The 57,084-nt window shown below is 69.9% G+C and carries 50 protein-coding genes and 1 tRNA gene (2 of these 51 cut by a window edge); 45 read left to right on the forward strand and 6 right to left on the reverse strand.

Annotation, left to right across the window (positions count from 1 at the left end):
- The 7 genes from FSY98_RS14930 to ilvC all read left to right on the forward strand — a co-directional run.
- Nucleotides 1-72 carry the end of an MFS transporter gene (locus FSY98_RS14930; protein ID WP_144877420.1) on the forward strand. 1,197 nt of this gene lie to the left of the window's left edge, so the window shows 72 of its 1,269 coding nt (coding positions 1,198-1,269); its start codon lies beyond the left edge, outside the window; it ends in the stop codon at nt 70-72.
- Between the two features lie 50 nt (nt 73-122).
- Nucleotides 123-1,529 carry a trehalose-6-phosphate synthase gene (locus FSY98_RS14935; protein ID WP_144877421.1) on the forward strand — a complete coding sequence of 469 codons (1,407 nt, stop codon included), beginning with the start codon at nt 123-125 and terminating at the stop codon, nt 1,527-1,529.
- Between the two features lie 44 nt (nt 1,530-1,573).
- Nucleotides 1,574-2,371 (forward strand): trehalose-phosphatase, encoded by a 798-nt coding sequence (otsB, locus tag FSY98_RS14940; protein WP_144877422.1) that lies wholly within the window; start codon nt 1,574-1,576, stop codon nt 2,369-2,371.
- A 9-nt stretch (nt 2,372-2,380) separates the two neighbouring features.
- Nucleotides 2,381-4,099 (forward strand): dihydroxy-acid dehydratase, encoded by a 1,719-nt coding sequence (gene ilvD / locus FSY98_RS14945; RefSeq protein ID WP_144877423.1) that lies wholly within the window; start codon nt 2,381-2,383, stop codon nt 4,097-4,099.
- A gap of 59 nt (nt 4,100-4,158) precedes the next feature.
- Nucleotides 4,159-5,961, forward strand: a complete 1,803-nt coding sequence (locus FSY98_RS14950; RefSeq protein ID WP_144877424.1) for an acetolactate synthase large subunit — start codon at nt 4,159-4,161, stop codon at nt 5,959-5,961.
- 2 nt (nt 5,962-5,963) lie between these two features.
- Nucleotides 5,964-6,473: an acetolactate synthase small subunit gene (gene ilvN, locus FSY98_RS14955; protein WP_144877425.1), complete on the forward strand. Its 510-nt coding sequence runs from the start codon at nt 5,964-5,966 to the stop codon at nt 6,471-6,473.
- A gap of 101 nt (nt 6,474-6,574) precedes the next feature.
- Nucleotides 6,575-7,603, forward strand: coding sequence for a ketol-acid reductoisomerase (gene ilvC, locus FSY98_RS14960; protein WP_144877426.1), 1,029 nt, complete (start codon nt 6,575-6,577; stop codon nt 7,601-7,603).
- A 60-nt stretch (nt 7,604-7,663) separates the two neighbouring features.
- On the opposite strand, the gene FSY98_RS14965 is transcribed toward ilvC, so the two are convergent.
- Entirely contained in the window at nt 7,664-8,599 is a 936-nt protein-coding gene (locus tag FSY98_RS14965) for a hypothetical protein (RefSeq protein WP_144877427.1), read from the reverse strand.
- 78 nt (nt 8,600-8,677) lie between these two features.
- Between FSY98_RS14965 and FSY98_RS14970 the strand changes: the two genes are divergently transcribed.
- From FSY98_RS14970 to serA, 3 genes are all read left to right on the forward strand, one after another.
- Nucleotides 8,678-9,202 carry a hypothetical protein gene (locus FSY98_RS14970; RefSeq protein ID WP_144877428.1) on the forward strand — a complete coding sequence of 175 codons (525 nt, stop codon included), beginning with the start codon at nt 8,678-8,680 and terminating at the stop codon, nt 9,200-9,202.
- On the forward strand, nt 9,199-9,534 hold the full coding sequence (locus FSY98_RS14975; protein WP_144877429.1) for a hypothetical protein: 336 nt from the start codon (nt 9,199-9,201) through the stop codon (nt 9,532-9,534). The genes FSY98_RS14970 and FSY98_RS14975 overlap by 4 nt, the downstream gene beginning before the upstream one ends.
- Nucleotides 9,535-9,659: 125 nt before the next feature.
- The gene (serA, locus tag FSY98_RS14980) at nt 9,660-11,264 is read left to right on the forward strand and encodes a phosphoglycerate dehydrogenase (RefSeq protein WP_144877430.1); all 1,605 of its coding nucleotides are present in this window, start codon (nt 9,660-9,662) and stop codon (nt 11,262-11,264) included.
- A 69-nt stretch (nt 11,265-11,333) separates the two neighbouring features.
- Here serA and FSY98_RS14985 read toward each other — a convergent pair whose 3' ends face one another.
- Nucleotides 11,334-11,879: a TetR/AcrR family transcriptional regulator gene (locus FSY98_RS14985; RefSeq protein ID WP_144877431.1), complete on the reverse strand. Its 546-nt coding sequence runs from the start codon at nt 11,877-11,879 to the stop codon at nt 11,334-11,336.
- A gap of 118 nt (nt 11,880-11,997) precedes the next feature.
- Between FSY98_RS14985 and FSY98_RS14990 the strand changes: the two genes are divergently transcribed.
- From FSY98_RS14990 to FSY98_RS15060, 16 genes are all read left to right on the forward strand, one after another.
- Entirely contained in the window at nt 11,998-13,533 is a 1,536-nt protein-coding gene (locus tag FSY98_RS14990) for an MFS transporter (protein ID WP_144877432.1), read from the forward strand.
- A 76-nt stretch (nt 13,534-13,609) separates the two neighbouring features.
- Nucleotides 13,610-14,653, forward strand: a complete 1,044-nt coding sequence (locus FSY98_RS14995; protein WP_144877433.1) for a 3-isopropylmalate dehydrogenase — start codon at nt 13,610-13,612, stop codon at nt 14,651-14,653.
- A gap of 61 nt (nt 14,654-14,714) precedes the next feature.
- Complete coding sequence (locus tag FSY98_RS15000) at nt 14,715-15,815, forward strand: branched-chain amino acid aminotransferase (RefSeq protein WP_144877434.1); 1,101 nt, start codon at nt 14,715-14,717, stop codon at nt 15,813-15,815.
- Between the two features lie 224 nt (nt 15,816-16,039).
- Nucleotides 16,040-16,987: a type IV toxin-antitoxin system AbiEi family antitoxin domain-containing protein gene (locus FSY98_RS15005; protein ID WP_144877435.1), complete on the forward strand. Its 948-nt coding sequence runs from the start codon at nt 16,040-16,042 to the stop codon at nt 16,985-16,987.
- Between the two features lie 178 nt (nt 16,988-17,165).
- Nucleotides 17,166-17,942: a fumarylacetoacetate hydrolase family protein gene (locus FSY98_RS15010; protein WP_144877436.1), complete on the forward strand. Its 777-nt coding sequence runs from the start codon at nt 17,166-17,168 to the stop codon at nt 17,940-17,942.
- A complete protein-coding gene (locus FSY98_RS15015) occupies nt 17,939-19,231 on the forward strand; it encodes an MFS transporter (RefSeq protein ID WP_144877437.1) in 1,293 nt (430 codons plus the stop codon). The genes FSY98_RS15010 and FSY98_RS15015 overlap by 4 nt, the downstream gene beginning before the upstream one ends.
- Nucleotides 19,228-19,992 (forward strand): class I SAM-dependent methyltransferase, encoded by a 765-nt coding sequence (locus FSY98_RS15020; RefSeq protein WP_144877438.1) that lies wholly within the window; start codon nt 19,228-19,230, stop codon nt 19,990-19,992. Before FSY98_RS15015 ends, FSY98_RS15020 begins: the two co-directional genes overlap by 4 nt.
- Nucleotides 19,993-20,045: 53 nt before the next feature.
- Nucleotides 20,046-21,551, forward strand: coding sequence for a glutamate--tRNA ligase (gltX, locus tag FSY98_RS15025; RefSeq protein ID WP_144877439.1), 1,506 nt, complete (start codon nt 20,046-20,048; stop codon nt 21,549-21,551).
- A gap of 97 nt (nt 21,552-21,648) precedes the next feature.
- Nucleotides 21,649-21,720: transfer RNA gene (locus FSY98_RS15030), tRNA-Gln, on the forward strand.
- 289 nt (nt 21,721-22,009) lie between these two features.
- Nucleotides 22,010-23,140 carry an N-methyl-L-tryptophan oxidase gene (gene solA / locus FSY98_RS15035; protein ID WP_144877440.1) on the forward strand — a complete coding sequence of 377 codons (1,131 nt, stop codon included), beginning with the start codon at nt 22,010-22,012 and terminating at the stop codon, nt 23,138-23,140.
- Nucleotides 23,141-23,155: 15 nt separating this feature from the next.
- Entirely contained in the window at nt 23,156-24,106 is a 951-nt protein-coding gene (locus FSY98_RS15040; protein WP_144877441.1) for an ABC transporter permease, read from the forward strand.
- Nucleotides 24,103-25,143, forward strand: a complete 1,041-nt coding sequence (locus FSY98_RS15045) for an ABC transporter permease (RefSeq protein WP_144877442.1) — start codon at nt 24,103-24,105, stop codon at nt 25,141-25,143. The genes FSY98_RS15040 and FSY98_RS15045 overlap by 4 nt, the downstream gene beginning before the upstream one ends.
- A gap of 4 nt (nt 25,144-25,147) precedes the next feature.
- On the forward strand, nt 25,148-26,722 hold the full coding sequence (locus FSY98_RS15050; RefSeq protein ID WP_144877443.1) for an ABC transporter substrate-binding protein: 1,575 nt from the start codon (nt 25,148-25,150) through the stop codon (nt 26,720-26,722).
- A gap of 78 nt (nt 26,723-26,800) precedes the next feature.
- Nucleotides 26,801-27,670 (forward strand): ABC transporter ATP-binding protein, encoded by an 870-nt coding sequence (locus FSY98_RS16855; protein WP_222119176.1) that lies wholly within the window; start codon nt 26,801-26,803, stop codon nt 27,668-27,670.
- Nucleotides 27,667-28,440, forward strand: a complete 774-nt coding sequence (locus tag FSY98_RS16860; protein ID WP_222119177.1) for an ATP-binding cassette domain-containing protein — start codon at nt 27,667-27,669, stop codon at nt 28,438-28,440. Before FSY98_RS16855 ends, FSY98_RS16860 begins: the two co-directional genes overlap by 4 nt.
- Nucleotides 28,441-28,459: 19 nt before the next feature.
- Nucleotides 28,460-28,885 carry a cupin domain-containing protein gene (locus tag FSY98_RS15060; protein ID WP_144877444.1) on the forward strand — a complete coding sequence of 142 codons (426 nt, stop codon included), beginning with the start codon at nt 28,460-28,462 and terminating at the stop codon, nt 28,883-28,885.
- On the opposite strand, the gene FSY98_RS15065 is transcribed toward FSY98_RS15060, so the two are convergent.
- Both FSY98_RS15065 and FSY98_RS15070 read right to left on the reverse strand, forming a co-directional pair.
- Complete coding sequence (locus FSY98_RS15065) at nt 28,882-30,792, reverse strand: GAF domain-containing protein (RefSeq protein WP_144877764.1); 1,911 nt, start codon at nt 30,790-30,792, stop codon at nt 28,882-28,884. The two genes, FSY98_RS15060 and FSY98_RS15065, sit on opposite strands and share 4 nt — an antisense overlap.
- Nucleotides 30,793-30,863: 71 nt before the next feature.
- On the reverse strand, nt 30,864-31,727 hold the full coding sequence (locus FSY98_RS15070; RefSeq protein ID WP_186307705.1) for an alpha/beta fold hydrolase: 864 nt from the start codon (nt 31,725-31,727) through the stop codon (nt 30,864-30,866).
- Nucleotides 31,728-31,935: 208 nt separating this feature from the next.
- On the opposite strand from FSY98_RS15070, the gene FSY98_RS15075 reads away from it, so the two are divergent.
- From FSY98_RS15075 to FSY98_RS15115, 9 genes are all read left to right on the forward strand, one after another.
- A complete protein-coding gene (locus tag FSY98_RS15075; RefSeq protein WP_144877446.1) occupies nt 31,936-33,216 on the forward strand; it encodes a hydroxymethylglutaryl-CoA reductase, degradative in 1,281 nt (426 codons plus the stop codon).
- Nucleotides 33,213-34,196 (forward strand): hydroxymethylglutaryl-CoA lyase, encoded by a 984-nt coding sequence (locus FSY98_RS15080; protein WP_144877447.1) that lies wholly within the window; start codon nt 33,213-33,215, stop codon nt 34,194-34,196. The genes FSY98_RS15075 and FSY98_RS15080 overlap by 4 nt, the downstream gene beginning before the upstream one ends.
- Nucleotides 34,193-35,422: a CaiB/BaiF CoA-transferase family protein gene (locus FSY98_RS15085; protein WP_144877448.1), complete on the forward strand. Its 1,230-nt coding sequence runs from the start codon at nt 34,193-34,195 to the stop codon at nt 35,420-35,422. Before FSY98_RS15080 ends, FSY98_RS15085 begins: the two co-directional genes overlap by 4 nt.
- The gene (locus tag FSY98_RS15090; RefSeq protein WP_222119178.1) at nt 35,419-36,258 is read left to right on the forward strand and encodes a MaoC family dehydratase N-terminal domain-containing protein; all 840 of its coding nucleotides are present in this window, start codon (nt 35,419-35,421) and stop codon (nt 36,256-36,258) included. The genes FSY98_RS15085 and FSY98_RS15090 overlap by 4 nt, the downstream gene beginning before the upstream one ends.
- A 220-nt stretch (nt 36,259-36,478) precedes the next feature.
- The gene (locus FSY98_RS15095) at nt 36,479-37,132 is read left to right on the forward strand and encodes an FMN-binding negative transcriptional regulator (protein ID WP_144877449.1); all 654 of its coding nucleotides are present in this window, start codon (nt 36,479-36,481) and stop codon (nt 37,130-37,132) included.
- A complete protein-coding gene (locus FSY98_RS15100) occupies nt 37,129-38,157 on the forward strand; it encodes an ornithine cyclodeaminase (RefSeq protein ID WP_144877450.1) in 1,029 nt (342 codons plus the stop codon). The genes FSY98_RS15095 and FSY98_RS15100 overlap by 4 nt, the downstream gene beginning before the upstream one ends.
- Before the next feature lie 49 nt (nt 38,158-38,206).
- The gene (locus FSY98_RS15105; RefSeq protein WP_144877451.1) at nt 38,207-39,679 is read left to right on the forward strand and encodes an amidohydrolase; all 1,473 of its coding nucleotides are present in this window, start codon (nt 38,207-38,209) and stop codon (nt 39,677-39,679) included.
- On the forward strand, nt 39,676-41,268 hold the full coding sequence (locus tag FSY98_RS15110) for an amidohydrolase (RefSeq protein ID WP_144877452.1): 1,593 nt from the start codon (nt 39,676-39,678) through the stop codon (nt 41,266-41,268). The genes FSY98_RS15105 and FSY98_RS15110 overlap by 4 nt, the downstream gene beginning before the upstream one ends.
- A 63-nt stretch (nt 41,269-41,331) precedes the next feature.
- Entirely contained in the window at nt 41,332-41,601 is a 270-nt protein-coding gene (locus FSY98_RS15115) for a hypothetical protein (RefSeq protein WP_144877453.1), read from the forward strand.
- A 92-nt stretch (nt 41,602-41,693) separates the two neighbouring features.
- Here FSY98_RS15115 and FSY98_RS16970 read toward each other — a convergent pair whose 3' ends face one another.
- The gene (locus FSY98_RS16970) at nt 41,694-43,172 is read right to left on the reverse strand and encodes a CdaR family transcriptional regulator (protein WP_144877454.1); all 1,479 of its coding nucleotides are present in this window, start codon (nt 43,170-43,172) and stop codon (nt 41,694-41,696) included.
- Nucleotides 43,173-43,245: 73 nt separating this feature from the next.
- Here FSY98_RS16970 and FSY98_RS15125 point away from each other — a divergent pair, with 73 nt between their 5' ends.
- The 7 genes from FSY98_RS15125 to FSY98_RS15155 all read left to right on the forward strand — a co-directional run bounded on the left by FSY98_RS15125 (nt 43,246) and on the right by FSY98_RS15155 (nt 52,404).
- Entirely contained in the window at nt 43,246-44,352 is a 1,107-nt protein-coding gene (locus FSY98_RS15125; protein WP_144877455.1) for a DUF917 domain-containing protein, read from the forward strand.
- The gene (locus FSY98_RS15130) at nt 44,349-45,923 is read left to right on the forward strand and encodes a hydantoinase/oxoprolinase N-terminal domain-containing protein (RefSeq protein WP_144877456.1); all 1,575 of its coding nucleotides are present in this window, start codon (nt 44,349-44,351) and stop codon (nt 45,921-45,923) included. The genes FSY98_RS15125 and FSY98_RS15130 overlap by 4 nt, the downstream gene beginning before the upstream one ends.
- A 61-nt stretch (nt 45,924-45,984) precedes the next feature.
- Nucleotides 45,985-47,574: an ABC transporter substrate-binding protein gene (locus tag FSY98_RS15135; protein WP_144877457.1), complete on the forward strand. Its 1,590-nt coding sequence runs from the start codon at nt 45,985-45,987 to the stop codon at nt 47,572-47,574.
- Between the two features lies 1 nt (nt 47,575).
- Nucleotides 47,576-48,619 carry an ABC transporter permease gene (locus tag FSY98_RS15140; RefSeq protein WP_144877458.1) on the forward strand — a complete coding sequence of 348 codons (1,044 nt, stop codon included), beginning with the start codon at nt 47,576-47,578 and terminating at the stop codon, nt 48,617-48,619.
- 1 nt (nt 48,620) lies between these two features.
- Nucleotides 48,621-50,423 (forward strand): dipeptide/oligopeptide/nickel ABC transporter permease/ATP-binding protein, encoded by a 1,803-nt coding sequence (locus FSY98_RS15145; RefSeq protein ID WP_144877459.1) that lies wholly within the window; start codon nt 48,621-48,623, stop codon nt 50,421-50,423.
- Complete coding sequence (locus FSY98_RS15150; RefSeq protein ID WP_144877460.1) at nt 50,420-51,190, forward strand: ABC transporter ATP-binding protein; 771 nt, start codon at nt 50,420-50,422, stop codon at nt 51,188-51,190. The genes FSY98_RS15145 and FSY98_RS15150 overlap by 4 nt, the downstream gene beginning before the upstream one ends.
- Nucleotides 51,187-52,404 carry a M20 family metallopeptidase gene (locus FSY98_RS15155; protein ID WP_260857504.1) on the forward strand — a complete coding sequence of 406 codons (1,218 nt, stop codon included), beginning with the start codon at nt 51,187-51,189 and terminating at the stop codon, nt 52,402-52,404. Before FSY98_RS15150 ends, FSY98_RS15155 begins: the two co-directional genes overlap by 4 nt.
- Nucleotides 52,405-52,440: 36 nt before the next feature.
- Here FSY98_RS15155 and FSY98_RS15160 read toward each other — a convergent pair whose 3' ends face one another.
- Entirely contained in the window at nt 52,441-53,811 is a 1,371-nt protein-coding gene (locus FSY98_RS15160; protein WP_144877461.1) for an MFS transporter, read from the reverse strand.
- Nucleotides 53,812-54,100: 289 nt separating this feature from the next.
- Between FSY98_RS15160 and FSY98_RS15165 the strand changes: the two genes are divergently transcribed.
- The 3 genes in view from FSY98_RS15165 to FSY98_RS15175 are tightly spaced (each overlapping or abutting the next) and all read left to right on the forward strand, a layout consistent with a single transcriptional unit that may run on beyond the window.
- Nucleotides 54,101-55,465, forward strand: coding sequence for an MFS transporter (locus tag FSY98_RS15165; RefSeq protein ID WP_186307706.1), 1,365 nt, complete (start codon nt 54,101-54,103; stop codon nt 55,463-55,465).
- Nucleotides 55,462-56,727 (forward strand): CaiB/BaiF CoA-transferase family protein, encoded by a 1,266-nt coding sequence (locus FSY98_RS15170; protein WP_144877463.1) that lies wholly within the window; start codon nt 55,462-55,464, stop codon nt 56,725-56,727. The genes FSY98_RS15165 and FSY98_RS15170 overlap by 4 nt, the downstream gene beginning before the upstream one ends.
- On the forward strand, nt 56,727-57,084 hold the 5' end (the start) of the coding sequence (locus FSY98_RS15175; RefSeq protein ID WP_144877464.1) for an enoyl-CoA hydratase/isomerase family protein. 440 nt of this gene lie beyond the right edge of the window; 358 of the gene's 798 nt are visible here — the first part of the coding sequence; the start codon lies at nt 56,727-56,729; its stop codon lies off the right edge, out of view. Before FSY98_RS15170 ends, FSY98_RS15175 begins: the two co-directional genes overlap by 1 nt.

Consider the following 57,084-nt stretch of genomic DNA (forward strand, 5'->3'; position numbering starts at 1 on the left):
GGGGTAGCGTTCGCCGCAGCGCTTGTCAACTGGAGCCTGGGCCGATCAGCACCTCGCGTAGCCTCGGTGTGAGCCTCGGTAGCCTGAGGAGCACCGCACCGCATCGTCAGGAGCCTTCCCCCATGCCCGCAGATTTCGTCGTCGTCGCCAACCGTCTGCCCGTCGACCGCGTGGTGGGCCCCGACGGCGCCGAGGAGTGGCGGACGTCGCCCGGCGGCCTGGTGGCCGCCCTCGAGCCGATGATGCGCAGCGCGCACGGCGCGTGGGTCGGATGGCCCGGGCAGCCCGACACCGAACTCGAGCCGTTCGAGATCAACGGCATCGATCTCGTGCCGGTGTCGTTGAGCGCGGACGAGGTCGCCGACTACTACGAGGGTTTCGCGAACGACACCATCTGGCCGCTGTACCACGATGTGATCGCTCCTCCCCAGTACCACCGAGAGTGGTGGGACGCCTACGTCCGGGTCAACCGGCGCTTCGCCGAGGCGGCCGCGGCGGTCGCCGCGCCCGACGCGACCGTGTGGGTGCACGACTACCAGCTGCAGCTCGTGCCGCAGATGGTGCGCGACCTGCGCCCCGATGTGACGATCGGGTACTTCCACCACATCCCGTTCCCCGCCCACGGTCTGTACGCGCAGCTGCCATGGCGCGACCAGGTGCTCACGGGACTGCTGGGCGCCGATGTCATCGGGTTCCAGAGGGCGCAGGACGCCACGTATTTCCTCACGGCGGTTCGGCGACGCCTCAAGTACGAGGTGAAGGGCTCGAACGTGGCGGTGCCGACGGCCGACGGTGCGACACGTTCGGCCGTGGCCAGGGCGTTCCCGATCTCGATCGACACCGCGCCCTACCTCGAGCTGGCCGCGCGTCCCGATATCAAGGCGCGCGCGCAGGAGATCAGGGAGAGCCTCGGCAACCCCTCCAAGATCCTGCTCGGGGTCGACCGGCTGGACTACACGAAGGGCATCCGTCACCGCATCAAGGCCTACGGGGAGTTGCTGGAGGACGGCCGTCTGCACGTCGAGGACGTCACGCTCGTGCAGGTCGCCAGCCCCAGTCGCGAGCGCGTCGACGCCTACGTGCACCTGCGCGACGAGATCGAGCTCGCGGTCGGGCGCATCAACGGCGATCACGACACGATGGGGCACACGGCGATCCGGTACCTGCACCAGGGGTATCCACGCGAGGAGATGGTCGCGCTCTACCTCGCGGCCGACGTGATGCTCGTGACCGCGCTGCGGGACGGGATGAACCTCGTCGCGAAGGAGTACGTCGCCACTCGCGCGGACAACAGGGGAGTGCTGGTGCTCAGCGAGTTCACCGGTGCCGCCGACGAGCTCCGCCAGGCCGTGCGCGTGAACCCGCACGACATCGCCGGGCTCAAAGACGCCATCATGTCGGCTGTCGAGATGACGCCGGCCGAGCAGTCCAGACGGATGCGGTCGCTGCGCCGTCGAGTGCTGGAGAACGACGTGACCGCGTGGTCGGCATCGTTCCTCCGAGCGCTGTCGGACGTCAGGTCTCGCTGATCGGGCGGCCATACTGGAGAGACCCGTCGATTGGAGACTCTCCCGTGACCCGCAGCTGGACCCCCGGATCGTCCGACCCCGCCCTGAGCACCCTCGCCGCGACACCGCGGCTCGTGGTCGCCCTGGACTTCGACGGGACGGCGTCTCCGCTGGTGCCCGACCCGATGGCCGCCCGCGCCCTGCCGGAGGTCGCCGCTCAGGTCGCCCGGCTCGCCGAGCTGCCCGACACGCTGGTCGCCTACGTCTCGGGGCGAAGCATGCACGATCTGCGAGTCATCACCGAGCACACCGACGACTCGCTCATCGCCCTCGCGGGCTCGCACGGTGCGCAGTATTGGTATCCGGGTCAAGGCGAGGCCGATCTCGACGGTCAGGCGACTGCTGACGGCGACCGCGAGGAGCTCTGGGCCGCCGCTCGCCCGATCATCGACCGTTACGAGGGCGCCGAGCTCGAGCCGAAGACATTCGGCATGGGCGTCCACACGCGCGCGGCGACCCGAGAGGTCGAGCAGGCCGTCTTCGCCGAGATCGACGAGCTCGTCGCTGCGCGCTTCCCGCATTGGCGTCGACGCTCAGGGCACCGGGTGCTGGAGTTCTCCTCGCGGGCCGAGGGGAAGGATGCCGCGATGGCGGCGCTGCGGGAGCACTTCGACGCGACCGCGATCCTCTTCGCAGGCGACGACGTGACGGATGAGGACGCGATGCGCGTGCTGGACGGCGATGACCTCGGCGTGCGGGTCGGCCCCGGAGAGTCGGCGGCGGCGCTGCGTGTGGAGAACCCACAGGAGTTCGCGCTTCTTCTGGAGGCGCTGGCGGATGAGCGGACTGCTCGTCGGGAATAGACTTCCGTCATGTCCTCGTCTGACAACGCCTCCTCCGAGTCCATCGACATCAAACCCCGTAGCCGCGTCGTCACCGACGGCATCGAGGCCACGACCTCGCGCGGCATGCTGCGCGCCGTCGGCATGGGCGACGCCGACTGGGACAAGCCCCAGATCGGCATCGCCTCGAGCTGGAACGAGATCACCCCCTGCAACCTGAGCCTCGACCGGCTCGCGCAGGGCGCGAAGGAGGGCGTGCACTCCGGCGGAGGCTACCCGCTGCAGTTCGGCACGATCTCCGTCTCCGACGGCATCTCGATGGGCCACGAGGGCATGCACTTCTCGCTCGTGTCGCGCGAGGTCATCGCCGACTCGGTGGAGACGGTCATGATGGCCGAGCGCCTCGACGGCTCCGTGCTCCTCGCGGGCTGCGACAAGTCGATCCCCGGGATGCTCATGGCCAGCGCCCGCCTCGACCTGTCGAGCGTGTTCCTGTACGCGGGATCCATCGCCCCCGGGTGGGTGAAGCTCTCGGACGGCACCGAGAAGGACGTCACGATCATCGACTCGTTCGAAGCCGTGGGCGCGTGCCGCGCCGGGCTGATGAGCGAGGAGGACCTCAAGCGCATCGAGTGCGCGATCGCGCCGGGCGAGGGCGCGTGTGGCGGCATGTACACCGCGAACACGATGGCGTCCGTCGCCGAGGCGCTGGGCCTCAGCCTGCCGGGCTCGGCGGCTCCGCCCGCCGCTGACCGTCGCCGCGACTACTTCGCTCACCGGTCGGGCGAGGCCGTCGTCAACCTCCTGCGCCAGGGGATCACGACGCGCGACATCCTCACGCCCGAGGCGTTCGAGAACGCGATCGCGCTCGCGATGGCATTGGGCGGTTCGACCAACGTCGTGCTGCACCTGCTCGCGATCGCCCGCGAGGCCGAGGTCGAGCTGAGCCTGCACGACTTCAACCGCATCGGCGACAAGGTGCCCCACGTCGCTGACATGAAGCCCTTCGGCAAGTACGTCATGAACGACGTCGACCGGCACGGCGGCATCCCCGTCATCATGAAGGCGATGCTCGACGAAGGCCTGCTGCACGGTGACGCGCTCACGGTGACCGGCAAGACACTCGCGGAGAACCTGGCGGACCTCGACCCGCAGCCGATCGACGGCGAGGTCATCCACACGTTCGACAACCCGATCCACGCGACCGGCGGTCTCACGATCCTGCACGGCTCGCTCGCCCCCGAGGGCGCCGTGGTGAAGACCGCAGGCTTCGACGCCGCGGTCTTCGAGGGCCCCGCTCGCGTCTTCGAGCGCGAGCGCGCGGCGATGGATGCGGTCGCGAACGGCGAGATCGAGGCGGGCACCGTGATCGTCATCCGCTACGAAGGCCCCAAGGGCGGACCCGGCATGCGCGAGATGCTCGCCATCACCGCGGCCATCAAGGGCGCGGGGCTCGGAAAAGATGTACTACTCTTGACGGACGGACGATTCTCAGGCGGCACAACCGGCCTGTGCATCGGCCACATAGCACCCGAAGCGGTGGACTCCGGTCCCATCGCCTTCGTGCGCGATGGTGATCTGATACGGGTCGATATCGCAGCTCGCTCTCTCGACCTACTCGTCGACGAGGCGGAGCTCGCCTCCCGCCGCTCTGGCTGGGAGCCGCTTCCCCCGCGCTATACCCGTGGCGTTCTTGCCAAGTACTCGCGTCTCGTGCGGTCCGCCGCCGAGGGCGCGACGACCGGCTGATCCGCGTCGGCCGCTCTCCCGGCATCCGACGTCGCCCACAGACCACCTGAAGGAAAGTCATGACTGCTGACTCCGTCTCGGCCGTGCCGAGGCCGCCCGCACCGAAATCCTCCTCTCCCGAGATCACCGGAGCCGAGGCCGTCGTCCGCTCGCTCGAGATGCTGGGCATCACCGACGTGTTCGGTCTGCCCGGCGGCGCGATCCTCCCCGTCTACGACCCGCTGATGGATGCCGAGAAGCTCCGTCACATCCTGGTCCGTCACGAGCAGGGCGCCGGGCACGCCGCCGAGGGCTACGCCTCGTCGTCGGGCAAGGTCGGCGTCTGCATCGCGACCTCCGGTCCGGGTGCGACCAACCTCGTCACCGCGATCGCGGACGCGTACATGGACTCGGTGCCGCTGCTGGCCATCACCGGCCAGGTGTTCTCGACCCTCATGGGCACGGATGCGTTCCAGGAGGCCGACATCGTGGGCATCACGATGCCGATCACGAAGCACTCGTTCCTCGTGCGGGATGCCGCCGACATCCCCGGCGCCATCGCCGCCGCATACGAGATCGCCTCGACCGGCCGCCCCGGTCCCGTCCTCGTCGACATCACGAAGGACGCGCAGCAGGCGGTCGCGCCCTTCGTCTGGCCGCCCAAGATCGACCTGCCCGGCTACCGCCCGGTGACCAAGGCGCACGGCAAGCAGATCCAGGCCGCCGCAGCCCTGCTCGCCGAGGCCAAGAAGCCCGTGCTCTACGTCGGCGGCGGAGTGATCCGCGGTCGCGCGTCGGCCGAGCTGCTCGCCCTCGCCGAGACGACCGGCGCCCCCGTGGTGACGACGCTCATGGCGCGCGGCGCTTTCCCCGACTCGCACCCGCAGCACCTGGGCATGCCCGGCATGCACGGCACGGTCCCCGCCGTGCTCGCGCTGCAGGAGGCCGACCTGCTCGTGTCGCTCGGTGCGCGGTTCGACGACCGCGTCACCGGAAAGGCAGCGCTGTTCGCCCCGAACGCCAAGGTCGTGCACGTCGATATCGACCCTGCCGAGATCTCGAAGATCCGCACGGCTGATGTGCCGATCGTCGGCGACGTGCGCGACGTGCTCGTCGACCTCGAGAGTGCTTTCCGCAGCGCCGCCGCGGGCACCGCTCCCGACACCGAGGAGTGGTGGTCGTACCTCGACGGGCTCCGCGCGGAGTTCCCGCTCGGATACACGCCGACCACCGACGGCCTGCTCGCCCCGCAGTACGTTATTCAGCGCATCGGCGAGCTCACCGGCCCCGAGGGCATCTACGCCGCGGGCGTCGGTCAGCACCAGATGTGGGCGGCGCAGTTCATCAAGTACGAGCGCCCGAACGCCTGGCTGAACTCCGGGGGAGCGGGCACCATGGGCTACTCGGTCCCCGCGGCCATGGGTGCGAAGGTGGCTCAGCCCGACCGGCACGTGTGGGCGATCGACGGCGACGGATGCTTCCAGATGACCAATCAGGAGCTGGCCACCTGCGCGATCAACAACATCCCGATCAAGGTCGCGGTCATCAACAACTCGTCGCTCGGCATGGTGCGCCAGTGGCAGACGCTGTTCTACGACGGCCGCCACTCGAACACCGACCTGAACACGGGCCACGGCACCATCCGCATCCCCGACTTCGTGAAGCTCGCCGAGGCCTACGGGTGCCTGGCGATCCGCGTGGAGAAGGAGGAGGAGGTCGACGCGGCCATCCAGCTCGCGCTGGAGACCAACGACCGGCCCGTCGTGATCGACTTCGTCGTGAGCGCCGACTCGATGGTGTGGCCGATGGTGCCGCAGGGCGTCAGCAACAGCTACGTCCAGTACGCGCGTGACCACGCGCCCGCATTCGACGAGGAGGACTGACCATGACGACGCACGTGCTGAGCCTCCTCGTGGAGGACACCCCCGGTCTGCTGACGCGAGTCGCCGGGCTGTTCGCCCGCCGGGGCTTCAACATCCACTCCCTCGCCGTCGGTGTGACCGAGGTGCCGAACATCTCGCGCATCACGGTCGTCGTCGACCTCGACGACCTGCCGCTCGAGCAGGTGACGAAGCAGCTCAACAAGCTGATCAACGTGATCAAGATCGTCGAGCTCGACTTCTCGACGTCGGTACAGCGCGAGCACATGCTCATCAAGGTGCGCACCGACAACGCGACGCGGTCGAACGTGATCGAGGTCGTGAATCTCTTCCGCGCCTCCGTGGTGGACTACGCCCCGGATGCGCTCGTCGTCGAGGTCACGGGCGATCGCGGCAAGGTCGAAGCACTGCTCCGCGCCCTCGAGCCTTTCGGCATCAAGGAGATCGCGCAGTCCGGTCTCCTCGCGATCGGCCGCGGCGGCAAGAGCATCACCGAGCGCGTCCTGCGCGGCTGACCAGAACGAAAACCCCCATCTGCGAAGACGTTCGCTCGTCGAGTGAGCGAAGCGAGTCGAAACGCAGAGACGAAACGCCAACAATCAAGGAGAAAGAACCAGTGAGCACCGAGATCTTCTACGACGACGACGCCGACCTGTCCATCATCCAGGGCAAGAAGGTCGCGATCGTCGGCTACGGCTCGCAGGGCCACGCCCACGCGCAGAACCTGCGCGACTCGGGCGTCGAGGTCGCCATCGCCCTCAAGGAGGGGTCGAAGTCCGCACCGAAGGCCGAAGAGGCCGGCTTCGCGGTCAAGACCGTCGCCGAGGCCACCGAGTGGGCCGACCTCATCATGATCCTCGCGCCGGACCAGCACCAGCGCACGATCTACAGCGAGTCGATCGCCCCGAACCTCGCCGCGGGCAAGACCCTCGCCTTCGCGCACGGGTTCAACATCCGCTTCGGCTACATCGACGCTCCCGAGGGCGTCGACGTGATCCTCGTCGCCCCGAAGGCGCCCGGCCACACCGTGCGCCGCGAGTTCGTCGCCGGTCGCGGCATCCCCGACATCATCGCGGTCGAGCGCGACGCGTCTGGCAACGCCTGGGCCACCGCGCTCTCGTACGCCAAAGCCATCGGCGGCACCCGCGCCGGCGTCATCAAGACGACCTTCACGGAGGAAACCGAGACCGATCTGTTCGGCGAGCAGGCCGTGCTCTGCGGTGGTGTGAGCCACCTCGTGCAGGCCGGTTTCGAGACCCTCACCGAGGCGGGCTACCAGCCGCAGATCGCCTATTTCGAGGTGCTGCACGAGCTCAAGCTCATCGTCGACCTCATGTGGGAGGGCGGCATCGCCAAGCAGCGCTGGTCGATCTCCGACACCGCCGAGTTCGGCGACTACGTCTCGGGACCCCGCGTGATCGACGAGCGCGTCAAGGAGAGCATGCAGGGCGTCCTGGCCGACATCCAGTCCGGCGCCTTCGCGAAGCGCTTCATCGACGACCAGGACAACGGTGCCGAGGAGTTCCTGGCGCTGCGCGCCAAGGAGGAGCAGCACCCGATCGAGGTCACAGGCAAGGAGCTGCGCTCGCTCTTCGCATGGAAGCAGACGGACGAGGATTACGTCGACGGCAGCGCTGCGCGCTGATCTGACCAGACAGCGAACGGGCCCGGTGCGAATCGCACCGGGCCCGTTCTGCGTCGAGGCTCACTCCACGGGAGCGGCATCCTCGACCTCGATCGGTGCGTCCGCGGGGTCCGCCCAGACGGGTGCGGGCAGGGTCGTCTCTGTCTGACCGCTCTGGATCGCGCGGAGCGCCTCCGTGATCTCATCGGCGTTCTCCGGCACCGCGAGGCCGCACGTCCGCAGCTCGGAGGCGAACTTCAGCGTGAGGCGGATCTTGCCCGCTTCGACGGCTTCGGCGGTCGTCCCGGTGAGCTTCTCGCTCCCGGTCTGGATGTCCGACACCTCGTCGCACACGTGGTAGACGGCTCCTCCGGCCACCCATACCACCTCGTCCTTGCCGAGCAGCTGGATGACGGTCGACTGGTCGGCGGTGTACTGCTCCACCGAGGGCGCGTCGAAGTCGATGCCCAGCACGACCGCGAGGGCTGCGAGCACGATGCCGACCACGCCGGCGGTCGCCTTCTGCCCCTTGTCCATGTCCTTGTTCAGGAAGATGAGGATGATCAGCGGCAGGAAGGCGACGACCGCGATGATCGCTCCGAGCTGGTTCTGGACGAAGAAACGGACCTTGTCCGACTTGCGCGCCGGGTCGAGCCGGTTCGCCTTCTTCCAGAGGATCGACCCGGTGATCGACAGCGCCGCGATCACGACGAGCATCACCAGCAGCGTGATGAACGCCCACTGTGGGAACTGTGCCGTGGCGTTCTGGCTCTCCAGCAGGCCCGTGTCGGAATCGCGGACGTACGTGCCGTCCTCGCCGACAACAACGCGCTGTCGCAGCAACCAGAAGATCGCGACGGCCTCGGCGGCGATCGCGACGACCCACAGGGCGACCGCGATCCATCGGAACGTCGTCGCCTTCGACTTGGCCTGAGCAGTCGGGGTCCAGCCCGCAGCGGGCTCTCCTACGTCGCTCGTGGATCGGGTGCGACCCGATCGGTTGTTGTCCTCGGTCACTGCGATCCTTCCCCGCCGTGGGCGCCCTCTGGCCCGGATGCCCCGAGCCTAGTGGAGCGGGTGTCCTACGCTGGAGACATGACATCCGATTCCGACGATGACGCGTTGAGCTGGGACGGTGACGACGCGCGCGCCTCGAAGCGACCGCCACGCGAGCGCGGCTCCCATCGCCCCTCGCCAGAGGCGGATGCCGTGCGCGAACAGTCGATCATCGGGTCGCCGACCGGTTCCGTCGGCCCGCCGGTCACCGCGGAGACGGTCGGTGCCGACGACGACGAGACAGCGCCGCTGGACGACGATCGCCCGGCACTGGGCACCGGCATGCTGCTGACGCTCGGAGTGGTCGGCGGGATCTACCTCCTGTACAGCGTCGGATGGGTCGTCGGCGGTCTGCGGCTCAAGCCGCTCGCGAACTTCTTCGTGGCCGACGCGATGTTCCTGCCCTGGTTCGTGCTCGCCGTCGCCGCCCCGGCTCTGTGGTTCCTCGCGGGGTGGGTGCTCACTCGTGGCAAAGCGACCTGGATCCGTCTGTCCGTGCTCCTGCTGGGAGTGGTGCTGCTCGTGCCCTGGCCCTTCGTGACGGTGGGGGCGATCGGATCATGACCTCGTCGCGCCATGTCTCTTCGAAGGTCTCGCCCTCGCCACGCTGGGTGGTCGGACTCGTCCTCGGCCTCGCCGGCCTCTTCTACGCGTACGCGGTCTGGAATGCGGTCGCGCACCTGATCACGATGGCGCAGAGCGGCATCAGCGGCGCCGGGTGGGTGACGCTTCTGTTCGGGGTTATCTTCCCTGCGATCGTGTTCGTGTTCGCTTATCTGATCGGTCGTCGCCGACGCGCCGGTGAGCTCGCCCTCGCGCTGCTGGCAGGTCTCGGGATCGTCGCCGTGTTCTGGCTGAGTCTGCTCGCCTACACCCTGACGTTGCCGACCGCATAAGGCGTCGCCGGCCGTCACACGTCCGGGAGGCGGGGAGCGCTCGGGTACAGTTGAGGTGATCGCGCCCCCACGGTGTGCGGCGCATCGGCCCCTCCCGCCTGTCGCGCTGCCCCGAAGGATCCACTGTGCCGAAGCCCGTCGTGCTCATCGCCGAAGTTCTCTCTCCCGCCACGATCGAGGCCCTCGGTCCCGACTTCGATGTCAAGCACGTCGACGGCACCGACCGCGACGCGCTGTTCGCGGCCCTCACCGATGCGAACGCGGTGCTCATCCGGTCGGCGACCCAGATCGACGAGGAAGCCCTCGCGCACGCTCCGCAGCTCAAGGTCGTCGCCCGTGCCGGCGTCGGGCTCGACAACGTCGACATCAAGGCAGCCACCACGGCCGGCGTCATGGTCGTCAACGCCCCGACCTCGAACATCGTCTCCGCCGCCGAGCTCACGGTCGGCCATATCCTCAGCCTGGCGCGGCGCATCCCCGCCGCGCACGCCTCGCTCTCATCCGGCGCATGGAAGCGCAGCTCCTTCACCGGCGCCGAGCTGTTCGAGAAGACAGTCGGCATCGTCGGTCTCGGCCGCATCGGCGCCCTCGTCGCCGCGCGGCTCGCGGCGTTCGACATGCGCGTCGTCGCGTACGACCCCTACGTCACGTCTGCGCGGGCGCAGCAGCTCGGCGTGCAGCTGCTATCGCTCGACGAGCTCGTCGCAGAGTCGGACTTCCTCACGATCCACATGCCGAAGACTCCCGAGACCACGGGCATGATCGGCGCCGACCAGTTCAAGGCCATGAAGCCGACGGCCTTCGTCGTGAACGTCGCCCGTGGCGGCCTCATCGACGAGGAGGCGCTCCGCGAGGCACTGGTCGCGGGTGAGATCGCGGGTGCGGGCCTCGACGTCTTCACCTCGGAACCCCCGGTGGAGGGCGGCTCCGCGCGGGCGCTGCTCGACCTTCCGAACGTCGTCGTCACGCCGCACCTCGGGGCGAGCACCGAGGAGGCGCAGGAGAAGGCCGGCGTCTCGGTCGCGAAGTCCGTGCGCCTCGCGCTCGGCGGTGACCTCGTGCCCGACGCGGTGAACGTCGCCGGCGGCGTCATCGACCCGTACGTGCGCCCCGGCATCTCGCTCGTCGAGAAGCTCGGTCAGATCTTCGCCGCCCTCGCCACGTCGCCGCTCACGAGCCTCGACGTCGAGGTGCACGGCGAGCTCAACGACTACGACGTGAGCGTGCTCAAGCTCGCGGCCCTCAAGGGTGTGTTCACGAACATCGTGAGCGAGACCGTGTCGTACGTGAACGCGCCGCTGCTCGCCGAGCAGCGCGGTATCGCCGTCCGTCTGCTCAAGGACGACGAGAGCGACGAGTACCGCAACGTGATCACGCTGCGCGGGGCGCTGTCAGACGGCTCGCAGCTCGCGGTCTCGGGCACCCTGACCGGGCCGAAGCAGACCGAGAAGCTCGTGGGCATCAACGACCACGCGCTGGAGCTGCCCATCGAGAAGCACCACGTCGTGATGCTCTACACCGACCGCCCGGGCATTGTCGCTGTCTACGGCCAGAAGTTCGGCGAGGCCGGCATCAACATCGCCGGCATGCAGATCGCGCGCCTCGGCGCCGGTGACCAGGCTCTCAGCGTCCTGACGCTCGACTCGCCGGTGTCCGATGACCTGCTCGACGATCTGCGCGGCGCGATCGACGCCGACCTGTTCCGTCAGATCGAGATCACCGAGGTCTGATCCGGAAGACAGAGGAGGGAGGGTGCCGCGCGCTGCGGCATCCTCCCTCTTCTGCCTCCGCGCCGTCCGTCAGGGCGCGGTCGCGCGGAGGACCAGGGCGAGCAGCGCCTCGAGTTCCTCGCGGTGGGGCACCAGGTGCTCCTCGCCGTTCACGTCGAGTGAGTTGTTGAAGTACAGACCGTCGCTGACGAGCATCACGAGGTCGAGGCTGGCGCGGTCGCGCACGTGGGGACGGATGGTGTCCTCCCAGCGCCGCCGTACGTGCCGGAGGGCGTCGCCCGCCGCGACGGAACCGCCCTGGGCGAGGCGCGAGGTCGCGATGAGGGCGCGGTCGAGTACGTCGTCTTCCATCACCGAGGTGCGGACGTAGTAGGCGACAGGTCCTTCGTCGTGGGCGTTCATGCGTTCGAGGTCGGCCGTGGTGAGCCGATCGAGGCGGTTGAGCAGGCCGGCGACGAGGTCGTCCTTCGACCCGAAGTGATACAGGAGACCTCCCTTCGACACGCCGGCCGCCTTGGCGGTGGCGTCGAGGGTGGCTGTTCGCTCGCCGTCGTTGAGCACGATCTTCTCGAACGCGTCGAGGACGCGCTCGCGGGCGAGGGGAGGTCGGGGCATCGTGTTCCTCTGCTCGGCGGGTTCCTGTCTTCACGGTACGCCAGGGGAGCGGTGATTCTGTTACTATACCATCCGGACGGTTTATATTCAGCGCGTCCCCATTCGAAAGGTGTTCCTCATGACCCGCACGGCGTCGATCGCGACGACCGAGACGGAAGCCCCGCGCGTCGGGGCCCGAGGCTGGGCGGCTCTCGTCGTCCTCATGCTGCCGGTGCTGCTCGTCTCGGTCGACAACACGGTGCTCAGCTTTGCCCTGCCCGAGATCTCCATCGCCCTCGCCCCCTCGGGGACCGAGCAGCTCTGGATCATCGACGTGTACCCGCTCGTGCTCGCCGGGCTCCTCGTGACGATGGGAACGCTCGGCGACCGCTTCGGGCGCCGACGGATGCTGCTCATCGGCGCCACCGGTTTCGCGATCGTGTCGGCTCTGGCGGCGTTCGCCCCCACCGCCGGCCTGCTCATCGCCGCTCGGGCGCTGCTCGGCTTCTTCGGTGCCATGCTCATGCCGTCGACGCTGTCGCTGCTGCGCTCGATCTTCCAGAACCGCGACCAGCGGCGTCTCGCGATCGCGGTATGGGCCTCCGCGTTCTCTGCCGGTGCGGCGCTCGGTCCGATCGTCGGGGGGTTCCTGCTCGAGCACTTCGCGTGGGGATCGGTGTTCCTCATCGCGGTTCCGGTGCTGATCCCGCTGCTCATCGCCGCGCCGCTCCTCGTGCCCGAGAGTCGCGACCCCCACCCCGGACGGATCGACCCGATCAGCATCCTGCTGTCGATGGCAGCGATGATCCCCGTCGTGTACGCGATCAAGTCGCTCGCGGTCGACGGGCCGTCGCTGACCGCAGGCGCGTGGGCCCTGCTCGGAATGATCATGGGGTACCTCTTCGTGCGACGGCAGTTGCGCGCCGACATCCCCATGCTCGACATGGCGCTGTTCCGCCGAGGGACGTTCTCGGGCGCGATCCTCGTGAACCTGCTCAGCGTCGTCGCCCTCGTGGGGTTCCTGTACTTCGTCTCGCAGCACCTGCAGCTCGTGCTCGGACTCTCGCCGATGGTCGCGGGCCTCGCGCTCGTGCCAGGCATGGTGGCGATGATCGTCGCCGGTCTCAGCGTCGTGCCGATCTCGCGCCTCGTGCGACCGCACGTCCTCGTACCAGCCGGCCTCGCGTTCTCGGTCGCCGGCTACCTCCTCGTGGCGCTGTCGACCGAGGACCACGGTGTCCTCCCCTTGATCATCGCGTTCGTCGTGCTGGGCATCGGCATCGGTGCCGCGGAGACCATCTCGAACGAGCTGATCCTCTCGAGCGCGCCGGCGGCCAAGGCGGGAGCCGCGAGCGCCGTCTCCGAGACCGCATACGAGCTCGGGGCCGTGCTCGGCACCGCCGTCCTCGGCGGACTCATCACGGCGTTCTACCGAGGTGCGCTCGTGGTGCCGGACGGCATCCCCGCCGAGGCCGCGCGCGCGGCATCCGAGACCCTCGCCGGGGCGTACACGGCGGCGGCCGCGCTGCCGGGCGAACTCGGCGACGCCCTCTGGGCTGCGGCTTCTGCGGCCTTCGGATCCGGCGTGCTCGTGACGTCGCTGATCGGCGCAGGACTCGTCGTGATCGCGGGCGTGATCGCCGCCGTCACACTGCGCAAGGCGCCCACTCACTGAGCGCTACTCTGGAGGAACCGGTCTGCGCGACGCCATCAGGCGGAGCAGACCGGTTCGTCCCGATGCAAGGAGTCCCATGTCGCGTGTCGTGAAGCTGGCCGTCATCCCCGGCGACGGGATCGGCCCCGAGGTCATCGCCGAGGCCGAGAGAGTCCTCGACGCGGTCACGGCAGACTCCGACGTGACCTTCGACAAGACCCGCTTCTCGCTCGGTGCCGACCGATTCCTCGCAACGGGTGACACTCTCACCGACGACGATCTCGCGGCGATCGCCGCGCACGACGCGATTCTGCTCGGTGCTGTCGGCGGAACCCCGGGCGACCCGCGCCTGAAGGACGCCAACATCGAGCGCGGGCTGCTGCTGAAGCTGCGCTTCACGCTCGATCACTACGTGAACCTGCGCCCATCGAAGCTGTTCGCAGGCGCTCCCGGCCCGCTGGCCGCCCCGGGCGAGATCGACTTCGTCGTGGTGCGCGAGGGCACCGAGGGGCCGTACGTCGGCAACGGGGGAGCGATCCGCAAGGGCACCCCGCACGAAGTCGCGAACGAGACGTCCGTCAACACGGCCTTCGGTGTGGAGCGTGTCGTCCGCTATGCCTTCGACCTTACCGAGCGTCGCCGCAAGAAGGTGACTCTCGTGCACAAGACCAACGTTCTCGTGCACGCGGGCGCCATCTGGCAGCGCATCGTCAACGAGGTGGCCGCCGAGCATCCCGACGTCGCCGTCGACTATCTTCACGTGGATGCCGCCACGATCTTCCTCGTGACCGATCCGTCGCGGTTCGACGTGATCGTCACGGACAACCTCTTCGGTGACATCCTCACCGACCTCGCCGGCGCCGTCACGGGCGGCATCGGCCTCGCAGCCTCGGGGAACATCAACCCAGACGGCGCGTTCCCCTCGATGTTCGAGCCCGTACACGGTTCGGCGCCCGACATCGCCGGTCAGCAGAAGGCCGACCCCACGGCCGCGATCCTCTCGATCGCCCTCCTGCTCGACCACCTCGGCTTCCCGGCGGAGAGTGCCCGCGTGCACGCCGCTGTCGAAGCTGATATCGCCGCCCGTTCGGGCGCGCGAACGACCGCGGAGATCGGCTCCGCGATCACTGCCCGCCTCTGAACGGCAGGCGTAGGCTGAAGCGGCGCGACGATGCGCCCACCCACGAGGATTGGATGAAGACATGACGACCATCGATGCAGAGACGACCGTGGCTCCGTTGGAGTTCGCGGTGACGAAGAACCTGAACGCGGCCACGCCGGCGCGCGTCAACGAGGTGCTCGAGAACCCCGGATTCGGTGTCGTGTTCACCGACCACATGGTCGACATCTGCTGGTCGGCCAAGGGCGGATGGCACCGCCCCCGCGTGCAGCCCTACGGTCCGATCCCGCTCGACCCCGCGGCATCCGTTCTGCACTACGCACAGGAGATCTTCGAGGGCATCAAGGCGTACCGCCACGCCGACGGCTCGATCCATACCTTCCGCCCCGACCGCAACGCGGCGCGGATGCAGGCGAGCGCGCGCCGCCTGGCGCTGCCGGAGCTCCCGTCGGAGTACTTCGTGCAGTCGCTGCGCGAGCTCATCGCCGTCGATGGGCGTTGGGTGCCGTCGGGCGCCGACCAGAGCCTGTACCTGCGACCCTTCATGTTCGCCAAAGAGGCGTTCCTGGGCGTCCGCGCCGCGCAGAAGGTCGCGTACTACGTGATCGCCTCGCCGGCGGGAGCGTACTTCACCGGCGGCGTGAAGCCGGTGCGCATCTGGCTGTCGGAGGAGCACGCTCGCGCGGGTCGCGGAGGCACCGGCAAGGCCAAGACGGGCGGCAACTACGCCTCGAGCCTGCTGCCCCAGATGCTCGCCAGCCAGAAGGGCTGCGACCAGGTGGTCTTCCTGAACGAGGACGACAACGTCGAGGAGCTCGGCGGCATGAACGTCGTGTTCGTCTTCAAGGACGGCCGCGTCGTCACGCCCGAGTCCGACAGCATCCTCGAGGGCATCACCCGCGACTCGCTGCTGCAGCTGGCGGAGGACCGTGGCTTCACGGTCGAGAAGCGTCCGATCTCGATCACCGAGTGGCGCGAGGGCGTCGCGTCGGGTGACATCGTCGAGGTGTTCGCGTGCGGAACCGCCGCCGTGGTGACGCCGATCGGCGCGCTCGTGGGTGACGGATTCGACGAGCCGCAGCCGCTCGGCGAGCTCGCCCTGTCGCTGCGCGAAGAGCTCACCGACATCCAGTACGGCCGCCGCGAGGACCGGCACGGCTGGCTCGTGCGCCTCGACGCCTGAGCGTTCTGTCTGCCTCGTCGCTCGAGACCCCGCTTTCGCGCCGAAACCCCGCCCTGCTGACGTCAGCAGGGCGGGGTTTCGACGCTGAAGCGGGGTCTCGGCGTGTGGAGACCGCTTCTGCACACCGAGCGATCGGCCGGGTTGCCTGTGGAGAGCCGGCGATCGGAGGCGACTGCGGCGCACAATGACGGATGCCTCGACGAATCGACCTTGCAGAAGCCGCGATGTTGCTGCGATCCCGCGCGGAATTGATCGCCTCGGGATCGCACACCGAGAGGGAGATCCGCGATCGCGAGCGAGCGGGTGATCTCCGGCGCGTGCATCGCGGGTTCTACATCGAGAACAGCGACTGGAGCGATCTCTGGGCCGAAGGTCGACATCTCGTGAGAGCGCTGGCCGTACGACGTGCGAGTCCCGGGCCGGGACCGATCTTCAGTCATCTGTCGGCCGCTGCCGTGTGGGGTCTTCCGCTTTTCGGTGCGGTGGCGCCCGAGGTGCACACGATCATCGAGGGTCGGCGCCACACGAGGACGGAATCGGGCGTCGTGAGACACGATCTGACTGTCGATCGCGAGGACATCGTCGAGAGCGGGGGCATTCGTCTCACCTCGCCTGTGCGCACGGTGTTCGACCTCGCGCGCACGACCTCTCGCGCTACGGCTCTCGCTGCGGCAGATGCGGCTCTGCGCAGCGAGGCTCTGCGGGGGAGGTTCATCGACGCAGCGGCGGATGGCGACTGGCGCGAGCGCCTCAGCGCGCTGTGCACACCGGGTCTGCGGGGCGTTCGTCACGCGCGCTGGATCGGCGAGTTCGCGGACGGGCGGGCGCAGCTGCCGGGGGAGAGCGTCAGCAGGCTGCATCTGCACACGCTCGGTTTCCGGGACGTGCAGTTGCAGGTGCCCGTCACGGGCGCAGACGGCGATCAGTACTACCTCGATTTCGGATTGCCGCGCGCGCGAACATTCGGCGAGTTCGACGGCGAGGCCAAGTATCTGGAGCCGTCGATGCGCAGAGCATCGAGCCCGGCGGAGGTCGTACTCGCCGAGAAGAGGCGCGAAGACGACATCCGAGGAGTGACCGGATGGCGCCTGGTGCGGTGGGGTGGCGATGATCTGCGCTCTCCCGACGCCCTGGCGGCACGACTCGCCGCATTCGGCATCCGTCCGTCTTGATGCGGGCACTCGCCGAGACCCCGCTTTCGCGTCGAAACCCCGCCCTGCTGACGTCAGCAGGGCGGGGTCTCGGCGACGAAGCGGGGTCTCGGCGGCAGGGCAGGGGCTCGGCGGGGTGCGGGCTCGGCGGGCACGGCGGGGTCTCGGCGGGCGCGGCGGGGCTGGATAGGCTGGATGCATGAAGATCGCCCGGTTCAGCCATGACGACGCCATCCTGTTCGGGATCGTCGACGAGTCCGACCTCGTCGTCCTGACGGGCGACCCGCTCTACGCCGGATACGAGACGACCGGCGACCGCGTGCCGATCGCGGATGCCGTGATCCTCGCCCCGGTGATCCCTCGTTCCAAGATCGTGTGCGTGGGGAAGAACTACCACGACCACGCGGCGGAGATGGGGGGAGAGGCCCCCCAGGAGCCGCTGCTCTTCCTCAAGCCCAACACCTCGGTGATCGGCCCCGGTGACGCGATCGTGCGTCCGGCCATCTCGGAGCAGACCGAGTTCGAGGGCGAGCTGGCCGTGGTGATCGGGCGCGTCGCGAAGAACGTCTCGGCGGAGAACGCCCTCGACCACGTGCTCGGCTACACGATCGCGAACGATGTGACCGCGCGCGACCTGCAGCGCAAGGACGGCCAGTGGACTCGCGCCAAGGGCTTCGACACGTTCTGCCCGCTCGGCCCCACCATCAACACGGACTTCGACCCGTCGACCGCGACGATCGAGACCCGCGTGAACGGCGAGGTGAAGCAGCGGGCGCCGCTCAGCGACATGATCCACTCCGTCGCCGACATCATCGAGCACGCGTCGGCGGTGTTCACGCTGCTGCCCGGCGACGTCATCCTCACGGGGACGCCGGCGGGTGTGGGCGCGTTCAACGCCGGCGACACGGTCGAGGTCGAGATCTCCGGCCTCGGCATCCTGCGCAACGCCGTGCGAGACGCCTCGCCCGCGTCATGAGCGGCGTCGCCCTCTCTGCGGCGCAGGTTCTCCGCGTGCAGCGGCGCACCGTCCTGGTCCTGTCGGTCGGGAAGGTGCTGGGCGGCGTCGCGTTCGGGGCGACCGTGTCGCTGGGGGCGCTCCTCGCTGCCGACATCTCGGGCAGCGATGCGCTCTCGGGCATGGCCACGGCATCCGTGACGCTGGGAGCCGCGCTCTGCGCGATCCCGCTGGCCCGGCTCGCCGCGCGGGTGGGACGCCGGCGCGCACTGACCCTCGGCAACCTCTTCGCGCTGGTCGGCATCGCCATCGTGATCACCGCGGCCTCACTGCGGGTCTTCCCCCTCCTGCTCGTCGGCATCGTCATGATCGGCGCCGGGAACGCCGGCAACCTGCAGTCGCGGTTCGCCTCGACCGACCTCGCCTCCGCGCAGCATCGCGGCAGGGACCTGTCGATCGTCGTGTGGGCGACGACAATCGGCGGGGTCGCCGGACCGCTGCTGCTCGGCCCAGGCGAGGTCGTCGGCGAGTTCATCGGGATGCCGCCGCAGACCGGGTCGTACGCCTTCTCCTTCGTCGCGCAGTGCGCTGCCCTCGGCCTGTACCTCGTCGCCCTGCGCCCCGACCCGCTGCTCACGGCGCAAAGGCTGGCCGTCGCCGCCGCGGCGACGGCGAACCGCGCCGTCGAGGATCGCCCCATCGTGGCGCGGTACGCCATCTTCGCGATCGCGGGTTCGCACGTGGTGATGGCCTCCGTCATGGCGATGACGCCGGTGCATCTCGCGCACATGGCGCACGGTGCGCACGGCATGGCGCCTACCCCGGCCGACGTCTCGGCCCTCGTCGGCATCACGATCGCCCTGCACGTCGGCGGCATGTACGCGCTGTCGCCGCTGTTCGGCATCCTCGCCGACCGGTGGGGCAGGCTGCGGACCGTCTTGCTCGGGCAGGCATTGCTCGCCGGCGCTCTGGCGTTCGCGGTCTTCGTCAGCGACCGCGAGTGGGGTGTGATCGTCGCCCTCATCCTTCTCGGCCTCGGCTGGAGCGCAGCGACCGTCGCCGGTGCCGCCCTGCTGACCGAGGCGAGCGCCCCGGACCTCCGCACGCGGAGGCAGGGACGCAGCGACTCGCTCATGAGCCTGTCGGCGGCGGCAGGTTCCGTGCTCGCGGGGGTGATCCTGTCGAACTTCCAGTACGCGGGGCTCGGGATCGCGGCATCCGTCCTCGTCGTCGCGATCGTCGCCGCTCGCCCTGGCGCGTTCTCGCCGCGAAGGGATCATGACACCGTGAACGACGGGGCGATGGCATGAAGGACTGGGATGGCACGGGTGCCGGTTACGCGGCGTCGTACGAATCCCTCTGCGTCGGAACCGTGCCGATGTTGCGCCAGCGTCTGGGTGCGGCTGACGGACGGACGATGCTGGACGTCGGATCGGGGACCGGCGCGCTGGCTGCGGAGTTCCTCTCGGCGGGGTGGGACGTCACAGCGTGCGAGCCCGAGCCGACGATGCGTGCCGTCGCCGCGCAGCTCCGCCCCCAGCTGACGCTGGTCGTCGGATCTCTTCCTGCGCTCCCGTTCCCTGATTCCGCTTTCGACGTAACGGTCGCCAACTTCGTGCTGAACCACGTCGGCGACCCCCGCGCCTCGGCGCGCGAGCTCGTCCGTGTCGCCCGCGGAGGGCTCGCGGCATCGATCTGGTCGACGTCTCCCTCCTGGTTCTGGCGCGAGGTATGCGACCGGGCCGGTCTCGCGCCGGTCGAGGCGACGCGGCTTCCGGCGGAGAAGGACTTCGATCGATCGGCGGCGGGATTCGCCTCGATGCTCGAGGACGCCGGGTGGGCAGGCGTCGAGGTCGCAGAGCACACCTGGATCTGGTATGCCTCGCCGCAGGAGCTCTGGGCGTCGGCGGAGGGGGGAGTAGCCACCGCCGGTGCGTTCTATCGTGCTCTGGATGCTGACGGGAGGGTGGCCTTTCGTGGCGGCTTCGACGCGGTCTGCGCGGACCGCAGTGTCGGCGATCACGTCCCGCTCGAGCACACGGCCGCGATCGCGACCGCGCTCGCCCGGTGATGCGACGGAGACGAACCGAGGGCGCAACGCCCGCGCCGTAGAATCGAAGGGCTATGGCTACTCCTCACCCCTCCACGACGACGGCCAGCGGCGCTGACGTCCGCGTCCGCTTCTGCCCCTCGCCGACCGGTCTGCCGCATGTCGGCATGGTCCGCACCGCTCTGTTCAACTGGGCGTACGCCCGACACAACGGCGGGAAGATGGTGTTCCGCATCGAGGACACCGACGCCGCGCGCGACAGCGAGGAGAGCTTCCGGCAGCTCGTCGACGCGCTCACCTGGCTGAAGATCGACTGGGACGAGGGCGTCGAGGTCGGCGGCCCGCACGCCCCGTACCGGCAGTCGGAGCGCCACGACATCTACCGAGGTGTCATCGACAAGCTGCTCGCCACCGGGGCGCTCTACGAGAGCTACTCGACCGCCGAGGAGATCGACGCCCGCAACGAGGCCGCAGGCCGGGCCAAGCAGCTCGGCTACGACAACTTCGACCGGAACCTGACCGACGAGCAGAAGACCGCCTTCCGCGCAGAGGGTCGTCAGCCCGCGCTGCGTCTGCGCGTGCCCGATGAGGACGTCACGTACGTCGACCTCATCCGCGGTGAGGTGACCTTCCCCGCGGGCTCCTTCCCCGACTTCGTCGTGGTGCGCCCCAACGGCATCCCGCTCTACACGTTCGTGAACCCCGTCGACGACGCGCTCATGGGAATCACCCATGTGCTGCGCGGCGAGGACCTCATGCCCTCGACAGCGCGTCAGCTCGCCCTCTACGCGGCCCTCATCGACGCCGGCGTGACGACGTTCGTGCCCCGATTCGCCCACATGCCGCTCGTGCTGGGGGAGACCGGAACCAAGAAGCTCTCGAAGCGCGACCCGCAGGCCGATCTCTTCCTGCACCGCGAGCGGGGCTTCATCCATGAGGGCCTGCTCAACTATCTGGCTCTGCTCGGATGGTCGATCGGTCCCGACCGCGACGTGTTCTCGCTCGACGAGTTCATCGCGGCGTTCGACATCACGAACGTCAACCCGAACCCGGCGCGCTTCGATCAGAAGAAGGCCGAGTCGATCAACGGGGACCACATCCGGATGCTGGAGGAGAAGGACTTCGCCGAACGCACCATCCCGTACCTCGCCGCCGCCGGTCTCTTCGACGAGCCGACCCACGAGCAGCTCGTGCTCGCGTTCCGCGCCGCACCGCTCGTGCAGGAGCGCGTGCAGCTGCTCGGCGACGTGCCGGGGATGCTCGGGTTCCTCTTCGTCGACGAGGTGTCGTACGACGCCGACGCTCTGAAGGGTCTCCCGGCAAACGCCGCGGAGGTGCTGCGGGCCTGCGTCGCCGCGCTGGAGCCCGTCGACGAGTTCACGCCGGAGACGATCCAGGATGCTCTCGCCACCGCACTCGTCGAGAACCTCGAGCTGAAGCCGCGCGTCGCCTACGGGCCGCCGCGCGTCGCGATCACCGGTCGCCGGGTGTCGCCTCCGCTCTTCGAATCCATGGAGCTCATCGGCAAGAGCGAGTCGCTCAGCCGCCTCCGCGGTCTGGCGGAGTTCCTGGCGCGATGACGGCGCGCCCGGGCGGGCGACCGGAGCCGGGCGTTTTGGCATTCCGGTCGCCGCTCGGGTAGGCTTGACTCTCGGTGCGAGGCTCCGGTTTCGCCCTTGGGGTATGGTGTAATTGGCAACACGGCTGATTCTGGTTCAGTTGTTCTTGGTTCGAGTCCAGGTACCCCAGCAGAACGAAAACCCCCGCTCAGGCGGGGTTTTCGTCGTCTCCGGGTGTGCAGAGCAGCCCTCGGATTCTGCTGGTCGGCGCGGCGGGAGAACGCCTCACGGACCGCGGGATGGAGACGCCCGCCCGTGCGGAGTGGACCGCCCTCAGGCGACGCCTCCCGCCGTATCGACCCTCCATTCCTGCGCCCACAACGTGGACGGACCGCCCATAGTCGCCCGCGCGCGATGCGCTCCACACTGAACGACAACAGGTCGACGGCAGACGGCGGCCAGGTCAGAGACGGAGCATCATGGAGTCGTTCGAGGTCGCAGTCGTCGGGATGGGAGCGCTCGGCAGCGCCGCCACCTACCACCTCGCCCGTCGGGGAGCCAGGGTGGTCGCCCTCGAGCAGTTCGAACTCGGTCACGTCCGCGGCGCCTCGCACGACACCTCCCGCATCGTGCGCACGTCCTACGGCGCGAGCGCCTACGTGCGCCTCGCGCAGTCCGCCTACCGGGACTGGGCGGACCTCGAGGCCGAATCGGGTGAGCGCCTTCTCACGATCACCGGCGGCGTCATCATGATCCCGACCGACGGCCCGTACTCCGCGTCGGACTTCACGGCGGCTCTGACCGAGTGCGACGTCGCGCACGAGCTGCTCTCGCCGGCCGAGGTGCAGGCCCGCTGGCCCCAGTTCCGGCTGCCCGAGAACGTCGAGACCGTGTACACCGCCGACACCGGCATCGCCCATGCGTCACGCACCGTCGCCACGCTGCAGATGCGTGCCCGCGTGCACGGCGCCGACATCCGCGACCGCACACCCGTCCTCGCTCTCGAGCCGGACGGCGACGGCGTCATCGTGCGCACCGCCCAGGGCGACATCCGCGTCGGCAAGGTCATCGTGACCGCCGACGCGTGGACCAACGAGCTGCTCGAGCCGCTCGGCGCCGCCATCCCGCTCGACGTCATGCAGGAGCAGGTCACCTACTTCCGCCCGGAGCAGCCGGAGCAGTACGACCGGTCGGCGTTCCCTGTGTGGATCTGGGAGGACGACGAGTGCTACTACGGCTTCCCGACCTACGGGGAGCCGACCATCAAGGCCGCTCGCGACGTGTCCGAGAACCGGATGACGCCGGACACCCGCTCATTCGTGCCCTCGCCGGAACTCATCGAGCAGCTCGCGGGGTTCATGCACGACGTGATCCCGGGGTCGGGGCCGGCGCTGCGCACCGTCACCTGCCAGTACGCCCTCACGAAGGACCGCCGCTTCGTGCTGAGCGCCCTGCCGCAGCATCCCGACATCATCGTCGGCCTCGCGGCCGGACACGGCTTCAAGTTCACGCCCGCGCTCGGGAGGGTGCTCGCAGAGCTCGCGCTCGACGGCGAGTCCACCGACGATCTCAGCGAGTTCGCCGCAGCGGACGCGATGTCGCTCGTCTGATCCGGGAGATCCCACGTGACCCGGTACATCATCCAGCGCGTCCTGTCGTCGCTGCTCGTGCTGTTCATCCTCTCGGTGCTGGTGTTCTCGATGGTGCGGATCATCCCTGGAGACCCGCTCGCCGCGTTCGTCGACCCGGCCAACCCCGACCCGGCGAAGCTCGCGGCGCTGCGGGCGGACCTCGGCCTCGACCGCCCGTGGATCACCCAGTACTTCGCGTGGCTCCTCGGCGTCGTGCAGGGCGACTTCGGTCGGGCGATCACGGTGCCGGGCGAGGTGTCGAGCATGATCGCCGCCCGTCTGCCGCTCAGCCTGACCCTCGCCGTCATGGCGACCGTGTTCGGCACGGTGCTCGGCATCCCCGCCGGTGTGCTCGCGGCCACCCGGTGGCGGCGGCTTCCCGATCACCTGGTGCGCGGATTCTCGTTCGTGCTCCTCGCGACCCCGCCGTTCGTCCTCGGCACGGTGCTGATCCTCGTCAACTCGCTCACGCTGCGTCTGCCGCTGGTGGGCTACTCGGGCGCTGCCAACGACCCGCTGCGCGCGATCGGCGTGTTGATCCTCCCCGCGCTCCTCATCGGGATCGTGCTCGCCGCGATCATCGCGCGCTACACCCGTGGCACGCTGCTCGACACGCTCGGCCAGGACTTCGTCCGCACGGCCCGGGCGAAGGGCGCGTCGGCCGGGGTGCTCGTCGGGCGTCATGCCCTGCGCAACGCGCTGATCCCCGTCATGACCGTCATCGGCATCGAGCTCGCCGCGCTCGTCGGCGGAACCGTCGTGATCGAGGCCGTGTTCTCGCTGCCCGGCATGGGGTCGCTGCTGCTGACCGGCATCCGCTCGTCCGACTATCCGATCATCCAGGCCACCGTGCTGCTCATCGGGGTCGTATACGTGGTGATCAACTTCGCCGTCGACCTGCTGTATCCGCTGATCGATCCCCGAGTGAGGGTGCACGCACGATGACCGTCACGAGAGAACTCGCCCTCGCCCAGGTCGCCGGACGGCGTCCGCGCCGCCGCCGGTTCGGTCCGTCGTTCTGGAGCGGAGCGGGGATCCTCGCGGTCGTCCTCGTGATCGCCGGCTGGATGACGCTGTGGCCCCTGCACGATCCGTTCGTCGCGTCGGGACCGGCGCTGCAGCCGCCGAGCCTCGACAACCCGCTGGGCACCGACAACCTCGGCCGCGACACCTTCACCCGCCTCGCTCTCGCGGCGCGCACCACCCTCGTCATCTCCGGCGCGGCCGCCCTGCTCGGCGCCGTGATCGGCACCTTCTTCGGCCTCCTCGCCGGGTACGTCGGCGGCTGGGTGGATGCCGTGATCATGCGCATCGTCGACGCGGTGCTCGCGCTGCCGGCCATTCTCGTGGCGCTGGTGGTCGGCGTGGTGATCGGCAACGGACCGTGGCCGCTCATCCTCGCCCTCGGGCTCGTGTTCGCCCCGGGATTCGCGCGGGTCATGCGCGCACCGGTGATCGCCCTCCGCGAGCGCGACTTCGTGCTCGCCGCCACGCTGAGCGGGGTGCGACCGATCAGGGTCATCGTGGAGCACCTGCTGCCCAACGTGCTCACCCCGCTGTTCGTGCAGTTCGCATCGGTGGCCTCGCAGGTCGTGCTCATCGAGGCGGCGCTCAGCTATCTCGGCCAGGGAGTGCAGGCCCCCGAGCCGTCCGCCGGACGGATGATCAGCGAGTTCACGCGGTTCATGCAGATGAATCCGCTGCTCATCATCCTGCCGTCGCTCGTGATCATCCTGCTCTCCGCCGCCTGGAACCTCCTCGCCGACGGCCTGCAGGACTACCTCGCCCCGCGCCGCGAACCCGCGTTCTCGCTCGGGCGCCGGTCGAAGCGCCGCGGCGCGACATCGTCCGACCGCCGCGCGACACCCACAGCCAGCGCGACGTCCACAGCCAGCACGACGTCCACAGCCAGCACCACACCCACAGCCAGCACCACACCCGCAGCCAGCACCACACCCATGCACCACACCCGAACGGAGTAGAGGTATGAACAGACGACACTGGGCAGGGGTGGCGGCACTCGCCGTCGCGACCCTGACGATCGCCGGATGCACGGCCGGAGGCGGCACCGGCACCGGCGACCAGGACGCCGGCGATCCGGTCGCCGGCGGAACCCTCACCTGGGGTGTGCCGGCCGAGCCATCGGCGGGTGGAATCGACCCGATGGTCGCCTCGACCATCGCGGCCGAGGTCATCTACTCGATGGCGTACGACACCCTGCTCACCCGCGACGACGACGGCGAGATCGAGCCGGCCCTCGCGACGGAGTGGGAGCAGACGGACGACACGACGTGGGTGTTCCAGCTGCGCGACGACGTCACCTTCGCCGACGGCACGCCGTTCGACGCCGGCGACGTGGTGTACTCGTTCGAGACCCGCAAGGACGGCGGCACCAACGCCACGTACCTCAGCCTCCTGGAGAGCATCGAGGCGACGGGCGACTACGAGGTCACGTTCCGCTTCAGTGCTCCGGACGGCACGTTCCTCGATGCGGTCTCGGCCCGACAGACCTTCCTCATCGTCAGCGAGGAGGCCTACGGCAACGCGTCGGAGGAGGAACGCCAGACCAGCAGCGTCGGCACCGGCGCCTACCAGGTGACCGAGTGGAACCAGGGCGTCTCGGTGACCCTGGAGAAGAACGAGAACTACTGGGGCGACGAGCCGTACATCGACACGATCGTGTTCGAGCTGTACCCCGACGAGAACACGCTCCTCGCGGCCGTGCAGCAGGGCAGCGTGCAGGCCGCCGCGTTCATCGACGGCAGCCTCGCCCAGCAGGCGGCGTCGTCGGGCTTCACCCTCGGTGACGCGGCGTTCCGCCAGAACCTCGCGGTGTACATCAACCCGGAGTCCGGTCCGCTGGCCGACCTCGACGTGCGTCGGGCGTTCTCCCTCGCACTCGACCGTCAGGCCATCGTCGACACCGCGATGCTCGGCAATGCGGGCATCTCGTTCGTGCCGCCGGCGGGCGACCCCGGCGCGACAGATGCGACCACTCTGCCGTATCACGAGCGCGACGTCGAGGAGGCCAAGCGACTGCTCGCGGAGGCCGGACAGCCCAACCCCGAGATCACGCTCAGCTACCTGGGAGATGTGGCCGCCGCGCACCACCCGGTCTACGAGATGATGCAGCAGCAGCTCGCCGAGGCGGGCATCACGCTCAACCTCAAGTCGACGCCGATCGCCGAGATCTCGCCGATCTTCACGACCGGTGAGTCCTGGACCGACCTGGTGGCGATCCCCGGCAGCCCCCGCGCCTCGGCCGCGTACTACTTGGAGCCTGTACTGCTCGAGGGCGGGTACTACAACCACTGGGACGGCAACCCCGACGCCGACAAAGCGCGTGAGCTGCTCGTGCAGGCGAAGTCCGCGGCGACGCCCGAGGAGTACACCGACCTCATCGCCCAGCTCGCGACCGAGGCCGCCGACAAGGCCCTCGAATTCGTGCCAGCTGCCGTGCCGGTGTACTTCGAGGTGTGGGACTCGAACAAGCTGCACGACTACACCAACGACGCCTACTACGCGCGGTCGGCCCTCGACCACGCCTGGCTGACGCAGTGACGCCACGCCCCGACGCCGCGAGACCCGCGGCGTCGGGGCATCCGCACCACACGCACGTTCGACAGGAACGAGAAGCGCATGACCGAAGACACCGACGCCCTCCGCGTCGACGACCTCAGCATCGCCTACGGCGGCGCCCCGCCCTCGGTCTCCGGCGTCTCGCTGCGCGTGCGCAAGGGCGAGATCGTCGGAGTGATCGGCGAATCGGGCAGCGGCAAGTCGAGCATCGCCCTCGCCATGATGGGATTGCTCCCCGACTCCGCGCACGTGACCGCGCGGCGGCTCGACGTGGCTGGTCACGACATGAGCGACGCGGGTGAACGCGACTGGGGGAGGATCCGTGGTCTCGCCGCCTCGATGGTGTTCCAGGAGCCCATGTCGGCTCTGAACCCCTGCATGCGCATCGGGGCGCAGATCGCCGAGGTGCTGCAGATCCACGGCAAGGCCGACAAGCGCCAGGCGCGGTCGCGGGCGCTCGAGATCCTCCGTCTCGTGCAGATGCCCGATGCCGAGAAGCGCCTCGACTACTACCCGCACCAGCTGTCCGGCGGGCAGCGACAGCGCGTCGTGATCGCGATCGCGGTGGCCGCCGGCCCCGACCTCCTCGTCGCCGACGAGCCGACGACTGCCCTCGACGTGACGGTGCAGGCCCAGATCCTCGACCTCATCCGCACCCTGCGCGACGAGACGGGAATGGGCGTGCTGTTCATCAGCCACGACCTCGGCGTGATCGGCCAGCTCTGCGAGCGCGTCGCGGTGATGTACCGCGGGCGCGTCGTCGAGTCGGGATCCGCCCGCCGGGTGCTCGAGGATCCACGGCATCCGTACACCCGCGCTCTGCTGGAGAGCATCCCTCGTCCGTCGGTACCCGTGCGCTCTCCGCTCGCGGTCATCCCCGCCGTCAACGACTTCGCCGAGGTCGCACCCGTTCTCGAGGAGGCCTCATGACCGACGATGTGCTCCGCGTGCGCAACGTCACCCAGCTGTTCGGGCACGGCAGCGACACCATGACCGCGCTCGACGATGTCAGCCTCTCTGTGCCGCGTGGGCAGACGCTCGGGCTCGTCGGCGAGTCGGGGTCGGGGAAGAGCACGCTCGCGCGGGCGATCCTGCTGATGCGCAAGCCATCAGCCGGCACGATCGAGTTCGACGGGAAGGACGTCACCGGGATCCGCGGGAGCGCGCTGCGGCGCCATCGACGGCGTGTGCAGATGGTCTTCCAGGACCCGAACGACTCCCTGGACCCGCGCTTCACCGTCGCGCGCTCCATCGCCGAGCCGCTGGTCGCTGCCGGCGTCGGGGCGAAGGAGCGTCGCCGGCGGATCGCCGACGCGCTGGATCGCGTGGCCCTGCCGATGGACTCCGCAGGTCGCTACCCGCACGAGTTCTCGGGAGGGCAGCGTCAGCGCATCGCGATCGCCAGGGCGATGGCGGCCGAACCGGAGTTCGTCGTCCTCGACGAGCCGACGTCGGCACTGGACGTCTCGGTGCAGGCCCAGGTGCTGAACCTCCTCGTGCAGCTGCAGAAGGACTCCGGCGTCACGTATCTGTTCATCACCCACAACCTGTCGGTGGTGCACCACATCGCACATCGTGTCGCGGTGATGCATCGCGGCCGCGTCGTCGAGGAGGGTACGGGGGAGCAGGTCATGAACGCCCCCGCGCATCCCTACACGCGGACCCTGCTCGAGTCGATGCCGGTGCTGTACCGCACCTGAGCGGAGAGAGGAGACCGCCATGCGCATGCAGAAGCGCGGCGACGACCACCACGAGTGGGAGCTCTACGACGGTGCCGGGAGCATCGGCATCGAGTGGTTCTTCCGTCAGACCACGTCGCTGCCCATCTCGGTCATGCTGTACACGCTGGAACCGGGTGCCGAGGAGGGACAGCACCATCACCTCGGCGGTGACCCGGACAGCTGTTCGCCCGGCAGCTCGGACGAGCTGTACGTGGTCACCAGGGGCGAGGTCGTCGTCACCGCGGGCGACGATCGGCGCACGCTCTCGTCGGGAGATGCCTTCTACGCCCCGGAGGGGATGAGGCACGGAGTGCGGAACGAATCGGATGCCGTCGCCGAACTCGTGCTCGTGTTCGGCCCGCGCGGTCCGCATCCGTTCCCGCAGACGGGCGTCGAGATCTTCGACGCGGAGGCGGAGCGCTAGGAGCTCGGAGTGAGCAGCCGCTCGCGCAGCTCGTCGAGCCGCACGGCGATCCCGATGCGGAACATCCTCTCGTCGTCGCGCCACCCGTCCCCGAGCACGTGGTCGAGTCGGTCGAGGCGCTGGAGGATCGTGTTGGTGTGGAAGTTCAGGGCGCGCGCGGTGCGCGTCGGGCTCGCGTTGTGGCGCACGAAGGCGCGGAGAGTGCCGAGCAGGTCGGCATTGCGATCGGCATCGTAGTCGCGGACAGCGCCGATCGTGTCGCGCAGGAAGGTCGCAAGGCCCTCCGCATCCGCATCCAGCACCGCCGAGTAGGGGAGGAAGTCCTCGACGCGCGCGGTCAGGCCGGCGAGCCCCAACGCCGTCAGCAGTCGCGCGGTGCGGCGGGCCGAGAGGAACGCCGCGGGGAGCGGATCCCGGCGCGGTGCGGGCACGACGAGGGTCACGGTGTCGTCGATCGCGGCGGCGACCTGTGCACGTACCCGCTCCGGATCCGTGTCGGCGCGCGAATCGGCGAAGGCGGCGACGACGAAGCCGCGGTACTCGCCGACGAGGGCGCGGTCGTCGAGCGACCGGGCGATCGCCCGCGCCGCCGCGGCCTGCTGATCGCCAGGCACCGACAGCAGGAGCAGCGAGTCCAATGCCCCGAGATCGACGGCGAGCCGCCGCGCACGGCGCTCGACGTCGGACCGGCGCTCGGGTACGTCGTCGAGCAGGTCGGCGATCAACTCGCTGCGCACCCGTCGATCCGCCCCCGAGGCCGCCTCCTGTTGCAGTTCGAGCAGCGCGCCGACCTGTGCCGCGCGCTCGATCGTGCGCAGATCGACAGCCCCCAGTTCGAACGCGCCATCGCCGAGCAGCAGGGCTCCGAAGTGCCGGCTGCCCGCAGTCAACGCCGAGACCGCTCGCACACCCGGGCCGGCGATCGGCACGCAGTGGCCGTGGCGACGGCTCTCGGCGAGAGCGGCTCGCACCGGGTCATCGAGCGACAGCATGCCCGGCGCGAGCGGCAGGCCGGCCGCGGCGATCACGTTCTCCTGCGCATCGATGATCGCGACCGCTCGCCCCAGCGCAGACGCCAGCGTCTCGGCGACCGGGGCGAAGCCGCCGCCGGCGAGCACCGCCTGCACGAGCTCCTGGTGCACGGTGTTCGCGCGGTCGCGTTCGACGAGGTGGGCGGTCAGGCTCTCCAGCGTGCGGCGGCTCGAGTCCTCCGAGTCGCGCAGGTCGCGAAGGGTCTGGGTCGTCTGCAGGATCACCGACGCATGATCGGCCAGGGCCGACAGCAACGCGACCTCGTCGAGTGAGAACTCCTTCTGCTCGCGGTTGCCGACGAACAGCACGCCGAGCACGTCGTCGCTGCTGAGCATCGGCACGCCCAGAAGCGACACGAGTCCCTCGGCGGAGACCGCGTCGTCGATCCCGGCATCGTGACGATCGGCCGTGTACGTGGTGTAGTCCGCCGCCCAGTGGGCCGAACGCGACTCGACGACCACGCTCGCGAGCCCGCGGCCGGGCGGCACCCGCAACTGCTGGAACGACGCGCTGACGGATCCGCTCGTCTCGCGCACTCGCAGCTCTGCGGTGTCGGGATCGAACTCGGAGAGATACGCGAGATCGACCCCCATCATCTCCCGCGCGCGCTGCACGAGTCGGGCGAGCACGGCATCGCTGTCGCGCAGCTCGGCGAGCTCGCGGGCGCTGGAGAACAGCGCGGTGAGTTCGTGCTCACGGCGGCGTAGGCGCGACAGCTCCCGCTGGGTGCGGGCCACGCGCTCCGCGAGCAGCGCGGCGTCCGCCTGGGTCGCGCCGAGCCGGCGCAGGGCATCGCTGACCCCGGTCGGGCCGACGAGCGCGGGGTCGTAGGCGGCGTCGAGGAGCGACGCGATCGCGTCGTCGTGCTCGGGCATCGTCGTCCCCTCCGCGGTGGTGGGCGCCGGCCGGCGCCCGACTTCAGTGTCGAGCATGTCGGTCGCGGTCTTCAAATCCGATCGCCGCCGCGCTGCTCCTCGCCGCGCGCGGCGGTGCGCAGCAGCGCGGCCGCGAGGTCGGGCCACAGCTCGTGCGGAATCAGGTGCCCCATGTCGGGGTGCACCTGCAGCTCCGCGCCCGGCACGGCCTCGGCGATGTCGACCGCGCCGGCCCAGTGCAGCACATCATCGTCGCGCCCGTGGAAGACCAGCGTCGGCACGCGGACACCGCGCAGATCCTCGAGCCGCTCCGGGGCGCGGCGCAGCGCCGCCCACTGTCGGGAATAGCCGGCGGGGTGGTAGCCGCGGTCGTAGGCCTCGCCGGCGGCGCGCACGTGCCAGTCGACCTGCGGGTCGTACCGTCCGGCGGCGGCGCTCTGCACCGCGGTCGCGGCGAAGGCGACGGCCTGCTCCCTGGTCACGCGCACGGGCGTCTCGGCGAGCTCCGGGCGCTCCCCGTGCAGCACGTACCGAGGCGACTGCCCTGGGAGGGTGGAGAGCAGCCCGAGGCTGCGCACCCGCTCGGGGTGGTGGATCGCGAGCATCTGCGCCATCATCCCTCCCATCGAGTGCCCGGCGACGTGGGCCGACCCGACCCCCAGCTCGTCGAGGACGCGAAGCACGTCCTCCGCGAGATCGATCAGGTCGTAGCCGCCGTCGACCTCGTCCTCATCGCCGAAGAGCTGCGAGAGACCCGTGTCGCGGTTGTCGAAGCGGACGACCCGCAGCCCGCCGGCGACGAGGAGCGCGATGAACTCCTCGTCCCAGCTGAGCAGTTGCGCGCCGCCGCCCGAGACGAGCACGAGGACGGGGGAGTCGGCGTCGCCGAAGACCTCGAAGTAGAGGCGTACGTCGGCGGATTCGGTGTACGGCATCGTTTCTCCTCGCGCATCGGGATCGGGGTCGAGCGTCGGGTGTGCTGCGAGTCTAGGTTCGCTTCGGGGCGGGAAGGATGTGTCGACCGCATATACAACGGCCCGGGCGATGAGTGTTCCACCCATCGTCGACCCCGTCGCGCGCTCCTAGTGTCATCTGTGACCCCAGCGCCGCGGACCCGGCGGCTGGATGGAAGGAAGGTGGCCGATGCCGACCAACAGCCGAATCTCCGGACTGCGCGATCACACCCCGGACGAGCGTCTCGCGCTCGTCGCGGAGGGAGCCGGGATCGAGCCGGACGCTCTGAAGGCGCTGCGTCCCGATGACGGCCTCTCGCTCGCTCAGGCCGACCACATGGTCGAGAACGTCGTGGGCATGGTCGGCATCCCCGTCGGCGTCGCCACGAACTTCACGATCGACGGCACCGATCGACTCGTGCCGATGGCGACGGAAGAGCCGAGTGTGGTCGCCGCGGCGTCCAACGCCGCGCGCATGGCCCGCGAGCACGGCGGCTTCACGACGTCGTACACCGGCGACGTCATGATCGCGCAGATCCAGGTGCTCGATGCCGTCGACCCGCACGGCACGCGCTTCGCGCTGCTGGAGGCCGAGAGCGAGCTGCTGGCCCTCGCGAACGAGCAGGACCCGGTGCTCGTGTCGCTCGGCGGGGGCGCGTTCGGAATCTCGGTGCGCGTGTTGCCGACCAGGGCCGGCACGCAGGTCATCGTGCACCTGCACGTGGACGTGCGGGATGCGATGGGTGCGAACGCGGTGAACACGATGGCCGAGGCGATCGCCCCCCGCATCGCCGAGCTCTCCGGGACCCGGACCCTGCTGCGCATCCTCACCAACAAAGCGGAGCTGCGGCTCACGAGAGCCCGCGCCGTGTTCGACGCGGAGCTGCTGGGCGGTGCCCAGGTCGTCGACGACATCGTCGCCGCGAGCGCGTTCGCCGAAGCCGATCCCTACCGGGCGGCCACGCACAACAAGGGCATCATGAACGGCATCACCGCGGTCGTGCTCGCCACCGGCAACGACACCAGGGCCGTGGAGTCGGGGTGCCACTCGCACGCGGCCCGCGACGGCGGGTACACCGCGCTGTCGCAGTTCGAGAAGGATGCCGACGGCAACCTCGTCGGCACGCTCGAGGTGCCCCTCGCTGTCGGTCTGGTCGGCGGTGCGACGCGCGCACACCCGTCGGCGCAGGCCGCGGTGCGGCTGCTCGGCGTCGAGACCGCCAGGGAACTCGCGAGCGTGGTCGCCGCGGTGGGGCTCGCACAGAACCTCGCGGCGTGTCGGGCGCTGGCGGCCGAGGGCATCCAGCGCGGGCACATGACGCTGCACGCCCGCACGATCGCCGCCTCCGCCGGCGCGTCTGTCGACGAGATCGGGGCCGTCGCCGCCCGCATCGTCGCCGATCGGCGCATCAGGGTCGAGCATGCCCGTGATGTGCTCGCCGAGCTGCGTGCAGGCGGGAGCGACGCATGAGCGACGCGCTGCCCGCACCGCGGGTCGTCCGCGAGGACGGGCTGCCCTCTCGCGTCACCGTCTTCGAGGTGGGACCCCGCGACGGGTTGCAGGCCGAGACCGACATCATCCCCGCTCCGATCAAGGCGCAGCTGTGCCGACGTCTGTACGCCGCGGGCAGCCGCGATGTCGAGGTCACGAGCTTCGTGCCGCCCACCTGGATCCCCCAGCTGGCCGACGCCGAGCAGGTCGTCGGCGCGCTCGAGGTGCCGGACGGCGCCCGAGCGGTCGCACTGGTCCCGAATCTGCGCGGTCTCCAGAGGGCGGTGGATGCCGGCATCCGCGAGGTGTCGGTCGTCGTCAGCGCCACCGAGTCGTTCGCGGCGGCGAACCTCAACACGAGCCGCGCCGGTGCCATCGACCGCGCCGTCGAGGTCATCGAGGCGGCCACCGCGCAGGGCATCCCCGTCCGCGGGTACGTGTCGATGGCGTTCGGAGATCCGTGGGAGGGTGCGGTCGGGTACGACGCGGTGACCACGGCGGCCGTGGCGCTGCATGAGGCCGGCGCCCGCACGATCGCTCTCAGCGACACGATCGGCGTCGCCACGCCCGGGCACACCGCCGCCATCATCGAGGAGGCGTTCGAGGCCGGCATCCCGGTCGAGGGAGTCGCACTGCATCTGCATGACACCTACGGCCAATCCCTCGCGAACGTCCACGCGGCGCTGCAGCTCGGGGTCGCGGAATTCGACGCGTCGGTCGGCGGACTCGGCCGGTGCCCGTATGCCAAGGGCGCGACCGGTAATCTCGCGACGGAGGACCTCGTGTGGATGCTGCACGGGCTGGGCATCGAGACGGGGCTCGATCTCGAGGCCCTCGCCGCCACCACGGTGTGGCTCTCCCGGCTCCGCAACGTCCGCCCCGCCTCGAACGTCGCCCGTGCGTTCGCCGCCGCGGGGCTGGACGCCATCGAACCCGTACAGGAGGTCACCACCGCATGATCGACACCACCCTCCCCGCACCCGGCGCCCTCGCCGGCGTCACCGTGATCGACCTCTCGCGCGTGCTCGCCGGTCCGTACGCCTCGCAGACCCTCGCCGACCTCGGCGCCACCGTCATCAAGGTGGAGAACCCCCGGGACCCCGATGTCTCGCGCGGCTTCCCGCCCTACCTGACCGACGGCGACGAGGAGTTCAGCGCCTATTACGCGCAGTACAACCGCGGCAAGCTCGGCGTCGGACTCGACCTCGCCACCCCGGAGGGCAAGGAGGTGCTGAAGGATCTCGTCCGCGGCGCGGACGTGCTGGTCGAGAACTTCCGCCCCGGAACGATGGAGAAGCTCGGAGTGGGGTACGAGGTGCTGCGCGAGGTCAACCCGCGCCTCGTCTACACCGCGATCTCCGGGTACGGACGCACGGGGTCGCGCAGCAGGCGCCCGGCATTCGACAACACCGCGCAGGCGGCAGGCGGCATCTGGTCGATGAACGGCTACGCCGAGCATCCACCCGTCCGCGTCGGAGTGACGATCGGCGACCTCTCGGCGACCCTGTTCGCGGTGATCGGCACGCTCGCAGCTCTCCGCCACGCCGAGGCCACGGGAGTCGGGCAGGTCGTCGACGTCGCCCAGGTCGACAGCATCGTCGCGCTCACCGAGACCGCGGTGGTCGACTACACCGTCACCGGCAACGTCGCGTCGCCGCAGGGCAACGCGCACGCCTGGGTGCGGCCCTACGAGCTGTTCGACTGCGCCGACGGCCAGGTGTTCTTCGGCGCGTACACCGACAAGCTCTGGAACGCGTCCTGCGACCTCTTCGGAACCCCCGAGCTGAAGGAGGACCCCGAGATCGACACCATGCGCAAGCGATTCGATGACGACGTGTACGAGCGTCGCGTCAAGCCGATCGTCGCCGGGTGGCTCGCGAGCCGAACCAAGCAGGAGCTCGAGGACCTCGCGGGCGATGTCGTGCCGCTGACCGCGATCAAGACGATCGGCGAGGTGGTCGACGACCCGGGTACCGCCGAGCGCGACATGATCGTCGAAGCCGACTACGGCGACCTCGGCACGCTGCGCATGTTCGGGCAGCCCATCAAGCTCTCCGAGACGCCGGCGACGCCCGCTCGCACGGCGAACCGCTTCGCCGAGCACGCCGACGAGGTGCTCGCGACGTACGCCGGGTACGACGCCGCCCGCATCGCCGAGCTCCGGGCGGCCGGGGTGCTGCCGTGAGCGACGTGTCGCAGGTCGTGCGCACCGAGCCGATCGCGCGAGGGACGGTCGAGGCGTATCGCGGCACGTTCGCAGCATCCGATCCCGTGCTCGATGCGGGCGACGTGCTGCCCGCGGGGTGGGAGGGCGTGTTCTTCCCCTTCGCCGTGCCTCTCGCCGATCTGCGCCCTGACGGGACTCCCGCGCGCGACGGCGTCGTGCCCGAGATCGACCTGCCGCGGCGCATGTACGCGGGGGAGACGACCGAGTTCCTGCGGCCGATCCGCGTGGGCGACGAGGTCACGCAGACGACCACCCTCGGCACGGTGACCGACAAGTCAGGTTCGCGCGGGCGGCTGACGTTCGTCGACATCGAGCGCGAGTACGCGGTCGGGGGAGCGGTCGCTGTGCGCAGCGTATGGCACGACGTATTCCTCGAGGCGGCTGACCCCGACGCGCCGCAGCGGGCGCCACGGCCCGATCCGTCGGTCGTGCGCGACGCCGAATGGATCGACGAGGTGACCCTCGACGCCCGGCAGCTGTTCCGCTTCTCCGCGCTCACGTTCAACACGCACCTGATCCACTACGACCGGGCGTGGGCGCGCGAGGTCGAGGGGCTGCCCGATCTGCTCGTGCACGGACCGCTCACGCGCATCCTGCTGCTCGACGCCGCACGCCGCCACGCCCCGGGGCGCACGCCGACGAGGGTCGACGTGCGAGCCGTGGCCCCGGTGCTCGTGGACAGGCCTGTGCGCATCGTCGGCGGCGGGTCGACGGCCGACGGCCTGCGCGTGACCGCGGTCGACGCCGACGATGTCGTGCTCGCCACCGCCGACATCACGTTCTCCGGACACTGACCCTCGTCCTCGGGCATATCGCTGTGGATTCAGCACAGTTCGCGGACAAGCACTGTCGTGACAGAACATTGCCGCCGACGCCGCGTCTCCGTAGCGTGAACATGGCGGATGACGCCGTTGCCCCTCGGCTTTCGAGTCGCTTGATTTGCGACTTCGGGCCGACCATTCCCGCAAGTCAAGCGATTCGAAAGTTCACTCGACAGCCCGACCTGGAGACGCCATGAGGCACAACCCGGACTACGCGCTCGACGACCTCGACGCCGTTCGAGAGCTCGTGCGGGACAACCCGTGGGCGACGATCGTCACCCACGTGCCCGGCCGCGGACTCGTCGCGTCCCACTACCCCGTGCTGGTCGACGAGGACGCCGACGGGCTGGCCATCGTGAGTCACGTCGGGCGCCCGGACGAACGGCTGCACGAACTCGGACAGCACGAGACGATGGTGATCGTCTACGGCCCGCAGGGCTACGTCTCGCCGGGATGGTACGAGTCCTCGCCGGCCGTGCCCACCTGGGACTTCGCCGTCGCGCACCTGCACGGGACGCCCGAGCTGCTGTCCGACGACGAGAATCTGGCGGTGCTCGATCGCCTGGTGGCCTGGTTCGAGAGCCCGCTGCCCGACCCGTTCCTCATGCATCGCACACTCGAGAACACGGCCTATGCCGAGCGCATCGTGCACGGCACGGTCGGCTTCCGCCTCCGCGTGGATCGCGTGGAAGCGAAGGAGAAGATGAGTCAGGACAAGCCGGCGGCCGTGATCGCGCGCGTGATCGACGCGCTGCGCCGCCCTGGTCCGTACGAGAACCCGAGGCTCGCCGACCGCATCGCCGTGGTCAATCGCGCCGCACTGCAGACAGAGGAGGAGACAGCATGACCGCGTTCGTCGGAGTGCAGGACATGGTCGAGTGGATCACGCGCCGAGGCGCGGAGACCATCATGACCGAGATGGCGGACACGATCGAGGCCGACTTCCGCCGGTGGGAGTCCTTCGACAAGAGCGAGCGCGTCGCGAACCACACCCCGTTCGGGGTCATCGAGCTCATGCCGATCAGCGACCCCGACACCTACGCCTTCAAGTACGTCAACGGGCACCCGTTCAACCCGGGGCGCGGCTACCAGACGGTCACCGCCTTCGGGGTGCTGGCGGACGTGCACAACGGATATCCGGTGTTCCTCGCCGAGATGACCATGCTCACGGCGCTGCGCACGGCGGCGACCTCGGCGATGGTCGCGCGTCGTCTCGCGCGTCCCGAGTCGACCACGATGGCGATGATCGGCGCCGGCAGCCAGGCCGAGTTCCAGGCGCTCGCCTTCCGCGGGGTGCTCGGCATCTCGCGGCTTCGCGTCTTCGACGTCGACCCGGCGGCGTCGCAGAAGTTCGTGCGCAACCTCGAGCCGCGCGGTTTCGACATCACGGTGTGCGCGTCGGCGGCCGAGGCGGCGAGCGGAGCGGACATCGTGACCACGTGCACGGCCGACAAGGCGGTCGCACAGGTGCTGGCCGACGCCGACGTCGCCGCCGGGATGCACATCAACACGATCGGCGGCGACTGCCCCGGCAAGACCGAGCTCGACCCGCGCATCCTCGACCGCGGGCCCGTCTTCGTGGAGTACACCCCGCAGACACGCGTCGAGGGAGAGATCCAGAACGTCGCGGCGGATTTCCCGGTGACGGAGTTCTGGCGGGTTCTGGATGGCTCGGCTCCGGGCCGCACGAGCGCCGACCAGGTGACGATCTTCGACTCGGTGGGGTTCGCGCTGGAGGACTTCTCGGCGCTGCGGCACCTGCGCGCGGATCTCGTCGGCAGCGGACTCGACACCGAGATCGACCTCGTCGCGGCGCCGGAGGATCCGAAGGACCTCTTCGGGTTCGCCACATCTCCCGTGCCCGTCGCCTGAGCGGTGCCCGGCCGGACCCACCTCGCGCCACGGCGCTGACAGGAGAAGCATGAGCGACACCCTGACGCTCCGCGACGTGCGCGCGTACGACGGCGGCGACCCGATCGACGTGGTCGTGCGCGACGGACTCATCGCGGCCATCACGCCCGCGGGGACGACGGATGCCGTCGGCGAGGTCGTCGACGGCGGGGGGCGTTGGATCGGACCCGGCCTCTGGGACGCGCATGTGCACTTCACGCAGCACGTCATCCGCCGCCGCAGGCTCGACCTCACCGAGACGCGCAGCGCCGACGATGTGCTCGCGATCGTGCGGCGGGCGCGGAGCGAGGGTGCACCGCTCGCCGAGGGGATGCTGATGGGTTACGGCTTCCGCGACGGCCTCTGGCCCGTGCCGGCCACACTCGATGCGCTCGACGCCGCCGTCGCGGACGTGCCGGTCGTGCTCGTCAGCGGCGACCTGCACTGCGGCTGGATGAACCGGGCAGCGGCCGCCCGCTTCGGCATCGAGCTCGACCGGTCGGGGCTGCTGCGCGAGGGACCGTGGATCGACCTGCTGCACTCGTTCGACGAGGCCTCGACACTGCCGCTCGACGCGTATGCGGATGCCGCGAACGCCGCCGCGGCTCGAGGCGTCGTCGGCGTCGTCGAGTACGAGAACACCGACAACGTCGCGGAGTGGTCGGAGCGCACGGCATCCGGCCTCACCAGCCTGCGCGCCGACATCGCCGTGTGGCCGGACCGGCTCGAATCCGTGATCGCGGACGGTCTGCGCACGGGCGACGTCGTCGACGAGGCGGGACTTGTCACCTTCGGCCGGCTGAAAGTGGTCGTCGACGGCTCGCTCAACACGCGCACAGCCTGGTGCTGGGATCCGTACCCGGGGATGGACCCCGGTCATCCTCACGCATGCGGTCTGGAGAGCGTGCCCGTGCCCGAACTCCGGCGCCTGCTCCACCGTGCCCGCGGCGCGGGCATCGAGGCGGCTGTCCACGCCATCGGCGATCGGGCGAACACCGAGGTGCTGGACACCTTCGAGGAGCTCGGGATGAAAGGCGTCATCGAGCATGCGCAGCTGGTGCGCGACGACGACTTCGCCCGCTTCGCGAGCCTCGGTCTCATCGCCAGTGTGCAGCCGGAGCATGCGATGGACGATCGTGACGTCGCCGATCATCACTGGGCCGGCCGCACCGGTCGGGCGTTCGCGTTCGGCTCTCTGCACCGATCGGGCACCGCGCTGCGTCTGGGCTCGGATGCGCCGGTCGCGCCGCTCGACCCGTGGGTATCGCTGTCGGCGGCGACCGCCCGCAGCAGGGGCGACCGCGAGGCCTGGCATCCCGAGCAGCGGCTGCCGCTCGACGTCGCGCTCGCGGCATCCGTGCGCACCGTACTCGCCGTCGGTCAGCCGGCCGACCTGGTGATCACCGACCACGACCCCTACGCGTGCGATCGTGATGGGCTGCGCGGCATGCCCGTCGCCGCGACGCTGCTCGGCGGCCGCTTCACCCATCGGGAGCTGTCATGACCGCAACCACCTTCGTCAACGGCCGGGTGTTCACCGGCGAATCGGAGACGGCGTTCGCGTCCGCGTTCCGCATCGTCGACGGTCTCGTCGACTGGGTGGGAGAGGCGGCCGATGTGCACGACACGGATGCCGTCGATCTCGGCGGCCGCACGGTGCTCCCCGGGCTCATCGACAGCCACACGCATCCGGCGCTGCTCGCGGGCACGGCCGTCGCGGTGGAGTGCTTCCCGCCGGCAGTCCGGAGCGTCGACGACCTCGTCGCCGTGCTGCGCAGTCACGCCGCGACGGTGACCGCAGCAGACGGCTGGGTGCTCGGTCGCGGCTTCGACGACACGAAGTTCCCCGGCGGGGCGATGCCCACCGCAGCCGACCTCGATCGCGTGAGCACCGACCGGCCCGTCCTGGTGTGGCGGTGCGACGCGCACTCGGCGGTCTGCAACACCGTGGCGCTCGAGGTCGCCGGCATCTCGGCCACGACCCCCGACCCCGAGGGTGCCCGCTTCGAGCGCGATGCCGACGGGTGCCCCAACGGCATCCTCACCGAGATCGCAGCCGTCGACGCGGTGGCCGCCTTCATCCCCGCGCCGAGCAGGGACGAGCAGGTCGATGCCATCGTGGCGATCGGCGACGAGCTGGCGTCGCGAGGGATCGTCGCCGTCTGCGATCTGCTCTCGTCGAGAATCGACCGCCCGCTCGACACCTTCCGGGCAGCGGCGGAACGCGGTCTGCGGACGCGGGTGGCGCTCTACCCCGGGTGGGATCCCGCTGCGCCCCTCGACGACCTCGGGCCGGACGACCGCGACGGCCCGATCCGGGTCGCCGGGGTCAAGGTCGTGCTCGACGGCGCCTACTCCAACCGCACGGCCTGGGTGCACGAGGCGTACCCCGGCTCGTGCGACCACGGGCTCCGGCTGGTCGACGACGACGATGTGCTCGCGGCGGGGGAGTGGGCGCGCCGCAACGGCGTGCAGCTCGCCGTCCACGCGATGGGCGATCGCGCCCTCGACCGGGTGGTGGAGCTCTTCGAGGGGCAGGAACCCTGGCTCGACGGCATCCCGTCGGTGCGCATCGAGCACGCCACGATCGTGAGCGATGCGTATCTCGCGCGCCTGCGCGCGGCACGGATGCGGTTCGGCATCGCCACGCACACGGTGTTCTTCTTCGCCGAGTACGACGGGTACGAGAAGGCGCTGCGGGTCGAGCAGGTGCCGGACGCGTACCCGATCGCCCGTCTCTACGCCGGGCTCGACCCGCTCGCGCTCTCGTCCGACCGCCCAGCCACGGCCTGGAGCGGCGCCGACGATGTGATGCTGTCGGTGGAGGCGGCGGTGCGTCGCCGCACGTACAACGACGTCGAGTTCGGGCCGGAGGCGTCTATCACCGTGCCCCAGGCTCTGCTGCTGTACACCTCCCGGGCGGCGCGCCTCTCTCCGCTCGAAGGCGTCGGGAGGCTCGCGCCCGGCCTCGACGGTAGTTTCGCCGTGCTCGACCGCGACGTGTTCTCGGTGCCGGACGACGAGATCTCGGCAGTGCGCGTCGTGGAGACCTGGATCCGCGGCGAGCGGGTCTACCGCAGGGCGCAGGCGTGACCGAGCCCCCCCTGAATGGCAGGTCGCGCCACAATCGTCGCCCGTTCTGAAATACTGGCTCGCATGTTCTCCACTGCGCGCACGAAAGTCCTTGCCGGTGCACTCATCGCCGCGTCCCTCGCAGGATTCGGCGCCGTGGGGTCGGCTGCTCCGGCCCACGCAGCCAAGAATTACATCACCACCACCTACTTCACCGGTACGAATGCGCTGAATTCGTGCAACTCGACGGCGACGAACCTCTCCCGTAACGGCTACTTCATCCACCGGAGTTGCTACGCGGTCAAGAGCACCGGCAGTCACGCTGCATACGGTCTGCAGTACTACAGGGCCTGACGCCTGAACTCGAAGACCCCGCGCGCGAACAGGCTCGCGCACCGGCGCCGGATGCGCGCCCTCGCCGCCTTCGCGCTCGCTCCCGGCTGAGGTCACCCCGATCCGAGTAGCCGCACCCGGCAGGCGAGCTCGACCGCGAAGCGGGCGTCGGGGTCGTCGAGGTCGATGCCGAGCAGCTCGCGGATGCGCCGCATCCGGTACCCGACGCCGTTCGGGTGCAGCATGAGCTCGCGCCCCGCGTGCACGAGTGAGCCTCCGTGCGCCAGATACACGAGCAGGGTGCGCACCGACTGCCGCGCCCGGTCCGCTCCGAGCTCGTCGAGCGGACGCAGGATGTCGTGCAGCAGCTCGCGGCTGATGGGCGAGGCGTACACATCGAGCAGCACGCGACGCAGACCGGTGACGTCGGTGAGCTCGACGCCGCCGAGGCGACCGGCTGCGATCGCCGACTCGGCCGCGATCCGCGCCTCGGCGGCGGACTGCCGCAGCCCCAGTGCCCCGAGCTGCGGGGTGCCGAGCCCGAGGGTGTACGCCCAGTCGGCACCCGCGAGTTCCTGCGCACGCTGCTGGATCCGCGTCGCGACCTCGCGCACCCGCCGCTGGTGGTCGCCCGCGCCGTGCTCTTCGGTGCACACGATCACGAGGTCGTCCTGCAGGAACGCGACGTGCCACATCTCGTCGCGGGCCTCGACGAGCTGCAGCGTGAAGAGCTCGAGCGCGGGCTGCACGCTGCGCGGTGCCCGCGCGTCGGGGTCGGCGCGGCGGGTCGGGCTGAGCCAGGCAGCGACGTGCGAGCGTGCGAGAGGCAGCCCCAGCCGCGCAGCCTGGGCGACGAAGCCTTCGGCGCGCGAGGGGTCGGCCAGCACGAGTTCGACGAGCAGGTCGGCGCGCGACTGGGTCGGCGCGTACCGATCGCGGCTCTGCCGCTGGGCGACGCGCGACAGCAGTGCGGCGATGACCGGCACGGCCACGGCCGTCGCACCGTCGGACGACTCGGCGACGAGACGCCCGATCGGCACCTCGCCGATGAACACGGCGTCGGCGTCCGTCCAGGACGCAGCGGGGTCGGCGACGATCGACAGCTCGACCCCGAGCGCGCCGCCCGCCGCCGACAGGATGCTCTCGGTGGTGCCCTCCGGTGACGCTGCCGCCGCCGAGGCGAGTTCGATCGCACGGGCGCCCCGCATCATGGCCTCGGACGCCCCGCCCGAGATGGCGCGGTCGATCGTCTTCGCAAGCTCTGCCGCAGGAACCCCGATGGCGGAGAACACCGGCACACCGCCGCGCTCCGCCAGCACTCTCGCCGTCTCGGCGAGCGTCAGCGGTGCCGTGAACACGAGCCCGGCGAGACCGCGCGCGCTCGCCTGCCGCAGCGCCACGTCGATGCGGAAAGGCGGCGGCTGCTCCTCCTCGGTGAGGATCGCGAGAGTGCCCTCGGAGAGCCCGTCGAGGCGATCGATCGGGGCGAGGTCCACGCGCACCACCCGCCGGTCGTCAGCGGGGCCGGCGTGCAGCCGCAGGCCGAGTCTGTCGGCGTCGTCGCGCAGGTCGACGAGTGTGTACTGTGCCATGCGCACAGTATGCACGGAAACACTGGATGCAGGAAACATTGCCCGCTTCGGAATGCCTCCGTACCGTGAGTGCATGGCTCAGACTCCTCCCGCCGACCTCGTCGCGGCGCCGATCACCGAGATCACGGCAGACGACATCGCGGCACTCGGCGTCGGCACGGCGATACTCGGCACCGGCGGCGGCGGCGCCGTCTACACGGCGCAGATCACCGTCGAGAACGCGCTGCGCGAGCACGGCCCCGTCTCGCTCGTGCAGGTGGACGAGCTCGGCCCCGACGACGTCGTGATCCTCATGTCGGGCATCGGCGCCCCCACGGTCGGCATCGAGATGCTGTCGGCATCTGGTCAGATCCACGCACTGCTGGCAGAGGCCGAGCAGCTGCTCGGACGCCCCGTCACGACGCTCATGGCCGCCGAGATCGGCGGCAGCAACGGCATCCATCCCATCGGCTGGGCGGCCCGCCTCGGTCTCAAGGTGCTCGACGCCGACGGGATGGGGCGCGCGTTCCCCGATGCGGCGATGGTCGCGATGAACGTCGCGGGCGTGCCATGCGAGTGGGCGGTGCAGAGCGACGTGGTCGGCAACATCTCGGTCATGAAGACGATCGACCTGCACTGGCTCGAGCGTCACGCTCGCGCGCTGACGGTCGCGAGCGGCTCGATCTGCATCGCCGCGCACTACCCCCTCACCGCCGACACCGTGAGGGGAGCGGTCATCGAGGGCACCGTGACGGCGGCGATCCGGGTCGGCCACGCCCTCCTGTCGGCCTCGGACCCGGTGACCGCGATCGCCGACGAGCTCGACGCGCGCGTGCTGATGACCGGCAAGATCACCGACCTCGACCGCCGCACGGTGGGCGGGTTCGTGCGCGGCTCCGTGACGGTCACGGGTACCGGCGCCGACCGCGGGCGGCTGCAGCGGATCGAACTGCAGAACGAGAACCTGCTCGTGCTCGAGGACGGCGAGGTGCTGGTGAGCGTCCCCGACCTCATCACGATCATCGACGCCGAGACCGGGCACGCGATCACCACCGAGATGCTGCGCTTCGGCCAGCGGGTATCGGTGCTCGCGTGGGCATGCGACCCGATCTGGCGCACCCCGCGCGGGCTGGAGCTCGCCGGACCCGCTGCCTTCGGCTACGACCTCCCGTACGTCCCGTTCGAGGGAGAGACCCGATGACCGCGCGCGACCTGTCCATCGGCGTCGACGTCGGCGGGACCAACACCGACGCGGTGGTGCTCGACGGCGACGGCCGCGTTCTCGCCTGGACCAAGCAGGCGACGACGGACGACATCACGGGCGGCATCCGCGGTGGCATCCGCTCTGTGCTCGCCGCGATCGGCGACGACCGCTCCCGCGTCTCGCGGGTCATGCTCGGCACGACTCACGCGACTAACGCGATCGTGCAGCGCCGACAGCTCGACCGCGTCGCCATGATCCGTCTCGGTGCCCCCGCGGCGACCGAGTACCCGCCGCTCACCGGGTGGCCGGCCGACCTGGTGCAGATGGTGCTCGCGGGCTCGGCGATGCTCGGGGGCGGCCACATGGTCGACGGCACGCCCATCTCACCTCTCGACCGCGACGGCATCCTGCGCTTCGTCGACGGTCTCGAGGGCTTCGACGCGATCGCCGTCGCAGGTATCTTCAGCCCCTCGTCACCCGAGCAGGAGCTCGAGGTCGCCGAGATGCTGCGCGCCCACCTCGGGCAGGACGCCCGCGTGTTCCTCAGCCAGGACATCGGCCCGACGGGGCTGCTCGAGCGAGAGAACGCGACCCTGCTCAACGCGGCGCTGTACAGCGTCGCGCGCTCGGTCACCGAGGCTCTGCTGACGGTGGTCGCCGAGGAGGGGCTCGACGCCACGACCTTCTTCGCGCAGAACGACGGCACGCTGATGTCGCTCGACTACGCGGCGCAGTACCCGGTGCTGACGATCGGCTCGGGCCCGGCGAACTCCATCCGCGGCGCCGCGTATCTCTCGGGGCATGACGACGCGATCGTCATCGACGTGGGCGGCACGACCTCCGACCTGGGCGTAGTCGTCGGCGGCTTCCCGCGGGAGTCGACGCTGCCCCGCGAGATCGGTGGCGTGCGCACGAACTTCCGCATGCCCGACGTGCTCAGCCTCGGGATCGGAGGCGGCACGATCGTCGACGTCGCGTCGGGGCGGGTGGGTCCGGATTCGGTGGGCTACCGCATCGACCGCGAGGGCCTCCTGTTCGGCGGCTCCACCCCGACGCTCACGGATGCCGCGGCGCTGTCCGGCAGTCCGGTTGCCGGCCGGCGGCTGCCCGCCCTGTCGTCGACGGTGTCGTCGGCCCTCGCGCGCGCACTCGCACTCGTCGCCGACCGCCTCGACGAAGCGGTGGAGCGGTTGTCGCTCGGCCGCATGGACATCCCGCTCGTCGTGGTCGGCGGCGGAGGGTTCCTCGTCCCAGACAGCCTTGCCAGCGCCGGCAGCATCCTGCGTCCTGATCACGGCGGCGTCGCGAACGCCGTCGGTGCCGCGATCTCGCTCGCCGGCGGCCGCGCCGACCAGATGGCGCCGATGGGCGACCGCGAGTCCGCCATCGAGCAGGCGTCCGACGCGGCCGTCGCGAAGGCCATCCAGGCCGGCGCCGACCCCCTGCAGGTCTCCGTCGTCGAGGTCCTCGAGACGCACGTCCCCTACACCACGCAGCCCACCGTGAACGTGACGGTCAAGGCAGCCGGCCCGCTCGCCCGACTCTCCGCCGAGGTGCCCGTCCGCTGACGGGCATCCGGTCGTCCCTTCCTGCACTGACGCTCCATCCCACCCGAATCAGGAGAACGCTATGAAACGCAGTACCGCACTACCCGTGGCCGCCGCTCTCTCCGTCCTCGCCCTGACGCTGACGTCCTGCGCGGGGTCCTCCGATGAGGCCGGCCCCGACGAGGGCGACTTCGTCTCGGGCGGCACGTTCGTCACCGCCGTGGGCGATGACCCGGGCGACCTGAACCCGCTCAAGGCCGTCTCGCCCGACACCTTCGCGGTCGTGAGCATCGCCTACGAGTCGCTGATCGCCGTGACCGACGAGGGCGACCTCGTGCCCTGGCTCGCCGAAAGCTGGGACGAGACCGGCACCGAGGTCGTGTTCACCCTCAAGGACGGCATCACGTGCTCCGACGGCTCGGAGTTCACCGGGCAGACCGTCGCCGACAACCTCAACTACAACGCCGACGCCGCGAACGCCACGTTCTCGTACGGTTCGGTGATCGACGAGCGGATCTCGGCCACGGCCGACGGCAACACCGTCACCGTCACGAGCACCGAGAACAACCCGTTCCTCGCCGTCAACGTCGGCACCATCATGCTGGTGTGCGACGCCGGCCTCGCCGACACCGCCTCACTGTCGGACGCGACCGACGGTACGGGGCTCTACGGCCTCAGCGACATCAAGCCCGGCGACACGTACACGTTCACCAAGCGCGACGACTACACCTGGGGTCCGGACGACGTCACGAGCGACACCGCCGGACTGCCCGAGGCCATCGAGGCCAGGGTCGTGAGCGATGAGAGCACCGCAGCGAACCTTCTGCTGTCGGGTGAGCTCAACGCCGCGACGATCTCGGGCGCCGACCGTTCGCGCCTCGACGGCGCGGGTCTCACCCACACGGGCGTGCGCAACCCCGTGGGCATGATGCTCTTCAATGAGAAGGAGGGCCGCCCCTTCGCCGACCCCCTCGTGCGTGAAGCGCTGTCGACCGCGATCGACCGCGACGAGGTCGGCACGGTGATCGCCGACGGCGAGGGCCTCGAGTCGATCTCGCTCGTCACGAAGAACCCGCTGCTGTGCGTCGCCGACAAGCCGGAGTGGACGCTGCCCGACACCGACCTCGACCGTGCGGGCGAGCTGCTCGACGAGGCCGGGTGGACGCTGGGCGCCGACGGACTGCGCGAGAAGGACGGCCAGCCGCTGACGATCAAGTTCGTCTACAACGCGCCGACCTCGACCCATGCGGCCGCGGCCGAGCTGGTCAAGCAGAGCTGGGACGAGCTGGGTGTGACGACCGAGCTGCTCGCGAACGACGCGGCCGCGTGGTCGGAGCAGCTGTTCTCGACGTTCGACTGGGACACGGGCTGGGTGCAGGTCGCACCGGGCGGACCGATCGTGCTCTCGACCTTCTTCGACGGCGCGACCCCCGACCAGGGCGGTCTGAACTTCATGTGGGTCGACAACCCCGAGTACTCGGCGCTCGTCGCCGAGGGATCGAGCGCGACTCCGGAGGATAGCTGCGCGATCTTCCAGGACGCCGAGAAGCAGCTCATCGAGCGCTTCGACGTCTTCCCGGTGATCGACAACATCCTTCCGACGTACCAGTCGGGTGCCGTGTTCGAGCAGCCGAACTTCATCCAGCCGACGTCGATCCGGATGCTGGGCTGACATGACGACGACTCCTCCTCCCGCGACCGCCGAGGTGGTCGACACGACCACGGCCGCCCTGGCGGCGCGGGCGGAGGAGCGCCGTCTGCGTCGGGGCCTGTCTCCGCGCACCGCGTTCCTGCTGCGGCGCCTCGGTCGGCTCGTGCTCTCCCTGGCCGTCGTGGTCGTCGCCTCGTTCCTCCTCATGTACCTCGTGCCGGGCGACCCGGTGCGGGCCGCACTCGGGCAGAGCGCGACCCCGCAGCTGGTCGAGGCCACCAGGGCCCAGCTCGGCCTCGACCGCCCGATGGGGGAGCAGTTCCTCCGTTACCTCGGTGGACTCGTCACCGGAGACCTCGGCACGTCGGTGCGGCTGCAGAGGCCGGTGGCTGACGTCCTCGCCCAGCGCTTCCCGACGACGCTGCTGCTCGCCGTGCTCGCGTTCGCGATCGCGGTGATCGGCGCCCTGCCCGCGGGGATCGGCGCCGCCGTGCTCGCTCGGTCCGGTCGTCGGCGCGGCCTCTCGATAGCGCTCTCCGCCGTCCTCGGCATCCTCATCGCGGTGCCGAGCTTCCTCGTCGCCGTCGCGCTCATCGCCCTCTTCGCCGTGGAACTGGGGTGGCTTCCCGCCGCAGGCTGGGGCAAGCCGGCGGATGCCGTGCTGCCGGTCATCGCGCTGGCGATCGGCCCCATGGCCTACCTCGTGCGGATCGTGCAGGTCGAGATGCTCGCGGTCCTCGACACGACGTACATGACCACGGCGCGTGCCAAGCGCCTGCCCCGTCGGCTCATCTACCTGCGGCACGCGCTGCCGAACATCGTCACCTCCACCCTGACGGTCGGCGGGCTCATCCTCGCGGGGCTGACGGCGGCCACGGTGCTCATCGAGACGGTGTTCGCCATTCCCGGACTCGGCACCATCATGGTGTCGTCCGTCGGGGCGAAGGACTACCCCATGGTGCAGGGTGTGGTCATCGTCTACGCGCTCATCGTCCTCGGGGTCAACCTCGTGGTCGACGTGATCCTCGCCACCATCGATCCGCGCTCATCGATCACGGAGGGCTGAGATGTCCACTCGTTCCCGCCTCCTCAGCCCGACCGCGATCGCCGCGCTGCTCGGCGCGCTGCTTCTCGCATTCCTCGCCGCCGCAGGGCCACTGGTGTGGGGTGCGGCCGCCGACACGACCGACGTGTCGTCCCGTCTGCTCGGCGCGAGTGCCGCGCACCCGTTCGGCACCGACGAGCTGGGGCGCGACATCCTCGCCAGGGTGCTCGCGGCGACTCGACTCACGCTCCTCCTCACGCTCGGCGCCACGGCGATCGCACTGGCCGGGGGAATCGTGTTCGGCCTCGTGGCCAGCATCCTGCCGCGATATCCGAGGCGGTGGTTCACCGGGCTGCTCGACATCCTCCTCGCCTTCCCCTGGCTGCTGATGGTGCTCTTCTTCACCGTGATCTGGGGGGCCACGGCGACCGGGGCGATGCTCGCGATCGGGTTCGCCGGCATCCCGTCCTTCGCCCGCCTCGTGTACAACCTCGCCTCGTCGGTGTCCGGACGCGACTACGTCAGGGCGGCCCGTGTCGTGGGCGTGGGGCCGGTCGGCATCCTCGTCAGGCACGTCCTCCCCAACATCGCCAACCCGTTCTTCGTGAACGCCGCCGCGACGGCGAGCGTGACTCTGCTCTCGTTCGCCGGTCTCTCGTTCCTCGGACTCGGCGTGCAGGCTCCGGCGTACGACTGGGGGCGGATGCTGCAGGAGGGGATCCTCCGCATCTATGTCAATCCGCTCGCGGCGATCGGACCCGGTATCGCGATCGTCCTCGCGGGGCTCGTCTTCACGCTGCTCAGCGAGGCCGTCGCAGGCACGCGGGGCGCCGGTCTGCGCGCGATCGCCGCTCGCGCGACCGGTGCCGTCACCCTCACCTCGCGACGCGCGGAGCGGGCGCCGGTCGCGAAGGAATCCGCGAGCGACATCGTCGCGGAGATCACCGACCTCCGCATCGCCTTCCCGACCGCCGAAGGCGGCGTGGTGGAGCGGGTGCGAGGGGTCGATCTGCGCATCGGGCGGGGCGAGATCGTCGGCATCGTCGGCGAATCCGGTTCGGGCAAGTCCCTGACCGCGATGGCCCTGGCCGGGTTGCTCGGCGACGACGCCATCATCACGACCTCGGGTCACCGCTTCGACGATCTCGACATGACCCGCACGCCCACGGCAGCCGACCGGGCACGGCTGGGCGTCGAGCTGGGCATGATCTTCCAGGACCCGCTCACCTCTCTGAACCCCGCACTCACCGTCGGGCGCCAGCTCACCGAGGTGCCGGAGGTGCACATGGGGATGCGGCCGAAGCAGGCACGCGCCCGCGCCGCCGATGCCCTCTCGGCAGTCGGCATCCCGAATGCCGCGTCCCGGCTGTCGCAGTATCCGCACGAGTTCTCGGGCGGCATGCGTCAGCGCGCGATGATCGGCATGGCCCTCACCGGCAGGCCGAGGCTGATCGTGGCCGACGAGCCGACCACGGCGCTCGACGTGACGGTGCAGCGCCAGGTCATGGGGGTCCTCCATCGAGCCCAGGAGGAGACGGGCGCGGCGATCGTGTTCATCTCGCACGACATCGCTCTCGTCTCCGCCTTCTGCGATCGGGTGATCGTGATGAAGGATGGACTCATGGTCGAGAGCCTCGCGGCGGAACGGATCCGCGAAGACGCGCGGCATCCGTACACCAGGGCGCTCATCGCCTGCCTGCCCGACATGAGCAGCGACCGCACCAGGCCATTGCCGGTGATCCCCCCGGAGCTGCGCCCGGAGGCGCTCGACGAGCCGGAGGCGGCGCCGCAGAGGGACAGCAACGACCAGGAGGTGCCGGTGTGAACGCACTCGAGATCGACGACCTGACGGTGCGGTACGGTCGCACCCGCGTCGTCGAGCATGTGAGCCTCGCGGTGCCGCAGGGGCGCACGGTCGGCCTCGTGGGCGAGTCGGGCTCGGGCAAGAGCACGATCGCCGCGGCCGCGGTCGGGCTCGTGCGCCCGGAGTCCGGCTCGATCCGCGTCGACGGAGTCGAGGCGACGGGCGGAGGGGTGGCGGCGCGACGCGCTCGACGCCGGATGCAGCTCGTCTTCCAGGACCCGTTCTCGGCCCTCGACCCGCTCATGTCGGTCGGCGACTCGATCGCCGAGGCGCTGCGATCGACCGGGCGACGATGGTCGCGCGCCGAGCGGATCGCGAGAGTGCGGGAGCTGCTCGCCCAGGTGCACCTCGACCCCGACCGGGCGGGCGAACGACCCAACGCGTTCTCGGGCGGCCAACGTCAGCGCATCACGATCGCGCGCGCCCTGGCGGGCGAGCCGTCGGTGCTCATCGCCGACGAGGTCACCAGCGCACTCGACGTCTCGGTGCAGGGCGCCATCCTGAACCTGCTCCGCGAGGTGCAGCAGGAGCTCGGACTCTCGATGCTCTTCATCTCGCACAACCTCGCCGTCGTGCGCTACATCAGCGACGAGGTGTGCGTGATGCGCAATGGAGCACTGGTCGAGAGCGGCCCCACCGAGGCGCTGCTCGACGCGCCCGCAGACCCCTACACGAGAGACCTGCTCGAGGCGGTACCCGCGCTCGGAGAGAGGATACAGTTCGGATGACTTCGCCCATCGAGGAGACGACCGCGCCGACAATGGAGGGCTTCGCGGATGCCGCAGAGGCGCTGCGCGAGTCGCTGATCGCGATCCGTCGCGAACTGCACTCCGAGGTCGAGATCGGTCTCGATCTTCCGCGCACCCAGGGGATCCTGCTGCGCGAACTGGAGGGTCTCGGCCTGGAGGTGGCCCGCGGCGACGGACTGTCGTCGATCACGGCCGTGCTCAGGGGCGGACGGCCGGGCCAGGTGGTCCTGCTGCGCGGCGACATGGACGGGCTGCCGATCGCCGAGGCCACCGGCCTCCCGTTCGCGGCGACGTCCGGAGCCATGCACGCCTGTGGGCACGACCTGCACATGGCGGGGCTGATCGGCGCCGTGCGTCTGCTCGCGGCCCGACGAGACGAGCTGCCCGGCACCGTGGTGTTCATGTTCCAACCCGGGGAGGAGGGGCAGGCGGGTGGTCGCATCATGATCGAGGACGGGATCCTCGATGCGGCCGGAGATCGACCGGTCGCGGCGTATGCGCTCCACGTCGACAGCGCCACGCCGTTCGGTCAGCTCGTGACCCGTGAAGGGGCGATGATGGCGAGCGCGAGCGCCCTGCGCATGACTCTGCACGGCACCGGTGGGCACGCCGCGTTCCCGCAGCTCGGGATCGACCCGGTGCCCGTGGCAGCGCAGCTGATCCTCGCCGTGCAGACCTTCGCCGCGCGCCGTCTGCCGGCCACCGACCAGGCGGTGATCTCGATCACACGACTGAGCAGCGACTCGGAGGCGAGCAACGTGCTCGCGGCGAGCGTGTTCCTCGAGGCCAACATCCGCACCCTGTCGATGACGACGCTCGACACCGTGCGGGAGGAGCTTCCGGTGCTGCTCTCGGGCATCGCCGAGGCCAATGGATGCCGTCTGGAGACCGAGTTCATCGCCTCCTACCCGGTGACGTACAACGACCCCGCGGAGACCAGGGAGGTGCTGTCGGTGCTCGACGACCTCGTCGGTGTCGAACGCGTCACGCGGCTGGCCGCACCGTCGATGGCCTCCGAGGACTTCTCGTACGTGCTGCAGGAGGTTCCCGGGGCCCTCGTCTTCGTCGGCGCCGCTCCCGGCAGCGGTCCGATGCCGCTGCATTCCGAGCATGCGGTGTTCGACGACGCCGTGCTGCCTCTGCAGGCGACGGTGCTCGCCGAGCTGGCATGGCGCCGGCTCGCGCGGGGGTAGGCCGTCGGCCCCGACCCCGCGCGAGGGTCGTCGGCGTCAGCGGCGGGTGACGGCGACCGACGCCGGCGTCGGCGCACCACTCCCGTCCGTCGTCGACGAACGACGCGGCAGGGTCTCCGGCAGCGCGGCGATGCCGATGATGCCGATGATGCTGAGTCCGACGAGGTAGGCCGCGACGAGCCACGGGGTGCCTCCGGTGAGACCGACGAGCGCGGTCGCGACGAGGGGCGCCGTGCCACCGACCAGGGCCGCGGGGATCTCGCGGGAGATCGCGATGCCGCTCCACCGCATCCGCGTGGGGAAGAGCTCGGCGAGCATGGCGGCGCTGACGCCGATCGTCGCACCCTGCACGATGGCGAGACCGAGGATCAGGCCCAGCGCGACGAGCACCGAGTTCTCGGTCTGGAACAGGACGAAGAGCGGGAACGCGAACACCACTGCGAAGATCGCGGCGCCCAACAGGACGGGCTTGCGGCCGATACGGTCGGCGAGCCTGCCGAATCCGAGCGTGGCGGGGATGGTGAGGAGTTCCGCGATGATCAGGCCGACCAGCGCGTGCGTCGGGTTCACGGTCAGGGTGCCGGTCGTGTACGAGATCGAGAACGTCTGCACGATGTACACCCACGGCAGGGCGAACACGAAGAACGCCATGCCGGCGAGCAGCGTGCGCCAGTGCGACTTCACCGCGAGGGCGAGCGGGGCATGCGAGACGGTGCCCTCGCGCTCGGCGGCCTCGAACGCCGCCGTCTCCTTCACCCGGAGGCGGAAGTAGAGAGCGAACGCGACGATGACGATGCTCGCGATGAACGGGATGCGCCACCCCCACGCGCGGAACTGATCGGCGGGCAGCAGGCTGATCAGTGCGAACGTCGACGTCGCGAGAGCCATGCCCAGATAGACGGACGCCCCGGGGAAGCCGGCGATGAAGGCGCGGTTCCTCGTGTCCGACGACTCGCTGGCCATCGTCATCGCTCCGGCGAACTCGGCCCCGGCACCGGCGCCCTGGAAGAGACGCAGCACGATGAGAAGGATCGGCGCCCAGATGCCGATCGTCTCCGCGGTCGGCAGGAGTCCGATGAGCGTGGTGGCGATGCCCATCATGAGCAGTGTCGCGAGCAGCGTTCCCTTGCGGCCGATGCGGTCGCCGAAGTGGGCGAACACGAGCCCGCCGATCGGGCGCGCTCCGAATCCGACGGCGAAGGTGGCGAAGGCGCCGAGCAGTCCGGCGAACTCACCGCCGCCCGGGAAGAACAGCGGCGCGAAGATGAGAGCCGACGCCAGCCCGTACAGCGTGAAGTCGTACCACTCGATGATGGTGCCGACCGAGCTGCCGATCACGGCTCGGCGGCGTTGGTCGCGCGGATCCAGTCCGGGGCGGTCGATGTCGTCGGCGAGGTCGATGTCCATGGCACTCCACTGTGTCGGGCACGCCGGTGGTCGGCGGCGATGTCCAGGCTAGGAAAAGCGGGGGAAGGAGCTCATGTATGCCGAACACACGATCGGTACGGGATCGTGTGGGCAGGGCACACCGACGGTCTTCCGCAACGCACGAGCCGTGCCGCTTTCCTGCGCAGCTATATGCGTCAGAGACACGAGCACTCGGTGCTTGTGGTCGTCATCGCCATGGTTCCGCGGAGAGCGCGCTGACACGCTGGATGCACGGTGTCGACGAGGACGCCGTGGAAGGAACGCACCCATGACATCGGCATCCACCGCTCCGCGCGGCTCGACCGGATCCCCTGAGACGACTCCCGCCGCGTCGTCGCAGATCCGCACCATCGTCGCCTCGAGCGTCGTCGGCACCACCGTCGAGTGGTTCGACTTCTTCGCCTACTCCACGGCGGCCGCGCTGATCCTCAACTCCCTGTTCTTCCCCGACTACGACCCGCTGGTCGGCACCATCCTCGCCTTCGGCGGCATCGCGGTCGGCTACTTCGGACGCCCGCTCGGATCCATCGTCTTCGGGCATTTCGGGGACCGCATCGGACGCAAGCGGATGCTGGTGCTGTCGCTCGTCGTGATGGGCGTGGCCACCTTCCTCATCGGCCTCCTCCCGACGTACGCCGCGATCGGGATCGCCGCACCGGTGCTGCTCATGGTGCTCCGATTCGTGCAAGGCTTCGCCCTCGGCGGCGAGTGGGGCGGAGCGGTGCTGCTCGTCGTCGAGCATGCCGAACCACGGCGTCGCGCCTTCCTCGGCAGTTTTCCGCAGGTGGGACTCGCGCTGGGACTCACGCTGTCCACCCTCGTCTTCCTGCCGCTGGTCGCGCTCCCCGGCGACGCGTTCGCCACGTGGGGCTGGCGCGTGCCGTTCCTGATCAGCGCCGTGCTGGTGCTCGTCGGGCTGTTCATCCGACTGCGGATCACGGAGACCCCCGAGTTCGAGAAGATGCGCGAGGCAGGACGTGCGGCGCGCGTCCCGCTGTGGGACACGCTGAAGACGCACCCGGGACAGGTGATCTTCGCGGCGCTGAGCTTCGCGGTCATCGGCGCGGTCTTCTACATGCTCTTCACCTTCAGCCTCACCTACGGCACCCAGTTCGTCGGGCACTCGCAGCCCCAGATGCTCACGATCGCGACGGTGTGTTCGGTGCTGGCTCTGGTCGGTCTCCCGCTGGCGGGCCGGCTCGCCGACCGCTTCGGTGTGGCGAAGGTCTTCGGCGCGGGCACGGTCATCTCGGTCGTCCTGGCGTTCCCCGCCTTCTGGCTCATCGACACGGGGAGCCTCGCGGCGGCCTACGTCGCGTACCTAGCGATGACGATCGGCTTCTGCGCCACCTACGGAACCCTGGGCGTGCTGTACGCGCAGGCGTTCGACGTGCGCATCCGCTACACGGGCATGTCGCTCGCGCTGGGCATCGGCACGATAGCCGGCTCCGCGTTCGTGCCGATCATCTACCTCGAGCTGCTGGACGTGTTCGGCGGTTCGTGGGCCATCGCCCTCTACATGGTGGTCGCGGGAGCCGTGACGCTCGTCTCGGTCACCGTGCTGCACCGCCTCACCCGTCGCGCGGCCGCGCGCGACGCCGCCCATGCCCCGACGGAAGGAAACACCCGATGATCGATGACGCCACGCGCGACCTGCTGAGCGGATGGGCGGGGATCGACGCCGCGCCCGGATCCCTGGCGGGGGTGGTGGTGGTCGACGTCACACGGGTCGTCGCCGGTCCGTACTGCTCGATGATCCTCGCCGATCTCGGCGCGACGGTCATCAAGGTCGAGAACCCCGACGATCCCGACTACACCCGCACGTTCCCGCCGCTGCTGCCCGGTGCCGACGGCGAGTCTCTGAGCGGCTTCTTCGCCCAGTTCAACCGCAACAAGCTGGGGGTCACCCTCAACCTCAAGAGCCCCGGGGCCGCCGAGGTGCTTGACCGGCTCGTGCAGCAGGCGGACGTGCTCGTGGAGAACTTCCGGCCGGGCACCATGGAGCGTCTCGGTCACGGCTACGACCGGCTCAGGGGAGTCAACCCGCGGCTCGTGTATGCGGCGCTGAGCGGGTACGGGCAGACCGGTCCCTACCGCCTGCGGCCGGCGTACGACAACAGCGCACAGGCCACGGGCGGCCTCTGGTCGATGAACGGCGAAGCCGGCCGGCCGCCCACACGCGTCGGGACGATCATCGGCGACCTGGCGGCGAGTCTGTACGGCGTGATCGGCATCCTCGCGGCGCTCAGGCACGCGGAGCAGACGGGGGAGGGGCAGCTCGTCGACATCTCCCAGCAGGACTCCGTGCTGACCCTCACCGAGAACGCGGTCGTGTCATACACGGCCGAGGGGATCGTGCCGAAGCCGCTCGGGAACGAGCATCCGTTCGTGCGTCCGTACGAGCTGTTCCCCTGCCGGGACGGTTTCGTCTTCTTCGGCGGCTACACCGACAAGTTCTGGCGCATCTCGTGCGAGACCTTCGGCAGTGCATCCGATTGGGAGGACCACCCCGACCTCCACGCCATGGCCGAGCGGTTCGACGCCGACGTCTATCGCGAGAAGGTGCGCCCACTCGTGCTGGGATGGTTCGCGGACCGCACCAAGGCCGAGCTCGAGGCGCTGGCCGGCGACCTGGTGCCGCTGAGCGCGGTGAAGGACATCGGCGAGGTCGTCGAGGACCCGCAGATCGCGGCGCGCGGGATGATCGTGGAGACGGAGTACCCCGGTCACGGATCGCTGCGCACCTTCGGCTCGCCGGTGAAGCTCGATCGCACGCCTCCGCAGACCGCGGGGGCCGCACCGGGGCGCGGTGAGCACACGGATCGCGTGCTCGCGGACCTTCTCGGATTCGAGGCGGACCAGGTCGCGGGGCTCCGTGCGGAAGGGGCGATCTGATGTCGGTCCGCCTGGAGGCCGACGGCGGCGTCGCCGTCATCACGATCGACCGCCCCGAGAAGCTCAACGCGCTCACCCTGTCGATGTACGACGAGCTCGGCGCGGCGTTCGCCGAGGTGCGCGACGACCCGCGCATCGGCGTCGCCGTGCTCACGGGCGCGGGGGACAGGGCGTTCTGCGTGGGGGCGGACCTCGGCGAGTCGATCCCCGCTCTCACCGAGGAGCGCTTCGACATCAGCGAATGGGATGCCGCGCATCAGAAGCACTCGACCCTCGAGAAGCCGGTGATCGCGGCGATCAACGGCCTGTGCCTCGGGGGCGGCTTCGAGATCATGCTGTCGACCGACATCCGGCTCG

This window comes from Microbacterium sp. 1.5R (genome assembly GCF_007667425.1).
Classification (GTDB): domain Bacteria; phylum Actinomycetota; class Actinomycetes; order Actinomycetales; family Microbacteriaceae; genus Microbacterium.

Excerpts from the sequence above, each read along its gene's own strand:
- FSY98_RS14935 (WP_144877421.1), top strand. The coding sequence starts at position 123 with ATGCCCGCAGATTTCGTCGTCGTCGCCAACCGTCTGCCCGTCGACCGC.
- ilvD (WP_144877423.1), top strand. The coding sequence starts at position 2,381 with ATGTCCTCGTCTGACAACGCCTCCTCCGAGTCCATCGACATCAAACCC.
- FSY98_RS14950 (WP_144877424.1), top strand. The coding sequence starts at position 4,159 with ATGACTGCTGACTCCGTCTCGGCCGTGCCGAGGCCGCCCGCACCGAAA.
- ilvN (WP_144877425.1), top strand. The coding sequence starts at position 5,964 with ATGACGACGCACGTGCTGAGCCTCCTCGTGGAGGACACCCCCGGTCTG.
- FSY98_RS14970 (WP_144877428.1), top strand. The coding sequence starts at position 8,678 with ATGACATCCGATTCCGACGATGACGCGTTGAGCTGGGACGGTGACGAC.
- FSY98_RS14975 (WP_144877429.1), top strand. The coding sequence starts at position 9,199 with ATGACCTCGTCGCGCCATGTCTCTTCGAAGGTCTCGCCCTCGCCACGC.
- FSY98_RS14985 (WP_144877431.1), bottom strand. The coding sequence starts at position 11,879 with ATGCCCCGACCTCCCCTCGCCCGCGAGCGCGTCCTCGACGCGTTCGAG.
- FSY98_RS14990 (WP_144877432.1), top strand. The coding sequence starts at position 11,998 with ATGACCCGCACGGCGTCGATCGCGACGACCGAGACGGAAGCCCCGCGC.
- FSY98_RS14995 (WP_144877433.1), top strand. The coding sequence starts at position 13,610 with ATGTCGCGTGTCGTGAAGCTGGCCGTCATCCCCGGCGACGGGATCGGC.
- FSY98_RS15000 (WP_144877434.1), top strand. The coding sequence starts at position 14,715 with ATGACGACCATCGATGCAGAGACGACCGTGGCTCCGTTGGAGTTCGCG.
- FSY98_RS15005 (WP_144877435.1), top strand. The coding sequence starts at position 16,040 with ATGTTGCTGCGATCCCGCGCGGAATTGATCGCCTCGGGATCGCACACC.
- FSY98_RS15010 (WP_144877436.1), top strand. The coding sequence starts at position 17,166 with ATGAAGATCGCCCGGTTCAGCCATGACGACGCCATCCTGTTCGGGATC.
- FSY98_RS15015 (WP_144877437.1), top strand. The coding sequence starts at position 17,939 with ATGAGCGGCGTCGCCCTCTCTGCGGCGCAGGTTCTCCGCGTGCAGCGG.
- FSY98_RS15020 (WP_144877438.1), top strand. The coding sequence starts at position 19,228 with ATGAAGGACTGGGATGGCACGGGTGCCGGTTACGCGGCGTCGTACGAA.
- gltX (WP_144877439.1), top strand. The coding sequence starts at position 20,046 with ATGGCTACTCCTCACCCCTCCACGACGACGGCCAGCGGCGCTGACGTC.
- solA (WP_144877440.1), top strand. The coding sequence starts at position 22,010 with ATGGAGTCGTTCGAGGTCGCAGTCGTCGGGATGGGAGCGCTCGGCAGC.
- FSY98_RS15045 (WP_144877442.1), top strand. The coding sequence starts at position 24,103 with ATGACCGTCACGAGAGAACTCGCCCTCGCCCAGGTCGCCGGACGGCGT.
- FSY98_RS15050 (WP_144877443.1), top strand. The coding sequence starts at position 25,148 with ATGAACAGACGACACTGGGCAGGGGTGGCGGCACTCGCCGTCGCGACC.
- FSY98_RS16855 (WP_222119176.1), top strand. The coding sequence starts at position 26,801 with ATGACCGAAGACACCGACGCCCTCCGCGTCGACGACCTCAGCATCGCC.
- FSY98_RS16860 (WP_222119177.1), top strand. The coding sequence starts at position 27,667 with ATGACCGACGATGTGCTCCGCGTGCGCAACGTCACCCAGCTGTTCGGG.
- FSY98_RS15060 (WP_144877444.1), top strand. The coding sequence starts at position 28,460 with ATGCGCATGCAGAAGCGCGGCGACGACCACCACGAGTGGGAGCTCTAC.
- FSY98_RS15065 (WP_144877764.1), bottom strand. The coding sequence starts at position 30,792 with ATGCCCGAGCACGACGACGCGATCGCGTCGCTCCTCGACGCCGCCTAC.
- FSY98_RS15070 (WP_186307705.1), bottom strand. The coding sequence starts at position 31,727 with ATGCCGTACACCGAATCCGCCGACGTACGCCTCTACTTCGAGGTCTTC.
- FSY98_RS15075 (WP_144877446.1), top strand. The coding sequence starts at position 31,936 with ATGCCGACCAACAGCCGAATCTCCGGACTGCGCGATCACACCCCGGAC.
- FSY98_RS15080 (WP_144877447.1), top strand. The coding sequence starts at position 33,213 with ATGAGCGACGCGCTGCCCGCACCGCGGGTCGTCCGCGAGGACGGGCTG.
- FSY98_RS15085 (WP_144877448.1), top strand. The coding sequence starts at position 34,193 with ATGATCGACACCACCCTCCCCGCACCCGGCGCCCTCGCCGGCGTCACC.
- FSY98_RS15095 (WP_144877449.1), top strand. The coding sequence starts at position 36,479 with ATGAGGCACAACCCGGACTACGCGCTCGACGACCTCGACGCCGTTCGA.
- FSY98_RS15100 (WP_144877450.1), top strand. The coding sequence starts at position 37,129 with ATGACCGCGTTCGTCGGAGTGCAGGACATGGTCGAGTGGATCACGCGC.
- FSY98_RS15105 (WP_144877451.1), top strand. The coding sequence starts at position 38,207 with ATGAGCGACACCCTGACGCTCCGCGACGTGCGCGCGTACGACGGCGGC.
- FSY98_RS15110 (WP_144877452.1), top strand. The coding sequence starts at position 39,676 with ATGACCGCAACCACCTTCGTCAACGGCCGGGTGTTCACCGGCGAATCG.
- FSY98_RS15115 (WP_144877453.1), top strand. The coding sequence starts at position 41,332 with ATGTTCTCCACTGCGCGCACGAAAGTCCTTGCCGGTGCACTCATCGCC.
- FSY98_RS16970 (WP_144877454.1), bottom strand. The coding sequence starts at position 43,172 with ATGGCACAGTACACACTCGTCGACCTGCGCGACGACGCCGACAGACTC.
- FSY98_RS15125 (WP_144877455.1), top strand. The coding sequence starts at position 43,246 with ATGGCTCAGACTCCTCCCGCCGACCTCGTCGCGGCGCCGATCACCGAG.
- FSY98_RS15130 (WP_144877456.1), top strand. The coding sequence starts at position 44,349 with ATGACCGCGCGCGACCTGTCCATCGGCGTCGACGTCGGCGGGACCAAC.
- FSY98_RS15135 (WP_144877457.1), top strand. The coding sequence starts at position 45,985 with ATGAAACGCAGTACCGCACTACCCGTGGCCGCCGCTCTCTCCGTCCTC.
- FSY98_RS15140 (WP_144877458.1), top strand. The coding sequence starts at position 47,576 with ATGACGACGACTCCTCCTCCCGCGACCGCCGAGGTGGTCGACACGACC.
- FSY98_RS15145 (WP_144877459.1), top strand. The coding sequence starts at position 48,621 with ATGTCCACTCGTTCCCGCCTCCTCAGCCCGACCGCGATCGCCGCGCTG.
- FSY98_RS15155 (WP_260857504.1), top strand. The coding sequence starts at position 51,187 with ATGACTTCGCCCATCGAGGAGACGACCGCGCCGACAATGGAGGGCTTC.
- FSY98_RS15160 (WP_144877461.1), bottom strand. The coding sequence starts at position 53,811 with ATGGACATCGACCTCGCCGACGACATCGACCGCCCCGGACTGGATCCG.
- FSY98_RS15165 (WP_186307706.1), top strand. The coding sequence starts at position 54,101 with ATGACATCGGCATCCACCGCTCCGCGCGGCTCGACCGGATCCCCTGAG.
- FSY98_RS15170 (WP_144877463.1), top strand. The coding sequence starts at position 55,462 with ATGATCGATGACGCCACGCGCGACCTGCTGAGCGGATGGGCGGGGATC.